This window comes from Aeromicrobium sp. PE09-221, from assembly GCF_002174305.1.
Classification (GTDB): Bacteria; Actinomycetota; Actinomycetes; order Propionibacteriales; family Nocardioidaceae; genus Aeromicrobium.
On record NZ_MIJB01000023.1, the window covers coordinates 56965 to 112389 of the forward strand.

At 68.1% G+C, this 55425-nt stretch carries 63 protein-coding genes and 1 other RNA gene (2 of these 64 cut by a window edge); 17 read left to right on the top strand and 47 right to left on the bottom strand.

What is annotated here, in order from left to right; translation table 11 throughout:
* From rph to BHE97_RS12090, 5 genes are all read right to left on the bottom strand, one after another.
* A protein-coding gene (gene rph / locus BHE97_RS12070; protein ID WP_087624291.1) for a ribonuclease PH crosses the window boundary here: on the bottom strand, positions 1 to 56 show its start. It extends 664 nt beyond the left edge of the window; 56 of the gene's 720 nt are visible here — the first part of the coding sequence; the start codon lies at positions 54 to 56; the stop codon falls past the left edge of the window.
* Positions 57 to 183: 127 nt separating this feature from the next.
* Positions 184 to 1011 (bottom strand): hypothetical protein, encoded by an 828-nt coding sequence (locus tag BHE97_RS12075; protein ID WP_087624292.1) that lies wholly within the window; start codon positions 1009 to 1011, stop codon positions 184 to 186.
* Positions 1012 to 1286: 275 nt separating this feature from the next.
* A complete protein-coding gene (locus BHE97_RS12080; RefSeq protein ID WP_087624293.1) occupies positions 1287 to 2291 on the bottom strand; it encodes an ABC transporter ATP-binding protein in 1005 nt (334 codons plus the stop codon).
* Between the two features lies 1 nt (position 2292).
* The gene (locus BHE97_RS12085) at positions 2293 to 3813 is read right to left on the bottom strand and encodes an iron ABC transporter permease (protein ID WP_140400132.1); all 1521 of its coding nucleotides are present in this window, start codon (positions 3811 to 3813) and stop codon (positions 2293 to 2295) included.
* Positions 3814 to 3818: 5 nt separating this feature from the next.
* Positions 3819 to 4874, bottom strand: a complete 1056-nt coding sequence (locus BHE97_RS12090) for an extracellular solute-binding protein (RefSeq protein ID WP_087624295.1) — start codon at positions 4872 to 4874, stop codon at positions 3819 to 3821.
* A gap of 88 nt (positions 4875 to 4962) precedes the next feature.
* On the opposite strand from BHE97_RS12090, the gene BHE97_RS12095 reads away from it, so the two are divergent.
* Together BHE97_RS12095 and BHE97_RS12100 are read left to right on the top strand one after the other, a co-directional pair.
* The gene (locus BHE97_RS12095; protein WP_087624296.1) at positions 4963 to 5613 is read left to right on the top strand and encodes a response regulator transcription factor; all 651 of its coding nucleotides are present in this window, start codon (positions 4963 to 4965) and stop codon (positions 5611 to 5613) included.
* The gene (locus tag BHE97_RS12100; RefSeq protein WP_087624297.1) at positions 5613 to 6872 is read left to right on the top strand and encodes an ATP-binding protein; all 1260 of its coding nucleotides are present in this window, start codon (positions 5613 to 5615) and stop codon (positions 6870 to 6872) included. Before BHE97_RS12095 ends, BHE97_RS12100 begins: the two co-directional genes overlap by 1 nt.
* Before the next feature lie 50 nt (positions 6873 to 6922).
* Here the strand turns inward: BHE97_RS12100 and BHE97_RS12105 are convergent, their stop codons facing one another.
* The 4 genes from BHE97_RS12105 to BHE97_RS12120 are packed head-to-tail and all read right to left on the bottom strand — an operon-like array spanning position 6923 to position 10128.
* Complete coding sequence (locus BHE97_RS12105; protein WP_087624298.1) at positions 6923 to 7489, bottom strand: hypothetical protein; 567 nt, start codon at positions 7487 to 7489, stop codon at positions 6923 to 6925.
* 21 nt (positions 7490 to 7510) lie between these two features.
* Entirely contained in the window at positions 7511 to 8287 is a 777-nt protein-coding gene (locus BHE97_RS12110) for an MBL fold metallo-hydrolase (RefSeq protein WP_087624299.1), read from the bottom strand.
* Positions 8284 to 9090, bottom strand: coding sequence for a glutamate racemase (gene murI, locus BHE97_RS12115; protein ID WP_087624300.1), 807 nt, complete (start codon positions 9088 to 9090; stop codon positions 8284 to 8286). The genes BHE97_RS12110 and murI overlap by 4 nt, the downstream gene beginning before the upstream one ends.
* Before the next feature lie 60 nt (positions 9091 to 9150).
* A complete protein-coding gene (locus BHE97_RS12120; protein WP_087624301.1) occupies positions 9151 to 10128 on the bottom strand; it encodes a ribose-phosphate pyrophosphokinase in 978 nt (325 codons plus the stop codon).
* Positions 10129 to 10201: 73 nt separating this feature from the next.
* Here BHE97_RS12120 and BHE97_RS12125 point away from each other — a divergent pair, with 73 nt between their 5' ends.
* On the top strand, positions 10202 to 10525 hold the full coding sequence (locus BHE97_RS12125; protein ID WP_087624358.1) for a TfoX/Sxy family protein: 324 nt from the start codon (positions 10202 to 10204) through the stop codon (positions 10523 to 10525).
* 48 nt (positions 10526 to 10573) lie between these two features.
* Here the strand turns inward: BHE97_RS12125 and BHE97_RS12130 are convergent, their stop codons facing one another.
* The 5 genes from BHE97_RS12130 to clpS form a co-directional block, all read right to left on the bottom strand.
* Complete coding sequence (locus BHE97_RS12130) at positions 10574 to 11524, bottom strand: cysteine synthase (RefSeq protein WP_087624302.1); 951 nt, start codon at positions 11522 to 11524, stop codon at positions 10574 to 10576.
* Between the two features lies 1 nt (position 11525).
* On the bottom strand, positions 11526 to 11804 hold the full coding sequence (locus BHE97_RS12135; RefSeq protein WP_087624303.1) for a MoaD family protein: 279 nt from the start codon (positions 11802 to 11804) through the stop codon (positions 11526 to 11528).
* A 30-nt stretch (positions 11805 to 11834) separates the two neighbouring features.
* On the bottom strand, positions 11835 to 12284 hold the full coding sequence (locus tag BHE97_RS12140) for a M67 family metallopeptidase (protein WP_087624304.1): 450 nt from the start codon (positions 12282 to 12284) through the stop codon (positions 11835 to 11837).
* A gap of 64 nt (positions 12285 to 12348) precedes the next feature.
* Positions 12349 to 12915: a DUF2017 domain-containing protein gene (locus tag BHE97_RS12145; RefSeq protein ID WP_087624305.1), complete on the bottom strand. Its 567-nt coding sequence runs from the start codon at positions 12913 to 12915 to the stop codon at positions 12349 to 12351.
* On the bottom strand, positions 12912 to 13223 hold the full coding sequence (clpS, locus tag BHE97_RS12150) for an ATP-dependent Clp protease adapter ClpS (RefSeq protein ID WP_140400134.1): 312 nt from the start codon (positions 13221 to 13223) through the stop codon (positions 12912 to 12914). Before clpS ends, BHE97_RS12145 begins: the two co-directional genes overlap by 4 nt.
* Positions 13224 to 13295: 72 nt before the next feature.
* Between clpS and BHE97_RS12155 the strand changes: the two genes are divergently transcribed.
* Genes BHE97_RS12155 through BHE97_RS12170 form a run of 4 tightly spaced genes read left to right on the top strand, consistent with a single transcriptional unit; the run spans position 13296 to position 16052 of the window.
* Positions 13296 to 14600: a nicotinate phosphoribosyltransferase gene (locus BHE97_RS12155; RefSeq protein ID WP_087624359.1), complete on the top strand. Its 1305-nt coding sequence runs from the start codon at positions 13296 to 13298 to the stop codon at positions 14598 to 14600.
* Between the two features lies 1 nt (position 14601).
* Entirely contained in the window at positions 14602 to 15162 is a 561-nt protein-coding gene (locus BHE97_RS12160) for an isochorismatase family protein (protein ID WP_087624306.1), read from the top strand.
* Positions 15159 to 15602: an AraC family transcriptional regulator gene (locus BHE97_RS12165; protein ID WP_236757670.1), complete on the top strand. Its 444-nt coding sequence runs from the start codon at positions 15159 to 15161 to the stop codon at positions 15600 to 15602. Before BHE97_RS12160 ends, BHE97_RS12165 begins: the two co-directional genes overlap by 4 nt.
* Positions 15603 to 15611: 9 nt before the next feature.
* Positions 15612 to 16052 (top strand): VOC family protein, encoded by a 441-nt coding sequence (locus BHE97_RS12170; RefSeq protein WP_087624307.1) that lies wholly within the window; start codon positions 15612 to 15614, stop codon positions 16050 to 16052.
* A 9-nt stretch (positions 16053 to 16061) separates the two neighbouring features.
* Here the strand turns inward: BHE97_RS12170 and BHE97_RS12175 are convergent, their stop codons facing one another.
* The 6 genes from BHE97_RS12175 to BHE97_RS12200 all read right to left on the bottom strand — a co-directional run bounded on the left by BHE97_RS12175 (position 16062) and on the right by BHE97_RS12200 (position 21696).
* Positions 16062 to 16499 carry a hypothetical protein gene (locus BHE97_RS12175; RefSeq protein ID WP_087624308.1) on the bottom strand — a complete coding sequence of 146 codons (438 nt, stop codon included), beginning with the start codon at positions 16497 to 16499 and terminating at the stop codon, positions 16062 to 16064.
* A gap of 128 nt (positions 16500 to 16627) precedes the next feature.
* On the bottom strand, positions 16628 to 17665 hold the full coding sequence (locus tag BHE97_RS12180) for an LLM class flavin-dependent oxidoreductase (protein WP_087624309.1): 1038 nt from the start codon (positions 17663 to 17665) through the stop codon (positions 16628 to 16630).
* Positions 17666 to 17834: 169 nt separating this feature from the next.
* Positions 17835 to 18797: an alpha/beta hydrolase gene (locus BHE97_RS12185; RefSeq protein WP_087624310.1), complete on the bottom strand. Its 963-nt coding sequence runs from the start codon at positions 18795 to 18797 to the stop codon at positions 17835 to 17837.
* Positions 18798 to 18959: 162 nt separating this feature from the next.
* Positions 18960 to 20660: a DEAD/DEAH box helicase gene (locus tag BHE97_RS12190; RefSeq protein ID WP_087624311.1), complete on the bottom strand. Its 1701-nt coding sequence runs from the start codon at positions 20658 to 20660 to the stop codon at positions 18960 to 18962.
* On the bottom strand, positions 20657 to 20926 hold the full coding sequence (locus BHE97_RS12195) for a DUF3039 domain-containing protein (RefSeq protein WP_087624312.1): 270 nt from the start codon (positions 20924 to 20926) through the stop codon (positions 20657 to 20659). The genes BHE97_RS12190 and BHE97_RS12195 overlap by 4 nt, the downstream gene beginning before the upstream one ends.
* A gap of 212 nt (positions 20927 to 21138) precedes the next feature.
* Positions 21139 to 21696: a YqgE/AlgH family protein gene (locus tag BHE97_RS12200; RefSeq protein WP_087624313.1), complete on the bottom strand. Its 558-nt coding sequence runs from the start codon at positions 21694 to 21696 to the stop codon at positions 21139 to 21141.
* Positions 21697 to 21799: 103 nt separating this feature from the next.
* Between BHE97_RS12200 and BHE97_RS12205 the strand changes: the two genes are divergently transcribed.
* Positions 21800 to 22549: a MerR family transcriptional regulator gene (locus tag BHE97_RS12205; protein WP_087624362.1), complete on the top strand. Its 750-nt coding sequence runs from the start codon at positions 21800 to 21802 to the stop codon at positions 22547 to 22549.
* A gap of 10 nt (positions 22550 to 22559) precedes the next feature.
* Here BHE97_RS12205 and BHE97_RS12210 read toward each other — a convergent pair whose 3' ends face one another.
* Entirely contained in the window at positions 22560 to 23543 is a 984-nt protein-coding gene (locus BHE97_RS12210) for a DUF3048 domain-containing protein (RefSeq protein WP_170931395.1), read from the bottom strand.
* Positions 23544 to 23633: 90 nt separating this feature from the next.
* Here BHE97_RS12210 and BHE97_RS12215 point away from each other — a divergent pair, with 90 nt between their 5' ends.
* Positions 23634 to 28184, top strand: a complete 4551-nt coding sequence (locus tag BHE97_RS12215) for an ATP-dependent helicase (protein WP_087624315.1) — start codon at positions 23634 to 23636, stop codon at positions 28182 to 28184.
* On the top strand, positions 28177 to 28962 hold the full coding sequence (locus BHE97_RS12220) for a DNA-formamidopyrimidine glycosylase family protein (RefSeq protein ID WP_087624316.1): 786 nt from the start codon (positions 28177 to 28179) through the stop codon (positions 28960 to 28962). Before BHE97_RS12215 ends, BHE97_RS12220 begins: the two co-directional genes overlap by 8 nt.
* A gap of 28 nt (positions 28963 to 28990) precedes the next feature.
* Here the strand turns inward: BHE97_RS12220 and BHE97_RS12225 are convergent, their stop codons facing one another.
* Positions 28991 to 30472: an NAD(P)/FAD-dependent oxidoreductase gene (locus BHE97_RS12225; protein WP_087624317.1), complete on the bottom strand. Its 1482-nt coding sequence runs from the start codon at positions 30470 to 30472 to the stop codon at positions 28991 to 28993.
* 135 nt (positions 30473 to 30607) lie between these two features.
* On the opposite strand from BHE97_RS12225, the gene BHE97_RS12230 reads away from it, so the two are divergent.
* Positions 30608 to 31225 (top strand): vitamin K epoxide reductase family protein, encoded by a 618-nt coding sequence (locus tag BHE97_RS12230; protein ID WP_087624318.1) that lies wholly within the window; start codon positions 30608 to 30610, stop codon positions 31223 to 31225.
* 60 nt (positions 31226 to 31285) lie between these two features.
* Positions 31286 to 32482: an alpha/beta hydrolase gene (locus tag BHE97_RS12235; RefSeq protein ID WP_087624319.1), complete on the top strand. Its 1197-nt coding sequence runs from the start codon at positions 31286 to 31288 to the stop codon at positions 32480 to 32482.
* A gap of 177 nt (positions 32483 to 32659) precedes the next feature.
* Here BHE97_RS12235 and BHE97_RS12240 read toward each other — a convergent pair whose 3' ends face one another.
* The 20 genes from BHE97_RS12240 to BHE97_RS12330 form a co-directional block, all read right to left on the bottom strand.
* A complete protein-coding gene (locus tag BHE97_RS12240; protein ID WP_201791428.1) occupies positions 32660 to 33052 on the bottom strand; it encodes a DUF5615 family PIN-like protein in 393 nt (130 codons plus the stop codon).
* A complete protein-coding gene (locus BHE97_RS12245; RefSeq protein WP_087624321.1) occupies positions 32994 to 33218 on the bottom strand; it encodes a DUF433 domain-containing protein in 225 nt (74 codons plus the stop codon). The genes BHE97_RS12240 and BHE97_RS12245 overlap by 59 nt, the downstream gene beginning before the upstream one ends.
* Positions 33219 to 33556: 338 nt before the next feature.
* Positions 33557 to 33929: a transfer-messenger RNA gene (gene ssrA, locus BHE97_RS12250) on the bottom strand.
* A 61-nt stretch (positions 33930 to 33990) separates the two neighbouring features.
* Positions 33991 to 35367, bottom strand: a complete 1377-nt coding sequence (locus tag BHE97_RS12255; protein ID WP_087624322.1) for an MFS transporter — start codon at positions 35365 to 35367, stop codon at positions 33991 to 33993.
* Positions 35364 to 36236, bottom strand: a complete 873-nt coding sequence (locus BHE97_RS12260; RefSeq protein ID WP_087624323.1) for an amidohydrolase family protein — start codon at positions 36234 to 36236, stop codon at positions 35364 to 35366. The genes BHE97_RS12255 and BHE97_RS12260 overlap by 4 nt, the downstream gene beginning before the upstream one ends.
* Positions 36236 to 36709: an SsrA-binding protein SmpB gene (gene smpB / locus BHE97_RS12265; protein ID WP_087624363.1), complete on the bottom strand. Its 474-nt coding sequence runs from the start codon at positions 36707 to 36709 to the stop codon at positions 36236 to 36238. Before smpB ends, BHE97_RS12260 begins: the two co-directional genes overlap by 1 nt.
* 130 nt (positions 36710 to 36839) lie before the next feature.
* Entirely contained in the window at positions 36840 to 38147 is a 1308-nt protein-coding gene (locus BHE97_RS12270; RefSeq protein ID WP_087624324.1) for a M23 family metallopeptidase, read from the bottom strand.
* Positions 38148 to 38281: 134 nt separating this feature from the next.
* Positions 38282 to 39196 (bottom strand): permease-like cell division protein FtsX, encoded by a 915-nt coding sequence (gene ftsX, locus BHE97_RS12275; protein WP_087624325.1) that lies wholly within the window; start codon positions 39194 to 39196, stop codon positions 38282 to 38284.
* 5 nt (positions 39197 to 39201) lie between these two features.
* Positions 39202 to 39891, bottom strand: a complete 690-nt coding sequence (gene ftsE, locus BHE97_RS12280; protein WP_087624326.1) for a cell division ATP-binding protein FtsE — start codon at positions 39889 to 39891, stop codon at positions 39202 to 39204.
* 300 nt (positions 39892 to 40191) lie between these two features.
* Positions 40192 to 40755, bottom strand: coding sequence for a protein-L-isoaspartate carboxylmethyltransferase (locus BHE97_RS12285; protein ID WP_087624327.1), 564 nt, complete (start codon positions 40753 to 40755; stop codon positions 40192 to 40194).
* A gap of 41 nt (positions 40756 to 40796) precedes the next feature.
* A complete protein-coding gene (gene prfB / locus BHE97_RS12290; protein ID WP_087624328.1) occupies positions 40797 to 41909 on the bottom strand; it encodes a peptide chain release factor 2 in 1113 nt (370 codons plus the stop codon).
* 55 nt (positions 41910 to 41964) lie between these two features.
* A complete protein-coding gene (locus BHE97_RS12295) occupies positions 41965 to 42372 on the bottom strand; it encodes a pilus assembly protein TadG-related protein (RefSeq protein WP_087624329.1) in 408 nt (135 codons plus the stop codon).
* Complete coding sequence (locus BHE97_RS12300) at positions 42369 to 42785, bottom strand: hypothetical protein (protein WP_087624330.1); 417 nt, start codon at positions 42783 to 42785, stop codon at positions 42369 to 42371. The genes BHE97_RS12295 and BHE97_RS12300 overlap by 4 nt, the downstream gene beginning before the upstream one ends.
* Positions 42782 to 43159 (bottom strand): TadE/TadG family type IV pilus assembly protein, encoded by a 378-nt coding sequence (locus tag BHE97_RS12305; protein ID WP_087624331.1) that lies wholly within the window; start codon positions 43157 to 43159, stop codon positions 42782 to 42784. The genes BHE97_RS12300 and BHE97_RS12305 overlap by 4 nt, the downstream gene beginning before the upstream one ends.
* Positions 43156 to 43320 carry a hypothetical protein gene (locus BHE97_RS20135; RefSeq protein WP_170931396.1) on the bottom strand — a complete coding sequence of 55 codons (165 nt, stop codon included), beginning with the start codon at positions 43318 to 43320 and terminating at the stop codon, positions 43156 to 43158. Before BHE97_RS20135 ends, BHE97_RS12305 begins: the two co-directional genes overlap by 4 nt.
* Before the next feature lie 20 nt (positions 43321 to 43340).
* Complete coding sequence (locus BHE97_RS12310) at positions 43341 to 44240, bottom strand: type II secretion system F family protein (RefSeq protein WP_236757671.1); 900 nt, start codon at positions 44238 to 44240, stop codon at positions 43341 to 43343.
* Complete coding sequence (locus tag BHE97_RS12315; protein WP_087624332.1) at positions 44237 to 45049, bottom strand: type II secretion system F family protein; 813 nt, start codon at positions 45047 to 45049, stop codon at positions 44237 to 44239. Before BHE97_RS12315 ends, BHE97_RS12310 begins: the two co-directional genes overlap by 4 nt.
* Positions 45037 to 46200, bottom strand: coding sequence for an ATPase, T2SS/T4P/T4SS family (locus tag BHE97_RS12320; protein ID WP_087624333.1), 1164 nt, complete (start codon positions 46198 to 46200; stop codon positions 45037 to 45039). Before BHE97_RS12320 ends, BHE97_RS12315 begins: the two co-directional genes overlap by 13 nt.
* 134 nt (positions 46201 to 46334) lie before the next feature.
* Positions 46335 to 47102, bottom strand: coding sequence for a sulfite exporter TauE/SafE family protein (locus BHE97_RS12325; protein WP_087624334.1), 768 nt, complete (start codon positions 47100 to 47102; stop codon positions 46335 to 46337).
* A gap of 98 nt (positions 47103 to 47200) precedes the next feature.
* Positions 47201 to 47818: a GntR family transcriptional regulator gene (locus tag BHE97_RS12330; protein WP_236757672.1), complete on the bottom strand. Its 618-nt coding sequence runs from the start codon at positions 47816 to 47818 to the stop codon at positions 47201 to 47203.
* A 128-nt stretch (positions 47819 to 47946) separates the two neighbouring features.
* Between BHE97_RS12330 and BHE97_RS12335 the strand changes: the two genes are divergently transcribed.
* From BHE97_RS12335 to BHE97_RS12345, 3 genes are all read left to right on the top strand, one after another.
* Positions 47947 to 49302 carry an SLC13 family permease gene (locus BHE97_RS12335; RefSeq protein WP_087624336.1) on the top strand — a complete coding sequence of 452 codons (1356 nt, stop codon included), beginning with the start codon at positions 47947 to 47949 and terminating at the stop codon, positions 49300 to 49302.
* 103 nt (positions 49303 to 49405) lie between these two features.
* Positions 49406 to 50185 (top strand): PspA/IM30 family protein, encoded by a 780-nt coding sequence (locus BHE97_RS12340; protein WP_087624337.1) that lies wholly within the window; start codon positions 49406 to 49408, stop codon positions 50183 to 50185.
* Positions 50182 to 50667, top strand: coding sequence for a DUF2505 domain-containing protein (locus BHE97_RS12345; protein WP_087624338.1), 486 nt, complete (start codon positions 50182 to 50184; stop codon positions 50665 to 50667). Before BHE97_RS12340 ends, BHE97_RS12345 begins: the two co-directional genes overlap by 4 nt.
* A 93-nt stretch (positions 50668 to 50760) precedes the next feature.
* Here the strand turns inward: BHE97_RS12345 and BHE97_RS12350 are convergent, their stop codons facing one another.
* Complete coding sequence (locus BHE97_RS12350; protein WP_087624339.1) at positions 50761 to 51711, bottom strand: thiamine-phosphate kinase; 951 nt, start codon at positions 51709 to 51711, stop codon at positions 50761 to 50763.
* Between the two features lie 83 nt (positions 51712 to 51794).
* Here BHE97_RS12350 and BHE97_RS12355 point away from each other — a divergent pair, with 83 nt between their 5' ends.
* Positions 51795 to 52031 carry an Lrp/AsnC ligand binding domain-containing protein gene (locus BHE97_RS12355; protein WP_087624340.1) on the top strand — a complete coding sequence of 79 codons (237 nt, stop codon included), beginning with the start codon at positions 51795 to 51797 and terminating at the stop codon, positions 52029 to 52031.
* A gap of 9 nt (positions 52032 to 52040) precedes the next feature.
* Here BHE97_RS12355 and BHE97_RS12360 read toward each other — a convergent pair whose 3' ends face one another.
* Positions 52041 to 53108 (bottom strand): D-alanine--D-alanine ligase family protein, encoded by a 1068-nt coding sequence (locus BHE97_RS12360; RefSeq protein ID WP_087624341.1) that lies wholly within the window; start codon positions 53106 to 53108, stop codon positions 52041 to 52043.
* 36 nt (positions 53109 to 53144) lie between these two features.
* On the opposite strand from BHE97_RS12360, the gene BHE97_RS12365 reads away from it, so the two are divergent.
* Positions 53145 to 54188 carry a PLP-dependent transferase gene (locus BHE97_RS12365; RefSeq protein ID WP_087624342.1) on the top strand — a complete coding sequence of 348 codons (1044 nt, stop codon included), beginning with the start codon at positions 53145 to 53147 and terminating at the stop codon, positions 54186 to 54188.
* 5 nt (positions 54189 to 54193) lie between these two features.
* Here the strand turns inward: BHE97_RS12365 and BHE97_RS20140 are convergent, their stop codons facing one another.
* The 3 genes in view from BHE97_RS20140 to BHE97_RS12375 are tightly spaced (each overlapping or abutting the next) and all read right to left on the bottom strand, a layout consistent with a single transcriptional unit that may run on beyond the window.
* Complete coding sequence (locus tag BHE97_RS20140; protein WP_170931397.1) at positions 54194 to 54358, bottom strand: hypothetical protein; 165 nt, start codon at positions 54356 to 54358, stop codon at positions 54194 to 54196.
* A complete protein-coding gene (locus BHE97_RS12370; protein WP_087624343.1) occupies positions 54355 to 55356 on the bottom strand; it encodes an NAD(P)H-dependent glycerol-3-phosphate dehydrogenase in 1002 nt (333 codons plus the stop codon). Before BHE97_RS12370 ends, BHE97_RS20140 begins: the two co-directional genes overlap by 4 nt.
* Positions 55356 to 55425, bottom strand: the 3' end of a protein-coding gene (locus tag BHE97_RS12375; protein WP_087624344.1) for a lysophospholipid acyltransferase family protein. It continues 668 nt past the right edge of the window; the window shows 70 of its 738 coding nt (coding positions 669-738); the start codon falls outside the window, past its right edge; its stop codon occupies positions 55356 to 55358. The genes BHE97_RS12370 and BHE97_RS12375 overlap by 1 nt, the downstream gene beginning before the upstream one ends.

Below are 55425 nucleotides of genomic sequence, written 5' to 3' on the forward strand. Positions count from 1 at the left end.
CGAGTGATCGTGATGGGGCGGAGCTGATCGGGGGTACGGCCGTCTTCACGCGTCATGTTCCGACCGTATCGGGTCGCTGCGACGATCCCGCGCGGCGGTGGCGGGGATCGACGAAGGCCCCGGACCGGGGTCCGGGGCCTTCGTGCGGAGTCCGTCAGATGACGGGTGTCAGAGAGCTAGTGCTCAGGCACCCGTGTCGACGCGCTCGGGCTTGCGGGGCTGCTCGGGCGCCGGGGCGGGCGTCTCGTCGTCGCCATCCTCGCCGCCTTCGTCGCTGCCCTCGACGACGGTGATGTAGTGCGAGACGGTGCCCTCCTCGCCGCTGGCCACGACACGGAACTGCTGGCCGACGGAGGCGCCGGTGATCGTCAGCACGCCCTCGCCGGCGCCGTTCTCGCCGAGCGTAGCCGAGAAGTCGCCGATCGACTCCTCCTCGCCCGTCTCGGCATTGAAGTACCGGATATCGCCGGTCACGGTCTCATTGGAGTTGAATCCCGCGAACTGCAGCGGCACACCCGCGGCCAGCTCGGCGACGGTCGCCTCGTCCGGGCCGGTGACGGACACACCATCGGTGATGGTCAGCTCGACGAAGGTCGACGCATACTGCGTCTCACCGTTCTCGTCCGTGTACTCGTAACCGGCGCTGGCGGTGTAGACCGGGTAACCGTTGGCATCGGGGGCGACGGGAGGCGTGTCCGCATCGGGCAGGACGGTGCCGGTGAAGGAACCATCCACCTGACGCTCCGCCTGAACGGGCTCGGCGACCAAGCCGCCGCCGTTCTCACCCATGGAGCCGACAGCCAGCTCCACGGCCTCCACACCCTCAGGGACCTCGGTGACGGTGAACTGGACGCCATCGCCCCAGCTGCCGGCCTTGAAGGTCGAGGTCGCGAGCTCGACGACCGGCTCGTCACCCAGCGCCGGAGCTGCGGTGGCCGGGGCCGCGACGAGGCCCAGGCCGAGCGTTGCCGCTCCGGCGAGAGCCACGGCGGTGCGTGTGATGATGCGCATGTGGTCCTTTCGTGCGACCACACGTCACCCGCGTGGCCGAGGGGGCAGAAGAACGAGCCCGGTCATCGAAGGCCGAAGCTCGCCTGCTTAGCCAAACACAAGAAAGGCCGAGCATGCACACCGGGTCCGCATCCTGGAACTCGTCTCCGGACCTCAGGCGGCACGCGTCGCCGAGCAGCAGGTCGACGCGCCGCTGGTGGCGCGCCTGTACTCCACGGGATGGTCGAGAAGGTCTCCGCGATACCGAGTGAGCCGGGCGCGTGGCCCTGAGTCTGTCAGCCCGGGAGCAACCAGCCTTCGCCGGTCACCGTCAGACCGATCGTGGCACCGGCGTCGACTGCGCGACGTGTGTGCACGACGACCTCGTCGGTCTCGCCGTGTAACACCGCCACGACCCGCGTATAGGCGCCACGGAATTCCGTGGAGACGACCTTCGCGGGCGCACCCTCGGCGGACACGTCGAGTTGTTCGGGACGCAGGAGCACCGCGCCACCTTCGCCCGCCACTGGGACACGCCCCAGCACCGTCGTGGCGAACCCCTCGGCCACCTCATGCGCCTCCACGACGACCGAGTCGCCCAGGAAGCGGGCGACACCCGCGTCAATCGGTCGACCATACACGCGCGACGGCGTGTCCTGTTGCACGACGCGGCCGGCCCGCATCACGGCCACGGTGTCACCCATTGCCAACGCCTCGGCCTGGTCGTGCGTGACCAGGATCGCCGTCGCCCCCTCGGCCCGCAGCAGGTCCTTGACCTCCGCCCTCAGCGCCTCGCGCAGATGCGCGTCGAGTGCCGAGAAGGGCTCATCGAGCAGGACGAACGATGGACGCGGGGCCAGCGCACGGGCCAGCGCGACCCGCTGCTGCTGACCGCCGGAGATCTGGTGCGGACGGCGCTTGGCCTCACCGCTCAGTCCCACCAGTTCCAGCATCTCGGCGATGCGAGTGCTGCGCTCCGGGCCGCGTCTGAGGCCGAAACCGATGTTGGCGCTCACGTCCAGATGGGGGAACAGCCCGCCTTCCTGTGGCACGACCGTGATCGACCGACGTTCCGGCGGCGTGTGCACTCGGCCATCGGCGATCACCCGGCCGTCGACCCGGATCTGTCCCGCGGTGATCCGATGATGTCCGGCCAGTGCCCGCAACAACGTCGTCTTGCCGCACCCGCTGGGGCCGAGGACCGCCGCGATGTGGCCCGGATCCACCGTGAAGTCGACGCCGTCGAGGACGCTCTCGCGTCCATAGCCGGCCGTGACCCCCGCAACCTCGAGCGTGCTCATGTCAGTCCTGCCTTCCACTGTGGCGCGACAACAGCAGGGCCGGAACCGCCGCCACGACCATCAGGGTCAGGGCGTAGGCGGAGGCCGCTCCGTAGTCCTGCACGTTCATCAGACCCCACAGTTTCGTCGCCAAGGTGTCGAAGTCCGCCGGCCGCAGGAACAGCGTGGCCGGCAGCTCTTTCATGATCGTCAGCGTCACCAGCAATGCCCCGGCTGCGATGCCCGGCGTAGCGATGCGGCCCGTCGTGCTCCACCAGGCGTGGATCGGCCCACGCCCCAAGGACCGGGCGGTGTCAGTCAGCGTCGGTGGCGCCTGCTCGATCGACGACCGCGCGGCGCCGATCGCCTTGGGCAGGAACATCACCCCATAGGCGAAGATCAGGATGTAGACGGTGTGATACAGGCTTGGGGCGACCCGCAGGGCGAAGAACACGAAGGCCAGGCCCACGACGACCCCCGGCAGCGCGTGTCCGGTGAATCCAGCCGCCTCGATGACGCTCACGACCCGACCTCGATGGCGAGCGGCCAGCGCCCCGATCGGCAGGCACACGAACAGGGCCACGACCGCACCGGCGGCGGCGACACCCAAGGTGGTGCCCGTCGTGGCGAGCCACTCGGACCAGACCAACGGATAGCGGCCGCCCGCGGTAAAGCCGGTCAGCATCGCGTACACCGGGACACCGAAGGCCACGACCGGCACCACCAGCAGACTCGCCATGGCCACGGGGGTGAACACGCCGGCGCGGATACGCGGCGGCGGCACCGGAGCCCCTGAACCCACGCGCCACCGCTCGCCACGGATGCGGACCAGACGCTCCAGCACCACCAGCATGACTGCGAGCGCCACCAGCACCAGCGCCAGGGCGAGGGCCGCGTCGATGCCGAAGAGCGTCCGGAAATTGTCGATGATCGCGTGGGTGAACACCGACAGGCGTAGCGCCGAGACCGCGCCGTACTCCGACAGGACATAGAGGGCCACCAGCAGTCCTCCCGCCGCCGCGGCGGGGGCGATCTGCGGGAGCATCGCCGTGCACCACGCCCGCGCCGGTCGCCGGCCGAGGGAACGGGCGGTCTCGACCACCGAGTGGTCGGCATTGCTGAAAGCGGCGAGCGTCGGAAGGGTCACCAACGGACAGGAAACCGCCGTCAGCACCAGCCAAGACCAGAAGAATCCCCGGATGCCTGGCACCATCGCCATCCATCCGAACGCGGCCACGTAGGACGGGATCGCCAGGGGCAGCGCGGCGAGCACGACGAAGAGCGGGCGAGCGGGGAGCTGGAGCCGGGCCAGCGCCCACGCGGTGGCCACGCCGATGACCATGCAGGAGATCGTCACCGAGCCCACCAGCGCGAGGCTGTTCGTGATCAGGTCGATCGTGCGTGGCCGCAGCACGATCGACCACAGCCGGTCAGTGTCGACCTGCCGAACGCGGACGAGCAGGAAGACCAGCGGTACGGTGGCGATAGCGGCTCCCGCTCCCGCTGCCAAAAGCAGCGGGAGCCGTGGGGATCGTGCGAGCACGGGAATTACAGCAGTCCCACTTCCTGGAGCAATGCCACCGTCGCCTCCAGGTCCGACAGGTCGTTGAGGTCGAACTTCGCGTTGGTATCGATGAAGTCGGTCAACGGCGGCAGACCCTCGGGCGTCGGCGCACCGGCGACGAGCGGGTACTCGAAGCTCGTCTCGGCGAACCATGCCTGCGACTCCTCGCTGAGCAGGAACTCGATGAACGTCAGCGCGGCGGGGTTGTCGCTCAGGGCAGCGACCCCCGTCACGTTGACCATCGAACCCAGGTCGCCGACCGCGGCGATCTTGTTACGTGTGGCCAGATCGTCCAGGCCGTTCTCGGTGCCCGCGGCCCGCTCGTACAGGTAGTAGTGGTTGACCAGACCGATCTCGACCGTACCGGCCTCGACCAGATCAAGGGTGCCACCGTTGTTGCTGGGACGCTCACCCTCGGGCAGGTTGTCGCGCACGGCCTCGAGCCAGACGCGCGTGGCATCCTCACCCTCGACCAGACGCATCGCGGTGACGAAGGCCTGGAAGGTCGCGTTGGTCGGGGGCAGGTCGAAGCGGCCGGCCCACTGCGGATCGGCGAACTCCGCGATCGTGTCGGGCACTTCGGCCTCGTCGATCAGCTCGCTGTTGTGGGCGAAGACCCGGATCCGCCCGGTCAGACCTACCCACGAGCCATCGTCGGAGGTGAATGCCGGGTCGATCTGGCTAGTGATGTTCTCCGGCAGGGTCTGGGTCACGCCCTCGTTGGCCAGCACGCCGAGGCTGCCGGCTTCCTGCGACCAGTAGATGTCGGGCTGGACATTGCCGACGGCGTTCTCCTCCAGGACCTTGGCGACACCGAAGTCGTCGCCGTAGTGGACCTCGACGTCGATCTCGGGGTGGGCCTCCTCGAAGCGATCGACGAGGTCCTCCACGAGTTCCTGGTCGCGGGCGCTGTAGATCACCAGCGATCCCGACTCGTCGGAAGAGTCGTCATCATCGGTGTTGCCGCAGGCACTCAAGCTGAGCGCCATCGCGGCCGCGACGGGCAGCGCGACGAGCGAGCGTCGGCGAAGTCCGAACATGTGGTTTCCCTTTCAGGGGAGAATCAGGGCAGATGCCTGATTGACGGTAAGGCTTACCTAAATGAAGTGCCATCCCTAAGATTGAGGAGTGTTCAACCGTCACGGCAGCGCATCGCCGGCCCAGGACACCGCTCCTCTGTCGGTGCTCGTCGTCGATGACCATCGCGTGTTCGCCGATCTCCTGGCCTATGCCCTCGGGCATTTCAGCGACATCGCCGAGGTGCGGATCGCCACGAGCGCCACGGACGCTCGCCTCGAACTGGCCGATCGACCGGTCGACGTCGCGGTGCTCGATGTCCGGTTGGGCGACGGCTCCGGGCTGGACCTGATTCCGGTGGCCATGTCCGCAGAAGCGCGCGCGGTGACCCTGACCGGATATCCTCGGCGCGCCGAATGCGACCGGGCGCTCGGTCTGGGCGCGTGCGCCTATCTGGCCAAGGACGCCTCGTTCACCACGTTGACGACCGCCGTCCTATCGGCCTCGAACCGGGCACCGATGGTGGTCGACACCTTCCCCGAGGACACCCTGGCCGGCGGCAACCTGACCCCGCGCGAACGCGACATCCTGTTGCACATCATCGACGGTCAGGACGCCACGACGATCGCCAACGAGCTGTCCTTATCGGTCCTCACGGTGCGCAGTCACATCAAGTCACTGCTGAGCAAGCTCGGCGTGCGGTCGCAACTGGAGGCCGTGGCCCTGGCCTCCCACTCGGGCATCAGCGCTCAGCTGAACTGATGCGGTCGAGCGCGCGAGCCCTCCGTCGCCACATCCTGGCCACGGTCGGCATCACCATCCTCGTGGTCGGGCTGGTGGCTGCTGCGGAGTTCCGCGTGACGCGTCAGGAATCCGACCGCCATGCGCACGTGACCGCGGAGCGGGTGGCCGACGTGGCCGACGTCCTGGCCGAGATCGACTTCGACGACCAGGCGGCCGCCTGGGAGGCCGCCCATGATGTGCTGACCCCCTTGGTGACGACGAAGGTCGTCGACCGGGTCAAGATCTGGCGGGTCGAGGGCGCCGACGTGCGCGTCGTGTACTCCGACGAGCCCCGCCTCATCGACACGGTACGCCCCTTCGATGCCGAGCTGGCCGAACGCCTCGACGCCGGCGAGGTCGTCGTCTATGCGGTGCCCGACGACCACGAGCACCGCTACGAGCAGGAGGGGCGAATGCGGGAGGCCTACATGGGCTTCAGCGATGCCTCCGGTACGCCCATGCGGATGGAGTTGTACGTCACGGCCGATCCGGGTGAATCCCTCATGCGTTCGCTGCGCGTGCATGTGCCGCTGCTGGCAGGCGGGCTCATCGTGCTCGGCGCGCTGCTGACGCCGCTCAGCGTCCGGGCCATGCGGCGGATCGACCGCCTCGCCAAGGAGCGCCAGGACGCCCTCGCCTACGGTCTGACCGCTTCGGAGGCGGTGCGCCACGATCTGGCCCACCGCTTGCACGACGGGGTCATCCAGGATCTGGCCGCGGTCCGGTTGACGCTCGGCTCGCTGGCCGAGCAGCACCCCAGGGCCGCCGACATGCTCCGTCGGCTCGCTGATCTCGTCGGTACCGACATCGACGACCTGCGTCGGCTCGCCCACGAGTCGGCTCCCCTGCCTGACACCTCGCTGGCCGAACACCTGGCGAGATTCGTCCGCCGCGAGGAGTCCGGCGTGGAGTTGAGCGTCGAGGAACCCGGTGACCTGCCGGCCACGGCGACCGCGACCCTGTTGTGGCGGGTTGCCGGCGAACTGGTGCTCAACGCCCTCAAACACGCCCGGCCCACGCGAATCGACGTGCGGCTGACCCGCGGCGACGAGGGCTTGATGCTGTCGGTCAGCGACGACGGAATCGGACTCACCGACGACGGCGGATCGGACGGGTTGGGCCTGCTGCTGGTCGACCATGCCGTGACCGTCGAAGGCGGCACGTTCACGATCAGGGGAACACCTGGGTCAGGCACTACCGCGACAGTGACACTCCCCTCCCCGCCAAGCGGTGAGTGAGGTCCCGTTTCCCATCCGTTCTCAGCAAGACATGGTTCGGGTCTCAGACGTCAGGCGGCTCGCGTCGCCACGATGATGTCGTTCTCGTGGTACTCCCCGGTGTCCGGGTCGAGGATGCAGGTGATCACGACCAGGCGCGCGGGATCGTGGGTCCAGATGTCCTGATCGGCGATCTCGGTCTTGGCGATCTCGAGCTTCTCCTCCACGACATACGGCTCGCCCCGGTAGGTAAGCTCGTCGCCCGCCTGGAGCGTACGGATCTGGTCGCCGGCGCATCCCTGGTCCTCGCATGCGTGCGCCAGGATGTAATCGGTTCCGCCGTCCTCGGGATAGCCGTTCTCCGGATCGACGACCTGCCAGAAGTTCTCTCCACCGTCCGGCGGGTTCCACACCTCGCTGTACGGCATCGTCATCGTGGTGTCGATGACGACATCGGCGGGAGGGGGCTCGGGCGACGGCGTCACGACAGCGGCCGAGGCGCGGGGTCGCTCCGGTTCGGCATCGGAGGAGTCGAAGACTCCCGCGAGGGCGGCGACGAGCACACTCGCGGCGAGGAGGGCCACGAGTGCGCCGGCGAACCAGAGCCAGCGACGACGCAGCGTCTCGGTGACGTTCATGTGTGGTGGGCCCCTCTGTGATCAGTTCGTGGCGGGCGAGAGATCGAAGACCTGGCCCGCGGTGACGAGTTCGTAGTCGCCGTCATAGGTCGTCAGCAGATCGCGCTCGACCTCGGCCCGGTCGGTCCAGGCCGGGATGTGGGTGACGAGCAGCCGGCGGACACCCGCCTCGGCGGCGATGCGGCCGGCTTCGGATCCCGTCAGGTGCAGGTCGGGCGGGTTGCTGGCCGAGTCGACGAAGGACGCCTCGCACAGGAACAGGTCGGCACCGGCGGCGAAGCCGGCGAGCTCGTCCATCGGGCCCGTGTCCCCGGTGTAGACGATCGCGTGCCCTTCGTGTTCGAGACGGACCGCGTAGGCCGCGACGGGATGAGTCGTCAGCATGGCGCGCAGTGTGAAGGGGCCGACTGTGGTCTCGAGTCCGTCGGTCAGATCGCGGAACTCGAAGGGAAGGGTCATGCCATTCGGGTTGGTCGTGCCGTACGCATCCGACAGGTGCCAGTCACTCCCCGCGGGGGCGTAGACCGGCAACCGCGGCAGCAACCCGGTCGGATGGTACTTGCGGACGACGTAGAGCCCGCTCATGTCGAAGCAGTGGTCAGGATGCAGGTGCGACAGGCTGATGGCGTCGATGTCGCGGAGATCGATATAGGTCTGCAAGGGACCGAGCGCCCCGCTGCCGAGATCGAGCAGCATCCGGAAGGTGCGTCCCTCGTGCGGGGCCTCGACGAGATAGCAGCTCGCTGCCGAGTCGGGGCCTGGGAAAGAGCCCGAACAGCCGATGATCGTCAACTTCACACTGTCACCCACGCAAACTGGTCGACGGAATCGATCTCTGGACCGAGGAACCGGCGGCCGAGCCGCGCGAACTCCTCCGGCTGTCCGGTAGTGAGGAAGCGGTGTTGCGGCGCCGCGAGCGAGCGATCCCGTTCGAGGCCTTCGCGCACAAGCAGGCGGAAGACGTCTTTGGCCGTCTCCTCGGCCGAGGACACCAGGGTCACGCCGTCTCCCATGACGTAGGACAGTACCCCGGTCAACAGCGGATAGTGCGTGCACCCGAGCACAAGCGTGTCGACACCCGTCTCCTTGACGGGCCGCAGGTAGCTCTCCGCGACGGACATGAGCTCGGGCCCGCTGGTGACGCCGGCCTCGACGAAGTCCACGAAACGCGGGCACGGCTGGGTGATCACCTCGATCGCCGGATTCGCGGCGAAGGCATCGTCGTAGGCCCGCGAGGTAGCGGTCGCCTCGGTGCAGACCACCCCGATCCGCCCGTTGCGGGTGGCGTTGACGGCCCGCCGGGTGGCCGGCACGATGACCTCGACGACAGGAACGTCGTAGCGTTCACGGGCATCATGCAGCACCGCTGCACTCGCTGAGTTGCAGGCGATGACGAGTGCCTTCACCCCTTCGCGCACCAGATGGTCCAGGCAGTCGAGGGCGTACTCGCGCACCTCGGCGATGGGCTTGGGGCCATAGGGCTGTCGGGCGGTGTCCCCGAGGTAGACGATCGGCTCATGGGGCAGCTGATCGAGCACGGCTCGGGCGACGGTCAGTCCGCCGAAGCCGGAGTCGAAGATGCCGATGGGTGCGTCCGCCACAACATCTGAGAGTACGACCCCGTGCACGCGATACGAAAATCGAGGCCGGTCGTGTGCCGGTCAGAGCGGGAGCTTGGGCTGCGGCGGGGCGTGCGTGGGGTCCACGCCGTCGAAGAGGCTTGAGACCGATTCACCGGCGTGGACCCTGGCGATCGCCTCGGCGAAGAGCGGCGCCACCGAGCGGACCTGGAGCTCGGGCCAGTCGTCGGGGCGGGGCACCGTGTCGGTGGCGACCACCTCGCGGATGAGCGGATGATCGCGCAATCGCTCGACCGCCGAGCCGGTGAACAGACCGTGCGTGCACGCGACGCTGACATCGCTCACCTGCTGTTGTTCGAGCATCGCGACGAGCTCGATGATCGAGCCTCCGGTCGCGATCTCGTCGTCCAGCACGATCGCCCGCTTGCCGGCGACATCGCCGACGATGGCATCGATGACGACCCGGTCGTCGGCCTTGCGCTGCTTGCTTCCGGCCGCGACCGGGATGCCCAGCAGACGGGCGAGCTGAGACGCGGTCTTGGCGTTGCCGAAGTCCGGCGAGACGATCACGGCATTGGACAGGTCGGTGCCGCGGTAGTAGTCGGCGATCTCGCCGAGCGCGGTCAGGTGATCGAGGGGAACGCCGAAGAACCCGTGCACCTGCGGCGCGTGCAGGGTCATCGTCATCACCCGGCTCACACCGGCGGTCATCAGCAGGTCCGCGACGAGCTTGCCGCCGATCGAGATGCGCGAGGCATCCTTCTTGTCCGATCGGGCATAGGCGTAGTGCGGGATCACCGCGGTCACCGACGCCGCCGAGGCGCCGCGGGCGGCATCGACCATGAGCAGCAGCTCCATCAGATGATCCTGCGTGGGCGGGACGAGCGGCTGCACGATGTAGACATCGCGCTGACGGCAGTTGTCGAGCAGCTGCGCTTGGAGGCAGTCGTTGCTGAACCGTTGCGTGTCGGCGGGCGATCGCGTGATCCCGAGGTTGTCGCAGATCGCGTCGGCGAACTGGGGATGAGCGCTACCGGAGAACACGGCGATCTGGTTCACGCTCCGAAGGCTAACGGAGCCGCCTGAGCACGGGAAGCGGGTGGACTGGGTCATCGCACGGCATCCTGTGACCATGGCCTACGATCTCGAACTCGCCGATCGACTCCGCGACCTGCTGATCGCGGAGCCGGATCTCACCGAGAAGCGCATGTTCGGCGGTCTGGCCTTCCTCATCGGGGGTGCCATGGCGGTCGCGGCGACCGACGACGGCCTGCTGCTGCGCGTGGACCCCGAGGAGCGCGACGAGCTCATGGGCGACCCCCTCGCCGGCCCGTGGATCATGCGCGGCAAGGAGCTGCGGGGATGGGTACGACTCGGAGTCGACGCGACGACACCCTCGCGGACCCTCGAGCCCTGGCTCGAACGTGCGATCTGTGCCGCGCGCGCCTCGCGGTAGCCATCGAGAACTGCGACATGCCGTACCCGCGTCGACGGGCGGATGATGTCAGGCCCAGAGCTGACCGTCGAGACGATCCTCGGCTTCGTCGAGAGTGCCCTCGTAGGCACCGGTCGACAGGTACTTCCAGCCGCCGTCGCACACGATGAAGCAGATATCGGCCCGCTCGCCCGACTTGGTGCTCTTGGCCGCCTGAGCGAGCGCCGCGTGCAGGATCGCGCCGGTGGAGATCCCGGCGAAGATGCCCTCGCTCTCCACGAGCTCGCGGACCCGGCGCACGGCATCGCGCGGTCCGACGCTGAAGCGCGAGTCGATGAGCGACTCGTCGTAGAGCTCGGGCACGAAGCCCTCGGCGAGATTGCGCAGCCCGTAGACCAGCTCGCCATAGCGCGGCTCGGCGGCGACGATCCGGACCTCGGGCTGATGCTCCCGGAAGTAGCGCCCCACGCCCATGAGTGTCCCGGTGGTGCCGAGGCCTCCGACGAAGTGCGTGATCTCCGGCAGGTCGGCGTGGATCTCCGGGGCGGTGCCCCGGTAGTGCGCCTCGGCATTGGCCGGATTGCCGTACTGGTAGAGCATGACCCAGTCCGGATTATCGGCCGCCAGTCCCTTCGCCACGCGCACGGCCTCGTTCGAGCCGCCCGCCGCCGGCGAGGAGATGATCTCGGCTCCCCACATCCGCAGGAGCACGCGTCGTTCTTCGGACGTGTTCTCCGGCATGACGCAGATCAGCCGGTAACCACGCTGGGAGGCGACCATCGCCAGTGAGATGCCGGTATTGCCGCTCGTCGGTTCCAGGATGGTCGCCCCGGGCGTCAAACGGCCCTCTGCCTCGGCGGCCTCGATCATCGCGAGGGCCGCCCGGTCCTTGATCGAACCGGTGGGATTGCGATCCTCGAGCTTGGCCCACAACCGCACCTCGGAGGAGGGCGACAAGCGGGGAAGTCCGACGAGCGGTGTACCGCCGACGGAGTCGACCAGCGAGTCGTATCGCGTCACGTCAGCGCGCGCCGCCGGCGACGGCCGGCAGGATGACGACGGTGTCGCCGTCGGAGAGCTCGGTCGACAGACCACCGGTGAAGCGGATGTCCTCGTCGTTGACGTAGATGTTGACGAAGCGGCGCACCTCGCCGTCCTCCAGCAGACGCTCGCCGATGCCCGCGTGGCGCGACTCGAGATCCTCGATCAACGCCTGGATCGAATCGCCCGACGCGTCGACGGCACGCTCGCCGTCGGTGTAGGTGCGCAGGATCGTGGGTATACGGACCTCGATGGCCATCAGACTTCTGCCTTCTCTGTGAGTGCTGGACTACTCGGGGATGCTGCTGTCGGTGTAACGCTCGACGACCCGGACTTCTTCCTCGGTGACCTCCCCGTCGACGATCCGGTAGCTCCGGAAGTCGATCGGCGTACCGTCGGCATCGGCACCGTCTCGGGTCGAGACGAGGACATAGTGCGCGCCCGGCTCGCCGGCGAGGTTGATGTCGGTGCGCGAGGGGTAGGCCTCGGTGGCCGTGTGCGAGTGGTAGATGATCACCGGCTCCTCGTCGTTGTCGTCCATCTCGCGGTAGAGCCTCAACAGGTCGCCGGAGTCGAACTCGTAGAACGTGGGCGACATCGCGGCGTTCAGCATCGGGATGAACCGCGTGGGACGGTCGGACCCGGCAGGACCGGCGATGACGCCGCAGGCTTCGTCCGGGTGGTCGCGGCGCGCGTGCGCGATGATCGCATCGTAGGTGGCGCGGTCGATGGTCAACACATCGCCCAGCCTATCGGCGCCGAAACGGGCTCCGGCATCGTGTCCGCTTGACGGACGGCACCGATCAGTCAGCGGCCTGGACCAAGGTCTCCTGGACGAATCCCAACCAGTCGTAGACATCGGCCATCGCCGCCGTGGCCGGGTCATCGTCCTCGGCCAGACGTTCGGCGTCCTCATCGCTCTCGATGCCCAAGCGCACCGCGAGGGCGATCCGCACATCGGTGAAGGCCCGCAGCCAAGCGAGCGTCTGGCCTTCGTCGAGCTCCACCTCGACGTCGACATCCTCGCCGGCTCCCATGCCACCCTCAGCGAGGCCCCCGATGAGCGACTCGGCATTGGCAACCTTGGACGAGGTGAGCGTCTGCTCGGTGTAACGCCGGAACTCCGCGGCATCCTCGGGGTCGTCGGTGTACGCATCGGGCAACAGGCGGGCGAGCACCGGATCCTCCGGCGGCAGCACCGGCCCGTTCATGCCGACCATCGCGGCGAGCGGGTCCGCGGAGGACTCGGACTCGCCGTTGCGGTCACGCAGCAGCTCGACCACCTGAGCGGCCAGGTTCGCCAGCAGCTGGGCCTCGCTCTGTTCGAAGCTCCCGACGACGCTGCCCCGCCGCCTGACGAACGGAGTCACAACTCTGCCCTCTCCAAGGTGGACCACAACCCGTACTCGTGCATCGCCTGGACGTGACGCTCCTGCTCCTCACGACGGCCGCTCGAGACGATCGCCTTGCCCTCGTGGTGGACCGCGAGCATCAGCTCGGTCGCCTTCTCCTCGGTGTAGCCGAAATAGGTGCGGAACACGAAGGCGACGTAGGACATCAGGTTGACCGGATCGTTCCACACGATCGTGACCCACGGATCCTCCAACTCGACACCGAACTCGAGGTCGGTGTCGGGAGCGATCTCCGCGGGCGCGGGGCCGGTGGCTGAGACGGTCACCACCCCATTGTGGCGGACGCGCGGTGACCACGGCGCGTCCACCACGCAGTCCACCGATCTATGCTCGTGCGCATGGGTACGCACCCGGACCGTTCGACGGCCTTGCTCACCGATCACTATGAGCTGACGATGCTGCAAGCCGCACTCTCCGATGGCCGCGCTTCCCGGCGCAGCGTCTTCGAGGTGTTCACGCGCCGCCTGAGCGGAGGCCGGCGGTACGGCGTCGTGGCCGGTACCGGGAGGATTCTCGAGGCGATCGCGGACTTCCGCTTCGCTGAGGACGAGGTGCGCTTCCTGCGGGACAACGGCGTCGTCGACAAGGCCACCGCCGCGTGGCTGGCCGATTTCCGCTTCGTCGGCGACATCTGGGGTTACGCGGAAGGAGAGCTCTACTTCCCGGGCTCCCCCGTCCTCGTCGTCGAGGGCACCTTCGCCGAGTGCGTGGTGCTGGAGACCTTGGTGCTGTCGGTCCTCAACCACGATTCGGCGATCGCGACGGCCGGGGCGCGGATGATCGCGAGCGCCGCGGACCGTCCCTGCATCGAGATGGGCTCGCGGCGCACACATGAACAGTCCGCCGTCGCGGCGGCGCGCGCGGCGTATATCGCCGGCTTCGCGGCGACCTCCAATCTTGAGGCCGGCCGTACCTATGGGATCCCCACCGCGGGCACCGCGGCCCACGCCTTCACCCTCGTGCACGACACCGAGCGGGAGGCCTTCGAGGCCCAGGTCGCCGCTCTGGGCCGTGACACGACCCTGCTGGTGGACACGTACGACATCGCCCAGGGTGTCCGCAATGCGGTCGCCGCCGGCGGGACCGAGCTGGGGGCGGTGCGACTCGATTCGGGAGATCTCGCGCTGGTGGCCACCGAGGTGCGAGCGCAGCTCGACGAGCTGGGCGCCACTTCGACCCGCATCACCGTCACGAGCGACCTCGACGAGCACGCCATCGCGGCCCTCGCCGTCGCGCCCATCGACGGTTACGGGGTCGGCACCTCCCTCGTCACCGGATCCGGGGTGCCGACCAGCGGCTTCGTCTACAAGATCGTCGCCCGTGAGGACGACACCGGCACCATGGTCCCCGTGGCCAAGAAGAGCAAGGACAAGGTCTCGATCGGCGGACGCAAGTACCCGGTCCGTCGACGCGAGAACGACGTGGCCACGGCCGAGGTCATCGGGATCGGCGAGCCGCCCGCCACCGATCGCGACGACCGCGAGCTGCTCGTCCCCCTTGCGCTCGGCGGGACGCCGCAGAACATCGGCACGCTCGACGATGCGCGTGCACGTCGCCACGCCTCCCTGCGCGAGCTGCCCGTCACCGGCCTGCGTCTGAGCAAGGGCGACCCCGCCATCCCCACCCATTACGAGGAGCGCTGACATGACCTCCAAGGCACTCATCGTCGTCGATGTCCAGAACGACTTCTGCGAGGGCGGCTCGCTCGCCGTGACCGGTGGAGCCCGGGTCGCGCAGGATGTCGCCGGACTGATCGACGCGTCCCGCACGGAATACGCGGTGGTCGTCGCGACCCGCGACCACCACATCGACCCCGGAACCCACTTCTCCGACCATCCCGACTTCGTCGACTCGTGGCCGCCGCACTGCGTGGCCGGCACCCCCGGCGCCGACCTGCACGCACCACTCACCTCACGGAGCTTCGACGCGGTCTTCGACAAGGGTGAGTACTCCGCGGGATACTCCGGATTCGAAGGCGTCACGGCCACCGGCACCGAGCTGCCCACCTATCTGCGGGCGCACGGCATCGACACCGTCGACATCGCCGGGATCGCCACCGACTACTGCGTGCGGGCGACGGCGCTGGATGCCGCGAAGGCCGGTCTCACCGTCACGGTGTTGCGCGATTACACTGCGGCCGTCCATCCCGACCGGCTCGACCGGGTCGAGACCGAGTGGGCCGAGGCAGGCATCGGCTTCGCGTGAGCGACGCGCCGACCAACCGGCGGATGCTCGCCATCCGGGACCGCATCGATGCCGGCTACGCCGCGCCGCTCGACCTGGATTCTCTGGCCACCGCGGCGCACCTCTCCCCGGACCACCTGATCCGGACTTTCGCGCGCGTCTTCGGTGAGACCCCACATCGCTATCTGCAGCGCCGCCGCGTCGAGCGGGCGATGTTCCTGCTGCGCACCACCGACACGCCCGTCACGGAGATCTGCGTGCAGGTCGGGTTCACCAGTCTCGGCAGCTTCACCCGCACCTTCCGCGCCATCGTGGGCGAGTCTCCGACGGCACATCGTCGCCGTGGCCCGCTGCCCCGGTCCCTCGGGTGCTTCGCCATGAGCTGGATGCGTCCGTCCACCGCCACCCACCCGGCCAACTCGTCGATTTCGGAGAAGCGGGACGGCGCACCCAACGCCTAGGTTGTCGTCATGACCATCACACGCACCAGACTCTCCTCCATCTTCGTGGCTGACCAGGACGAGGCACTCGACTTCTATGTCGGAGTCCTCGGTCTCGAGGTCGCCGTCGACACCGATCTCGGCTTCATGCGCTGGCTCACGGTCGTCGCCCCCGGCGACGACCGTGAGATCCTGCTCGAACGCCCCGGTCCGCCGGCCCATGACCCGGCGACCGCCGAGGAGATCACCGCTCTGGTGGCCAAGGGCGCCGGAGGCGGCTGGATCGGCTTCTCCACCGACGATGTCGACGCCCTGCACGAGCGCCTGACCGCCGCGGGCGTGACCATCACCCAGCCGCCGACCGATATGGGCTATGGCCGCGACATGGGCATCCGGGATCCGTTCGGCAATGCCCTGCGCATCGGGCAGATCCGCCCGCTGGAGGAGATGACCGACTGGGACGGGAGCTGAGACCTGCCCTCACCGAACGGCGATGGTGACCGCGTCGCTCCACGCCGCGCGGACAGCGGCGCCGTGGTCGATGTGCCGAGCTCGCACCTCGATGGTGCCGGGTTCGTCGATCCGCACGCTGGCGCTCGCGGTGCCGACGGTGAGATCACGGGTCAGCACCCGATCCCCGATCTTCACCTGGACGCGGCCCTCAGGCCGCACACCCTCGTTCACCACGCCGATGACGATCCGTGCCGTGCCGCCCGCGTCGATCCGCGGGGTCAGCACCTGGACGCTCGCCGTGGACGGCGCGGCGCCGTCGGCGGCCTGATCACCCGGTCCGGCCTGGGCGGCGGACGGGCCGATGGTCAGGACCGTGGCGGCGACCAGCGCGCTCGCCCCCGAGGCCGCGAGGATGATGCCCAGGCGGGAACGCCGGGCGATGTGGCGATGACGTGTCACGCTCATGCGATCAGGCTCATCGCCTCAGACGAACCCCCGGCGACAGTGCGATGAACGCGGCAGGAAAGCTTGTCGTCGTTCTCGAGCGCCCGGCTGACCGCGCACTAAGACGCCGGGTCGTCAGCCGGCCGGAGTCAGCCGAGAGCCTCGGCGAGCAGCCGCAGGGTCTCGATCCGCGCCGGCGAGGTTCGCGGGTCAGTGCCCTCATGGGCGGAGGCGACCGGGTGGATCATCACCTCGTCGACCTCGAAGCGCTCGGCCAGCTCACGGGTCTGTGCCGCGGCTTGCTCCGGCGTGCCCAGAACCGCCCGCGCGAGTCCCGCGTCCACGACGGACTGCTCGACCTCCGACAGCTCCATCGCTCGCGCCTCCTCGACCAGCTGTAGCGGGATCAGCGGCTTACCGGTCCGCAGACGCGCCATCGTGATGAGATTCGGGAGCATGAGCGCTGCCGCTTCCTCCTGCGTCTGCGCCACCACCGCATTGACGGTCAGGAAGGTGCGGGGCTCGCTCGCGTAGTCACTCGGCCGGAACTCGCTGCGATAGGTCGCCAGCGCCTCCGCCGTGCCCTGCCCGGAGAAGTGATGCGCGAAGACATACGGCAGTCCCTTGGCGGCCGCCAGGTGCGCTGAGTACATCGACGATCCGAGCAGCCACATGATCGGCCGGCTGGCGGCGGCCGGGGTGGCCTTCAGGATGTACTCCTGGCGCGGGACCGGCACGCGGACGCCTTCGGTGCCCATCAACGCCATCACGTCATCAAGGTACTGCGGGAACTTCTCGATATCGGTGTCGTCACGACCCGCGGCACCCCGCAGTGCCCATGAGGTCACCGGATCAGACCCGGGCGCACGCCCGATGCCGAGATCGATCCGTCCCGGGTGCGCGGCCTCCAGCAGCGCGAACTGCTCGGCGACCGCGAGCGGGGCGTGGTTGGGGAGCATCACACCGCCCGATCCGAGCCGGATGCGCTCGGTCTGCGCCGCGAGATGCGCGATGAGGACCGGCGGCGAGGTCGCCGCGACAGCCGGCATGTTGTGGTGCTCGGCGACCCAGTAGCGCTCAAATCCGGCGGCATCGGCAGCTTGGGCTAGCTCGACCGTCGCGGCGAGCGCGTCACCGGAGGTCTGATCGCTGCGGACAGGGACGAGATCCAGGACCGAGAGCTTCACCCCTCCATCGTGTCACCGCGCGCCAACGTCCTCGCCTCACGCCCGAGCGGTGACCTACGCACGTCTCCTCCACGTGAGCGGTGACCTACGCACGTCTCCTGACGGTCGAGAGGTGCGCCACCCACCGCCGTCCGTGGAGAACCGGGGTGAGGGGTGCGCAGGTCACCGCTCACGGGAGGATGAGGCGCTCCGTGAGGAACCCGGTGACATCGTCGAGGGCCGCGTGCGCCGGACCGCGCATGAGCCCGGGCAGGCTGATGAAGCCGTGGATCGCCCCGTCGTACTCGCGGTACCGGACCTGCACTCCGGCTCGTCGTAGAGCCTCGCGGTAGTGGGCGCCGTTGTCCAGCAGCGGATCGGCGGATGCGGTGAGGATGAACGCGGGTGCCAGTCCCTCGTGGGAGACCGCGCGCAGGGGCGAGGCCTGCTGGTCCTCCGTGCCGTAGGCGTCTTGCAGGTACAGCCGCACGAAGGCGCGCATATTGGCCGAGGTGAGCACCGGGGCATCGGGCATCGCGATCTCCGAGGCGTACTTCTCGTACATCTCGACCGCCGGATAGATCAGCACCTGTGCCCGGACGGCCGGACCGCCCTTGTCGCGCGCGGTCATCGCGGTGACGGCGGCGAGATTGCCACCCGCGCTGTCACCCATGACCGCGATCCGCGACGGATCGAGGCCGAATCGTCCGCCATGCTCGGCGATCCAACACAACGCATCCCAGGCATCGTCCGCAGCAGCGGGATAGGGGTGCTCCGGCGCGAGTCGGTAGGACGGTGACACGACCACAGCACCCGTCCGGGCCGCCACGCGGCTGGCGAACCACTCCGACTGCTCCGGCTCTCCTTGGACCCACCCACCGCCGTGATAGTCGACCACCACGGGGCGGGGCCGCGTGCCGACACCGCTCGGCCGGTAGACACGTGCTCGCAGTGTGCGGCCGGGCACGGAGATGTCGAGATCCTCCACCGTGACGCGGCTGTCCGCGCGGCCGAAGATCACGGCACCCACGGGCGAAGCCCAGAGCTTGTGACGACGCGCCCGGACGGCAGCGTGATCCGTCACCTCCTCCACCGGCTCGGCGGCCCGATTGAGGACCGCTCCGAGGACGCGCAGACGCCAGGGCATGTTCATGGCGCGAGCCTAGTCGCTCACATCCGCCGCCTGGCGGACTGATGACGATGCATTCTGGTCGCTATGAGGACCTCAACGCATCATCATCGGTGTCACGCGGGGACGAATGGTGATGCGTCGTGGTCGTCCTGGCAACCAGAATGCATCGAGATCGGTTCCGCGTCAGCCGGAGGCGCGCAGAGCCCAGTCCCGGAGACGATCGATACGGTGCTGCAACTGCTCGATGGTGGCAGCCGCGGCAGGTGGCCCGCCACACTCGGAGCGGAGCTTGTTGTGCACGACCCCGTGCGGCGTGCCCGTGCGATGATGCCAGGCACCGACGAGAGCGTTCAGCTCGCGACGGAGCTCCGAACGCCGTTCGAAGGCGACGTCCTCGTCGGCCGGGCTCGACGCCGAGGCTCGCTGGGCGATGTCCTCGCGCGCCTTCTTGGAGCGCGCCGATCGCAGTAGTTCGGCCACCTGATCGGGCTCGAGGAGACCGGGAATGCCGAGGAAGTCGAGCTCCTCGGGGTCTTCGGCGATCGCGTCATAGCCGAACTCGCCCCCGTCGTAGACCACACGGTCGAAGGAGGCGTCGCTCCCCAGCGCCCGGTAGGTGCCGAGCTCCTCGGGCATGGCCGGCTCCTCGCGATTGGCCCGTGCCAACAGCTCCGCCTCGGCAGCGAAGAGATCTGCCTCGTCCTTGACCGGGCGCCCGATCACATGGTCGCGCTCGGCCTCCAGATCAGCGGCCAGACCGAGCAGGGCTGGGACACTCGGCACGAAGATCGACGCCGTCTCGCCCCTACGGCGCGCCCGCACGAAACGGCCCACCGCCTGCGCGAAGAACAACGGCGTGGCCGTGGTCGTCGCATAGACGCCCACCGCCAGCCGGGGCACGTCCACGCCCTCGCTGACCATGCGCACCGCGACCATCCACGGGTCCGAACCTGCCGAGAAGTCCTGGATGCGCTGGCTCGACCCGGCCTCGTCCGACAGGACGACGGTCGGATCGCTGCCGGTGAGGTCACGCAGGATCGCGGCATAGGCACGGGCGGTCGTCTGATCGGTGGCGATGACGAGACCACCGGCGTCGGGGATGTCACGGCGCACTTCCTGCAGGCGACGGTGGGCGGCCTGGAGCACCGCCGGAATCCACGACCCCTGCGGGTCGAGGGCCGTTCGGAGGGCGTGCGCCATCTGGTCCCGGGTGAGCGGCTCGCCGAGGCGGGCGCTGACCTCGTCGCCGGCGCTCGTACGCCACTGCATCTGGCCGGAATAGGCCATGAACAGCACCGGGCGCACGACGGAATCGCGCAGGGCCGCACCGTAGCCGTAGGAGTAGTCGGCCACGCTCGCCATCGAGCCGTCGCCCTGGGGGGCATAGGTGACGAACGGGATCGGATTGTCATCGGAGCGGAACGGGGTGCCGGTCAGGGCGAGCCGTCGTTCGGCGGGCTCGCAGGCCTCGTGCACAGCGTCACCCCAGCTCAGCGCGTCGCCGGCGTGGTGGATCTCGTCGATGATGACGAGGGTGCGCTGACGTTCGATACGCACGCGATGGGCGATGGGATTGGTCGCCAATCCGGCATAGGTCACGGCATAGCCCTGGAACTGCGGGGCCAGAGCGCCACTCAGGTCCGGATCGAGCGAGATGCCCATCGCAGCCGCCGAGAGCGCCCACTGGGTCTTGAGATGCTCGGTCGGCGCGACGACCACGATGCGCTCGACGACACGGCGGTGCAGGAGATCGGCGGCGATGGTCAGCGCGAAGGTCGTCTTACCGGCACCGGGCGTGGCGACCGTGAGGAAGTCTCGCGGCTGCGTGCGCTGGTACTGCTCGAAGGCCTCACGCTGCCAGGTGCGCAGCGGGCGCGTGCTCACTCGTCGGAGGAGTCGTCGTCGTTGTTCTTGTCACCGAAGGACTCCCAGATGTCCTTGCACTCCGGACAGACGGGGTACCGCTGCGGATCACGACTGGGCACCCACACCTTGCCGCACAGAGCGACGACCGGGGTCCCCATGACCATCGCCTCGGTCAACTTGTCCTTGGGGACGTAGTGACTGAAGCGCTCATGATCGCCGTTGTCCGTGCGCTGCTCAGTGCGCTCGTCGTGAACGGTCTGCGTTCCGCGTCCGAAGAATCCCACGAACCCATCCTAAGGGGTTGACCCGACACCGGTCTCGCTCGTTCATGTCCTCCGCGACCGCGAAGCGACACGCCAGGGGTCGACGCCATCGGCGGGTCGACGTGGGCGGCGAGCCATCACGCGCCAGATCGTCGTCGGTGCGTGACAGCTCACCCCTCCACGGACTTCGGGCCCTGGACACGGGATAACTCACCGCCCAGCGGAAGGGGCGTTCAGTTCAGCGTGGGGTCGTCGGGGAAGGTCGCCCAGAGGCGCAGCTCATCGCGCTGGCGACGCAGGACCTGTGCCCACAGCAGGTCAGGGCACGGCGAGACGACATCGTGGTCGCGCGCCTCGACGACGAGCCACGCGCCCTCGTCGATCTCCTCCTCGAGCTGCCCGGCCGACCATCCGGCATAGCCGGCGAAGACGCGGAGGCCGCGCAGTACGCCGTGCGCGGGCACGGGACCGTCCAAATCGATCAGACCGATGTGCCCGGACATGTGGCGCCACCCCTGCGGCGGGACCTCGAACCCGTCGACGACACCGACGGCGAGCGCGGAGTCCATCGCGACCGGGCCTCCGTCGAACAGGCAACCGGGCGCGTCGACCGCTCGGCCCCATTCGGGCAAGACCTCCTCGACACCGGAGTCCAACGGCCGGTTGACGATGACGCCGAGCGCGCCCTCCTCATCGTGGTCGAGCAAGAACACGACGCTACGACGAAACGGCCCGTCATCGATCGCGGGCGTGGCGACGAGGAGCGACCCTCGCATGCTCACCGGTTCCATGAACCTATGATGCCTCGTTCGATCATCCCCGCTCGCCGATCAGCACATGCGATGGCAGGTCGTGACGTGGGAGAGGGCGGAGCCGTCCCCTATGATCGCGAACATGAGTGAACCCACGCTCCGCGCCGAGGAGTTCACCGTCGATGAGCTCGCGCAGCGCGCCAACATGACGGTGCGCAATGTACGCGCCTATGCCAGCCGTGGCCTGATCGATCCCCCGCGACTGGAAGGCCGCACCGGCTACTACACGCTGGCGCACCTCCAGCGACTCCAGTTGATCCGGCAGCTCCTGGAACGCGGATTCACCCTCGCGGCCGTCGAGGACGCGATCCTGCGCTCGCCGACCACTGCTCCCGGCCATGCGCTCGAGCTCATGACGCTGCTCGAGACCGGCGACGATGCCGATGATCCCAGTGTGCTCATGCCGCGCGCGGATCTCGCCGCGCTGGCGGGGGTTCCACAGGACGACGCGCTCATCGACGCCCTCGTCGACCTCGAGCTCATCGAGAAGGTCGACGATACGATGCTGCGGATCCTCGACCCGGCGATCGTGCGCCCCGGTGCCGCTGCCGTGGCACTCGGGCTGTCGCCGGAGACCGTCATCGGCGCGGTGCCGCTGCTGCGCGAGCACCTCGGCGAGATTGCCCGCTACCTGGTGCACCGCACCTCCGAGGAGATCGTCCAGCCCTTCCTGGACGAAGGCCTGCCCGAGCAGGACTGGCCGCGGGTCTTCGGCGCCGTCGAGGAGTTGCTGCCGATCGCGAGCCAGGTGATGCTCGCGATCTTCCGCGCCGAACTGCGAGCCTCGATCGAGACCGAGATCGGCGACAAACTGCAGCAGATGGGCGACTGACCGCCCTAGCCTAGCCCCAGGTGACGTCGGCAGTGCTGTTGTTGACCAGCTCGATCCACACCTTGCCGGGCGCGAGCTGGACCTCTGTGCCCTCCGCGTCGGCGAGCTTGATCTGCGAGCCGTGGTCCTCCTTGGACCACGTTCCCTCGATCACCGAGCCGCCGGCGAACACCACGGCTCGTCCCTCACCGACGAAGTCGGTCTCGGGCACCGGGTTGCCCGCCGGATCGGTGTAGCCGGCATCCCGCTCATCGGCGAACAGCACGATCAGATTGCGCGCGGCGAACTCCGGATCGGCGATGCCATTGGACCTCGTCCAGCCGCCGTCTCCGTGCACCCACTCGGTGGTGTGGAAGGGGGCGAAACGCACCGTAGCGGTCGTCGCGGGAGTCTCCGAGGAGGTCACGTCGCCCTCATTCTCCGCCCACGGAAGATAGGGGACCGTCGGAGCGATCGGACCGATGTCGCCGCTGATCTGCGCGAGATTCGCCAGCACGTTGTACGGCGCAGCCTTCCCGGGCTGACGGCTGAAACCGCCGTTGCCGCCGTCCTCACTGATCACCGGCACCTCGGCCTGACGCATCCGGTCCATCGTCTGACCGGCGCCACCGGACGCGACCACATGCGCATTGGCGGGCTTGGCGATGCCGATATCGGTGGCACGCAGCGAGCGCACGTGACCCACTTCCTCGGGCATGTCCGAGTAGAAGATCGCGGCGAGCCGGGTGGCACCGCCCTCGACCGTCTCCTCCACCACGAGGTCGGCGCGATCGAGACCGACCTGAGGAGCTCCGGCCGAGGTGTTGTCGATCTTGACCGCCAAGGGGGCGTTCTGGGGCAGCCCGTCCTCGAGACGCTCGCCGGTCAGCGGCGAGGACTGCACGAGTTCGGATCCTTCCTTCTGGTCCGGGTCGGGCTCGGAATCGTCGCCGGACGAGCAGGCCGCCAGCAGGAGGGCAGCGGTCGACGCGACGAGTACAGCACGCAACTTCATAAGCGCCAGAATGCCGCACCGCTGGTGACGGCCGCGGCAGCCGGTCGGCTTCGGCGGCGAGTGTCGGCCGCTCCTGCCACGATAGATGCCATGACCGAGGCCGGGCTGCAACATCTGGGGTTCATGCCCGCCACCCAGGAATGGTTCGCCGACTCCTTCGTCGCACCCACCCCGGCACAGCGCGGCGCGTGGGAGGCGATCGGGGCCGGTCAGCACACCCTCGTCGTCGCACCCACCGGTTCCGGCAAGACCCTCGCGGCCTTCCTGTCAGCCATCGACCGGTTGCTCCGGCCACGTCCCGATGATGCGCCCGCCGGTGTCCGCGTGTTGTACATCTCTCCGTTGAAGGCGCTCGCGGTCGATGTCGAGCGCAACCTGCGATCTCCGCTCGTGGGCATCTCCAATACCGCGGTTCGGCACGGCGAGCCGTTCCGCGAGGTGACGGTGGGGCTCCGCTCGGGTGACACGCCTCCCGCGGAGCGCCGCCGCTTGCAGTCGCATCCACCCGATGTCCTCATCACCACGCCGGAATCGCTGTTCCTGATGCTGACCTCGTCGGTACGTGAGACTCTACGCACGGTCGAGGTCGTCATCGTCGACGAGATCCACGCCGTCGCCGGTTCCAAGCGCGGTGCGCATCTCGCGCTCTCCCTCGAACGGCTCGACACACTGCTCGATCGTCCGGCCCAGCGCATCGGCCTGAGCGCCACCGTACGCCCGCACGATGAGGTCGCCCGGTTCCTCGGCGGGCAGTCCCCCGTCCGCATCGTGGCACCGGAGTCGCCCTCGCGTCTCGAGCTCGACATCGTGGTACCGGTCGAGGACATGACCGAGATCGCGCCGCGCCACGAGAGTGGGCCGCCCGAGGGATCCGCCGCCCAGTCGCTCCTCGATCCCGAGGTCGATCGACAGGCCGGCAACACCATCTGGCCGCATGTCGAGGAGGCGGTGGTCGACCATGTGCTCAAGGCCCGCTCGACGATCGTCTTCGCCAACTCGCGTGGCGTCGCCGAGCGACTCACGGCCCGGCTCAACGAGGTCTACGCCGAGCGGGTCGAGGGTGAGCGGATCGAGCCGGAGACCCGCAGTCCCGCGCGGATGGGCGGCCTGTCCGGTCAGTCGGACGGCGCACCCCCGGCATTCGCCCGCGCCCACCACGGCTCGGTCAGCAAGGAGCAGCGCGCACTCATCGAGGACGACCTCAAGTCCGGTCGCCTGCGCTGCGTGGTCGCCACATCGAGTCTGGAGCTGGGCATCGACATGGGGGCGGTCGATCTCGTCATCCAAGTCTCCTCTCCCCCGTCCGTGGCCGCTGGCCTGCAGCGCGTGGGCCGCGCCGGCCACCAGGTCGGAGAGGTGTCGCGCGGTCTGGTCTTCCCCACCAATCGGCACGATCTCCTCGTCGGCGCCGTCACCGCCGAGCGCATGCGCGAGGGAGCGATCGAACGGCTACGCGTACTGGCCAATCCGCTCGATCTTCTCGCACAGCAGACGATCGCCGCGGCAGCCCTCGAACCCCTCGATGTCGAGGAATGGTTCGATGCCGTGCGGCGCAGCGCTCCCTTCGCCGCACTGCCCAGGTCCGCCTTCGATGCCACCTTGGATCTCATCAGCGGTCGGTATCCCTCCGACGAGTTCGGCGAGCTACGCCCGCGAGTGGTCTGGGATCGCGATGCGGGCACGCTCACCGGGAGGCCGGGGGCGCAGCGGTTGGCCGTGACCAGCGGCGGCACGATCCCCGATCGCGGCATGTTCAGCGTCGTCCTCGCGGGCGAGGACGACCGCGGTGGCCGCAAGGTCGGCGAGCTCGATGAGGAGATGGTGTACGAGTCGCGCGTCAACGACGTGGTCGCGCTGGGCGCCACGAGCTGGCGCATCCAGGAGATCACGCACGATCGCGTCATCGTGACCCCGGCTTTCGGGCTTCCTGCCCGGCTCCCGTTCTGGCGCGGTGACGCGGTCGGGAGGCCGTACGAGCTGGGAGCGGCGATCGGCGCCTTCCTGCGGGGCCTCGAGTCCGGCGCGGATGTCATCGGCGCCGACCTGGGTCTCGATGCCAATGCCCGCTCCAATCTCAGCGAGCTGGTGGCAGCTCAGCGCGAAGCGACCGGCCGCGTGCCCACGGACACGACGTTGGTCGTCGAACGTTTCCGCGATGAGCTCGGCGACTGGAGAGTCGTCCTGCTGTCGCCCTATGGCCGGTCGGTCCACGCTCCGTGGGCATTGGCGGTCGGTGCGCGGATCCAGGAGCGCTACGGGGTCGACGGATCGGTCGTCGCCGGCGACGACGGCATCGTGGCTCGAGTGCCGGATACCGATGCCGAACCTCCCGGGGCGGAGCTCTTCGTCTTCGAACCCGATGAGCTCGAGCGCATCGTCACCGACGAGGTCGGCGGGTCCGCACTGTTCGCCGCGCGCTTCCGCGAGTGCGCCGCCCGCGCGCTGCTACTCCCCCGGCGCAATCCCGGTGCTCGTGCGCCCCTGTGGCAGCAACGTCAGCGGTCCGCGCAGCTGCTCGACGTCGCTCGCAGGCATCCCACCTTCCCGATCCTGCTGGAGACCGCTCGCGAGGTATTGCAGGATGTCTACGATCTGCCGTCTCTGACCGCCTTGGCGCGTGCCGTCAACAGCCGGGAGGTGGCGGTCGTGGAGGTCATCACCGAGCGTGCCTCCCCCTTCGCCCAGACGCAGCTCTTCGGCTATGTGGGCGCCTTCCTGTACGACGGCGACCTACCACTCGCCGAGCGGCGCGCGGCGGCGCTCTCATTGGACCCCGATCTCCTCGCGGAGCTGCTGGGCCGCACCGACCTGCGCGAGCTGCTCGATCCGGAGGTCGTGGCCGCCACCGAACGCGAGTTGCAGCGGCTCGTACCCGAACGTGCCGCGCGGTCGCTCGAGCATGTCGCAGACCTGGTCCGCACCATCGGCCCCCTCAGCGCCGAGGAGATCGCCGCGCGCACCGATACCGAGCACCGTGGCGAGGTTCCCGGCTGGCTCGGCTCTCTGCGCGACCAGCGGCGGCTCATCGAAGTGCCGATCGCCGGCAGTCCACGCTGGGCAGCCGTCGAGGACGCCGCTCGCTTGCGCGACGCGCTCGGCACAGCACTGCCGATGGGCATAGCCGCCGCCCACCTGGAGAGTCCCGACGATCCGCTCGGCGATCTCGTCGCCCGCTACGCGCGCACCCACGGTCCCTTCACCGCCGAGGACATCGCCGTGCGGTACGGTCTGGGGCGCGCTGTCGCCGAGACGGCACTCACCCGTCTGGCCGAACATCGCAGGGTGGTGGCCGGCGAGTTCGATCCCGCGGCCTCAGGACGTGAGGAATGGGTCGACGCGGAGATCCTGCGACGCTTGCGCGCACGATCCCTCGCCGCGGCGAGACACCAGGTCGAACCGGTCGACCGGCAGACCTTCGCCCGGTTCCTGCCGGCCTGGCAGCAGATCGGCTCCCGCCACCGGGGCCCCGATGCACTACTGGCCGCGATCGACCAGCTCGCCGGTGTACCCATCCCCGCGTCGGCGTGGGAGACCCTCGTCCTGCCTCAGCGGGTGGCCGACTATCAACCGCCGATGCTCGACGAGCTCCTCGCCTCCGGGGAGATCTGGTGGTCCGGTGCCGGGACCCTCGCCGGCAATGACGGGTGGATCCGGATCTTCCCCGCCGATGTCGACCCCGTCACCGACCCCTCGGCCGAGGCCCCCCTGGCGGATTCGGCGGCGGACCGATTGCTCCGCGCGATGCGCGGATCCGGGGCCTTCCTGTTCGGACAGTTGCACGGACTCGTCGAGACGAGCGAGGAGCAATCCCTGGTCGATGTCCTCTGGCAGCTGACCTGGTCGGGCACGGTCTCCAATGACACCTTCGCCCCGATCCGTGCCCTGTTGCGCGGAGGCGGCGCCCATCGTGGGCAGCGCCAGCCGCCGCGGGCACGGCTTCACCGCGGGCGTCGTGCTCGTCCCACACGCCCCGTGCTGCCTCCCGCCGCGGCGGGCCGCTGGTTCGCCCTCGATCCCGCCCCAGAGAGCACCCAGGGGGCTCTGCTGCGCACCGAGCTCGCACTCGGCCGCCACGGCATTATCACCAAGGGAGCGGTCGGCACCGAGCAACAGCCAGGCGGGTTCGCGGCGATGTACCGGGTGCTACGCGAGCTCGAACAGTCGGGCGGGGCCCTGCGTGGGTACTTCGTCGACGGCCTCGGGGGTGCTCAGTTCGCCGCGAACGGGGCCATCGACCGGCTTCGCGCGCTCCAGCGCGATGACGACCGGCCCAGCGACGACGACGCAGTCGTCCTCGCCGCTACCGACCCGGCCAATCCCTACGGTGCCGCCCTTCCCTGGCCGGAGCGCGAGCTCGGCCATCGTCCGGGACGCAAGGCGGGGTCGATCGTCGTGCTCCACGACGGCCTGCTCGTGCTCTTCCTCGAACGAGGAGGCAAGACCCTGCTGACCTTCACCGATGATCCCGTACGTCTCGCACGCGCGGCCGAGTCCTTCGTCGCCACCGCGCGACGGTTGCGTCTCGGACGGTTCACGGTGCAGACGGCCGATGGCGAGCCCGTAGCGTCGACGGCGGCGGGTGAAGCGCTGGCAGCCGCAGGCTTCGAGGCCCATCTGAAGGGGCTGCGGTTCGATGCCTGAGGGCGACACCGTCTGGCGCACGGCCCACCACCTCCACGCCGCCTTCACCGGTACCGAGCTGACTCTGACGGACTTCCGCGTCCCGGGCTATGCGACCGTCGACCTACGGGGGCAGCAGGTGGAGGATGTGGTCAGCCGCGGCAAGCACCTGCTGCTGCGGACCCCCGAGTACGTGGTGCACTCACATCTCAAGATGGAGGGGGCGTGGCATCTCTACCGGCTGCCCCGGCCGCGGTGGCGCCGTCCGGGCCACTCGGCACGCGTCGTCCTGGAGAACTCCAGATGGCAGGCGGTCGGGTTCTCGCTGGGACTGCTGGAGGTGCTGCCGCGCGAGCGGGAAGTGGACGCGGTCGGTCATCTCGGACCCGATCTGCTCGATGAGGAGTTCGCTGCCACGGAAGCGGTCGAGCGCCTGGAGAGCGATCCGACACGCCCCGTCTTCCTCGCGTTGCTCGACCAGCGCAATCTCGCCGGTTTGGGCAATGAGTACGTCAACGAGCTGCTGTTCATGCGGCGGATCGCGCCCGCACGTCCCATCGGCGAGGTCAGCGACCTGTCAGGCCTCGTCGCCCTGGCCCGTCGGGTTCTCGGCGCGAATGCCCGACGCGTCGAGCGGTCCTTCACCGGCAGCACCCGGGGCGGCGAGGAACGCTGGGTCTACCGCCGCGCGGGCCTGCCCTGCCGCCGGTGCGGCACATCGATCGCCGAGGGCGAGTACGGGGACGACCCCACCCGCGAGCGCGTTTGCTTCTGGTGCCCGAGCTGCCAGGCCGAGTGACCCCCGTCAGGGAGCAGTTACCGCCGATTCAGCCGACGGCGACCTTGTCCCGGACCGGGAGCTCGCTCTTACGCACCCAGACCATCTCCTCGTCCAGGTCGGTGGTCCGCGCGTCCCAGGCGTCCAGGAACCAGTTCTGCCGGATCTTCCACGGCTTGCGCGAACCGGCCTGCGGGAGCTTGTCGGCGACACGCTGGATATAGCCGGAGTCGAGATCGAGGATCGGCGCCGAGGGCCCGCTCTCGCCCTCGGGATTGGGCATGCCGTAGGCGTAGCCGTTCTCGTCGAGATGGTTGAGGAAGCGTGCGACGTACTTCCACGTCAGGTCAGCACGCAGCGTCCAGGAAGCGTTGGTGTAGCCGACACACCAGGCCATATTCGGCAGACCGCTGAACATCAGCCCCTTGTAGGTGTAGACCTCGTGCGGATCGATGGCACGGCCGTCGACCGAGATGTCGATCGAGCCCATCGCCACCAGCTGGAGTCCGGTCGCGGTGACCACGACATCGGCGTCGAGGTGCTCTCCGGAGGCGAGGGCGATGCCCTTGGGGGTGAACTCCTCGATGTGGTCGGTGACGATCTCGCCCTTGCCCTGGCGCACGACCCGCCAGAGGTCTCCGCCGGGAACGACACAGAGCCGCTGATCCCAGGGCTTGTAGCGCGGGGTGAGGCTGGCCGGGTCGACGCTGGGCGCCTGACGCTGTGCGAGGCCGAGCAGGATCTTGCGGGCCAACGATGGGAAGGTCCGGCAGAAGACGTAGAAGCCCACGGTCATCACGGCGTACCGCAGTCGGGTGGCCTGGTGCACGATGCTCTTGGGGAGCACGCGGCGGGCGACATTCGCGATCGGATCCTTGCCCGGCTGGGAGAGGATGTAGGTGGGTGAGCGCTGCAGCATCGTCACCTTGGCGGCATCGCGCGCCATCGACGGAAGCAGCGTGATCGCTGTGGCGCCCGAGCCGATGATGACGACATTCTTGTTCGTGTAGTCGAGGTCCTCCGGCCAGAACTGCGGATGGACGACATCACCCTCATAGTTCTCGATACCGGGGAAGTCCGGCGTGTACCCCTCGTCGTAACTGTAATACCCACTGCAGAGGTACAGGAACGAGGCGACGGTGGTCTCCGTGGTGCCATCGGACAGGCGCGAGGTGACCGTCCAGGTGGCGTCGTCGCTGGACCAGTCCGCGGTCAGCACCCGCCGCCCGAAGCGAATGTGCCGGTCGATGCCGTTCTCGCGCGCGGTGTCCGCGATGTACTGACGGATGTCGCCACCGTCGGCGATCGCCTTCTCATTGGTCCAGGGGCGGAACGGGTAGCTGAGCGTGTACATGTCGGAGTCCGACCGGACGCCTGGATAGCGGAAGAGATCCCAGGTGCCGCCCGTGCGCTCGCGCTGTTCGACGATGGCGTAGGTCTTGTTCGGGCTCATCAGCTCGAGGCGGTAGGCGGCACCGATCCCCGAGAGCCCGGCGCCGACGATCAGGACATCCACGCGGTCTGTGCTCATGTGCCTCGTTCTCCCTCCACGGGGTCCGACCATCGGACTATATGACATCGCCAATGTCACGTTAACAGATACCGAGAGTATCGGGAAGTCCCTCGATCTCGACCGTGATGACCCCCGAGTGCCTAGGATGTGCACATGACGACGGCTACGGAACCCACCAGGCCGGAAGGCACCGCCCCGGTGGAGAACCCCTCACGTCTCGGCGAGCACCGTGTCCTCGGGGCCTTCCTGGCGCTCGCGGGTGCGATCGGCGTTCTGGCGTCGTCGGTTCTCACGATCGACAAGATCACCTTGCTGCAATCCCAGGTCGATGGCGAGGACCTCAGCCTGGGGTGCGACCTGAGCGCCTTCGTCGAGTGCAGTGGTGTCATCGCCTCCGATCAGGCCTCGGCCTTCGGCTTCCCCAACCCGCTCATCGGGATCGCCGGTTTCGCCGTCGTCACGACCTTGGGCGTGCTGCTCGCCGCGGGCATGCGACTGCCCGGCTGGGTGTGGGGCGGTCTGCAGGCCGGCGTGGTCTTCGGTATCGGTTTCGTGAGTTGGTTGCAGTACCAGAGCATCTTCAATATCGGCAAGCTCTGCCCGTGGTGCATGGTGGTCTGGACGGTCATGATCCCGGTCTTCGTGCTGGTCACAGCACGGAATGTCCCCGGTCGCCTCCTGCGCAACTGGTCGGGGTTGATCATCGCGCTCTGGTACATCGCCGTGGCCGCGACGATCTTCTTCGTCTTCGGCGACACGCTCTGGGCCTGATCGTCCGGTCCGGGAGCGGTCGAGACGCGCGCTCCTCGATCGCCGGGTAGCGTCGAGTCGGTGACCGCCGCACCCCGTCGTGTTCCCTCGCTCATCGCCGCCACGGCGCTCGCGATCGTCATCGCGCTAAGTCAGCTGCTGGCGGTCCTCCCGCCCTCGTGGCTGCAGCCCCTGCTCGCCTCATCGTGGACCCAGCACGGGATCGTCTCGCTCTCCGTGGCCCGTGACGAGATCGGTGGCTGGGTCGTGGTGCTGGCGGTCGTCGCGGCACTCCTGGCCTGGCGATCGCTCGGCACGCGACGGTCCCTGCCCCGCAAGGCGGTGGGGGCGGTGGCGGGATTCGGGCTTGCGGCCTCGCTCGTGACCTCGGGGCTGCTCGTCTACACATCGATCGACCAGGGCGCGGGGGTCCGGCCCTTCGCTCCGCTCCTGCCTGCCATGGCCAGTCATGGGGGACCTGATGAGACGCTCGCCGTCGGAAGCGCGGACGGTGAGCCTCTGCGGGCGGATCTGTATCGCGCCGATTCAGACGGACCCGCTCCGGTGGTGCTTTATGTCCATGGTGGCGGTTTCGACGGCGGCGCCCGCAGCCCCAATGCGCTCAACCGTTACCTGGCCGACCGTGGCTACGCGGTCCTCGATGTCGACTATCGGCTCGCACGACCGGATCGGCCGACCTGGGATCTCGCCACGGCCGATATCGGATGCACGCTCTCGTGGCTGGGGCGCGAGGGAGCGGCTTTCGGACTCGACGTCGAGAGGATCGCCATCCTCGGCGAGTCTGCGGGTGGGAACCTCGCCCTCAACGCCGCCTATCGCAGCCAGTCCGGCAATCTCGAGCCCTCATGCGGCTCTGCCGACGACATTCCGAACGTGAGCGCGGTGATCGGCGGCTATCCCGTCGTGGACCTCGCCGGGGAGGAAGCACGGACCGGTCTCGGCCGGTTGATGGGCGAGGTCTACATCGGCGGAAGCCCCGAGGAATTCCCCGAGCGCTATGCGGCGATCGCACCGGCCACGCATGTCACGGCGGACTCACCACCGACCCTCGTCTACCACGGCACCCGCGATCATCTCGTCCTCCCCGGACCGGTCGAGGAGTTCGTGGCTACGGTGCGCCGTGAGGGCGTGACGACCCGCTACACCTCGATCCCCGCCACCGATCATGGCGGCGGCAGCCTGTTCGGCACGTCGACCTGGGGCACGGGCATCATCCAAGCGGCCATCGTGCAGTGGCTCGACGCCCACATCGCCTGAGACTCGTCGGTCAGCCGAAACCGTCGGATCCGAAGAGTGCCACGCAGCACCACTCTCCTGTCTTCGAGTCCGGCTGGCACGTACTCGGAATGCTAAAGCGACCGTCGCGGTCTCCCAGCCTGACTCGGATTGCACCTTGAACTTGGAGTCGCCAACATGCCAGACCTTCACCAACAATCACCGAAGTTCGATCAACCTCTGTCCGCTCCCGACCAACTCAACGATCCGGGCGATCAACGGTTCGAACCATATGAGCAACGCTGCCCTGCGAGTGTTTCCGATTCTGACCCACACCACGGCAGGCGTTTCGCCGCGCATGGCGAACATGAGGGAGAAGTCTTCGTCCTTGGTGATGATGACCGCCTCATGGTCCAGCGCGTACCGCCACAGGTCCCGATCCGGCGCGTCACCTGGACCGATGTCGGTCACATGCTCGGCTACGTGGCCGTGCTCGCGGAGCAATCGAGCCAACGCCGGCGGCAACTGGGCGTCAACCAGAAACCGCATGGTTTCAGGAAGCGATGACGATTGCGTGGTCGGCTTGAGCTGCGGCGTACTCCAGACAGGCACGGATGTCCTCTGTCGTCAGATACGGGTAGTCCTCTAAGATCTCGGTCTCGTCAGCCCCTGCCGCCAACAGCGCGAGAACGTCGCCGACCCGCATCCGGGTACCTCTAATCGCCGGACGGCCGTGTACGACATCTGGGGCAATCGAGATACGATCCATCAAGGACATGTGCTCATACTACCGCCCGGCACCGATCCGTTCACCAGCCTCAGCGTAGGTAGCAAGACGGACACAGCCGAGTTCAACTAAGGACACTTACCGCCCCCAACGAGACAGGTGCGGCACATCGTCGTTGTGGAGCATCACCCGATAGCCCGGACACAGCACAACGCCCCACCTCGCGAGAAGGCGGGGCGTTGTGACCCATCGTGGAGTTGCCGGGATCCCCGGCTCGCAGAACTCGCCGTGGGCCCACTCGATTCACTCTGCCTGATTCACGGCATCACCCGACGCCCCAGACACAGCGCGGCACCCCACCTCACAAGGAGGTGGGGTGCCGAGTGATGCCGTGGAGCTGCCGGGAATCGAACCCGGGTCCTCTGGCGCTGAGCTAGGTCTTCTCCGGGTGCAGTTTGTCGGGAGTCGTTTTCTCAGCCCCGGCGCTCGGACAAACACGTCGCCGACGGGCTCAGCCGTACTTGAGTCCCGATCACCGCCTACGGCGGGCAGTGATCAGCAAGTCCCCTTGATGAGACAGACGATCCGGAACGGGGACGCTCCCGGGTCTGCCCTTCACCAATCGCTGTCAGGCAGCGAGGGCGAAGTCAGTGCGCTTGGAATCGGCACTTATTGGTTTGCAACGAACGTTTAAGAGATGACGTTGCCTTCTCTACCCGCTTCTCCTAGGTCGAACGACCACAGTCGAAACCGATCAGCCCCTCTTGAGTTATCAACACCGGCGAACCGGCTCTCATAGTCTACAACTCCACGACCACACCGCCTATTCCTCACCGGGCTGCGGTCGGTCCGATCGTCCCGGCCCCCGTATGAGGACGGCTGAGACGATCGCACCGGCGACGAGCAACCCCCCGCAGAGGACGATCCCCGCCCGGAATCCCGGACCGAAGACCTCCGGGCGAGCGAAGTCCGGGCCGGAGATCCCCACCAGCGGGGGGATCGCGGCCACGGCGAGCAGGCCCGCGGTACGCGAGACGGCGTTGTTGATACCGGACGCGATGCCTGTCTGATCGGGCGGTGCCGAGGAGAGAACCGCGGTCGTCAACGGAGCGACGAGGATCGTCAGACCTATGCCGAACACGACGGCTCCCGGGAGCACGTCCGTCAGCAGATCAGCGTCGCGGCCGATCCGGAGATAGAGCAACAGACCGCCGGCCGCGACCAGGGGGCCGACGGTCATCGGCAGCCGCGGACCGATCCGCGAGGCGATCTCACCGGCGGTGGCTGAGAACAGCAGCATGAGGATCGTCGCCGGGAGGGTCGCCAAGCCTGCCTGCAGCGGTGTGTAGCCGGCGACGTACTGCAGGTGCAGTACCAACAGGAACATCGAGCCGGTCAAGGCCGCGTAGATCGCGAAGGTCGAGAGATTGGCCGCCGCGAAGACACGATCAGCGAACAGCGCCATCGGCACGAGGGGTGCCGGAGCGCGCAGCTGGTGCCAGACGAAGAGCCCGAGGACGATCACACCGGTGCCGACAAGCCACCAGTTCTGATCGACGAGCCCGAAGGTCAGGGCCGAGAGGCTCGAGATCGTCAACCCAGCGCCAATCAAATCCAGCCGCGAGACGCCGCCGCGTGACTCCGGGACATGGCGCAGAGCGATCGCGACGACCGCGACCGCCAGCGGTATGTTGACCCAGAAGACCGAGCGCCAGCCCACGGTGTCCACGAGCCATCCTCCGAGCAAGGGTCCGATCGCGGTGGTCACGCCCGACAACCCGGACCACACTCCGATCGCCCTCCCCCTGTCGTCGGGGTGGATCGATGCGGTGATGATCGCGAGGCTTCCTGGGGTCAGCAGCGCACCGCCGATGCCCTGCAGCGCTCGCGCGAGCACGAGGACTTCGGCCGACCAAGCCGAGGCACAGAGCACTGACGCCGTCGCGAACAGCACGGTGCCGGCGATGAACACCCGGCGTCTGCCCCAGCTGTCGCCCAGCGACCCTCCGACCAGGATGAGTCCGGCGAGCATCAGCGTGTAACCGTTGACCACCCATTGGAGCCCCGCGACCCCTGCGTGCAGGTCGCGATCGATCGCCGGCAGCGCCAGCGAGACGATCGAGTCGTCGAGGAAGACGATGCCCGAACCGAGGACCATCGCGGCGACGAGCCACCGACCCTGGGCCGAGGCGAGTCTCATGGGTCGATCGCGAAGAGATCGGCGCCGTTCTCCCAGAGCACGGAGCGCATCCAGGCGTCACCGAGGCCGAGCCGTTCGAGGACCTCGATCTGATGCGCGTAGACATAGGGGATATTGGGGAAGTCGGTGCCGAAGAGGATCCGGTCGCGGAGGCGGTCGAGCCGGGGGACCACCCCGTCGGGGATCTGCCGATCGGTGAAGAAGTCGACGAAGGCCATAGTGGTGTCGAGACGAACCTCGTCGTACCGCTCCGCGAGGTCCAGGAACTCGTGCACCTCGGGCATGCCGAGATGCGCGATGATCAGTCTCAATCCCGGATGGCGCTCGAGGACGGCGCCCACTCCCCCCGGCCCCGTGTGGGGACCCGGTGCCGGACCCGAACCGGCGTGCAGCACCAACGGTGTGCCGGCATCGTCCAGCGCCGCCCACACTGGCTCGAGCAGCGGATCGTCGGCGGCGAACTCGCCGACCTGCAGGTGAGCCTTGAAGACGCGGACACCCGCCTCGATCAGCTCGGGCACATAGTCGGCCGCCTCCGGCTCGGGGTAGAAGGTGCCGGACCACAGGCTGTCGGGAACGCGACGCGCGAAGTCGCGGTTCCAACCGTTCATGAACTGCGCGACACCCGGCCTGTGGGCGTAGGACAGAGCACCGAAGGCCCTGACCCGCATCGCACGCAGGTGCTCCACCCGCTCCTCATCGCTCCACCGATAGGTGATCGGCCAGGGGCGGCCGAGCAGCGGACCGGCGGCATCGAAGTAGGCCCACACCTTCCTCAGCACCTGAGGCGCCATGAAGTGCACATGCACATCGACGATGCCCGGCAATCCCAGAGCATCGAGATACGCCGGGATGTCCTCGTCGCGCATCACATGCCCTTGAACTTGCGACCGAACTCACGCTCCACATCGCGCTTCGCCTGGCGCTCCGCGATCGCCTGACGCTTGTCGTACTCCTTCTTGCCGCGAGCCAGCGCGATCTCGACCTTCGCGCGGCCGTCCTTGAAGTACAGCGAGAGCGGCACGAGGGTCAGGCCCTTGGCCTGTGTGCGCTGCTCGATCTTGTCGATCTCAGATCGGTGCAGCAGCATCTTGCGCCGCCGCCGCGTCTCGTGGTTGGTCCAGGTGCCGTTGTCGTACTGCGGGATGTGCACCTGCAGCAGCCAGGCCTCGCCGTTCTCGATATCGCCGAAGCCGTCGACCAGCGAGGCGCGTCCGGCCCGCAGCGACTTGACCTCGGTTCCGGTCAGCACCAAGCCCGCTTCGAAGGTGTCCTCGATGTGGTAGTCGTGACGTGCCTTCTTGTTCTGCGCGATCAGCTTGCGACCGGTCTCCTTGGCCATACCCACCATTCTCTCAGAACGACCCAGGACGCCCGTCGGCTCCTCGCGGGGAGGCCGAGACGCACGGACACGATCATGTGCGGGCTCGCCGACCTGCTCCGGTCCGAGGGCGGTGAGGGAGCCGCGAGAGTCAGAGCCAGCCCATCGGGTTCACGGTCTGGCCGTTCTGCAGCACCATGAAGTGCAGGTGGCAACCGGTCGAGTAGCCGGTCGTGCCCACGTAGCCGATGACCTGGCCACGCTGTACCTGAGCACCCTGACCCACCGCGTATCGCGAGAGGTGGTTGTACGTCGTGATGACGCTGACTCCACGCATGACGCCGTGGTTGATGATGACGCGGTTGCCGTAAGCCCCGTTGAAATACTGTTGGATCACGGTGCCCGACGCGGCTGCGCGGATCGGCGTACCGCAACCCGCGCCGAAGTCGGTGCCGTCGTGAAGCTTGTACACACCTGTGATCGGATGGCGGCGCATGCCATAGGGCGAGGTGATCGGCGCATTGATCGGGGCGCTCAGGGAGTTTCCTCCGCCGCCGCCACCGCTGCCGCCACCACCGCCGCCACCACCGCCCTGGTTCTGGGCAGCCTCGCGCTCACGCTGCTTGCGCAGCTCCTCAGCCACGACGGCCTGCATCTGACGTTCCAGCGACGCGCGCTCAGCCTCGAGCGATGCCGCGAGCTGCTCGTCCTCGGCCTTCGCCGATGCGGCCTCGCGTTCGGCCGAACGACGTGTATCGACCAGCTCGGAGACCTCCGCCGCCTGCGCCTCGGCAGCAGCCGTCAGCTCCTGCATCCGCACGACATTGGCCTCGGCTTCCTTCTTCTGGGCAGCCACCTGGTCGCGCAGCTCCTCGACGCGCTGCCGCTCGAGCTCGAGCATCACCCGTGAGGCGTCCAGCTCCTGCATCTTGCCGATCTGAGCATCACCGACAGAATCATTGGCTTGCACACGATCGGAGAAGGTGTTCGGGTCCTCACCCTGCAGCAGTTCGCTGAAGGCACGCAAGCCCCGGTCGCCTTCCATCACGCTGTCGACGGCGAACTGCTCGACCTCGGACTCCGATGCGGCGAGATCCTTCTCGGCCTTGTCGACCCGCTCCTCGGCGGCCTCGAGGTCGGCCTCGGCCTTGGCGAGCTCCTCACGCAGCTCGGCATCGCGCGCCTGGGCGACGGCGAGCTCGCCTCGGGTGGCGCTCAGCACCCCCTCGGCCTCAGCCAGGCGAGCACTCGCCGCGTTCAACGCGGCGCTGGCGTCCTGGTAACGCTTGGTGGAGTGCTCAAGGGCGGCCTGCGCCTGCTGGCGCTTCTGGTCGTTCTGACCCTGTTGACGACGAATATCGTCCTTGGAGTCGGCAAAGGCCGACGGCGCGGCGAACCCGACCAAGAGGCCGAGCACCAGCACCGCCGCGAGCAACGGTTTGCGAGCAGTCGCAAGCATCGTCTGAACATCCTCGATCCGGGGAAGGTCCCTGTTGGGACGGAATCGAACTCGTGTGACGGATGTGACTCTACGTCATCACCACCCCCTGACGTCCAGGGGCGCGCGGAAAGTCTCAGATCGAAACCCGGTGTTCAGACGTTCAGGTACTTGCGCGTCATCACCAGCGTAGGAATCAGGGCCAGCAGGATCGACAGGGCCGTGGTCCAGCCCATGACGACGAAGGCGTCCTGCCAGCGGACCCAGGTCGTGATCGTGCCCAGCGTGTCGCGCAGATATCCATAGACGACGAAGTACATGAAGGCCGCCATCCCGCTGGCCGCCAAAGCCGCCGAGACGAGCGCCGCCACCAGCGACTCCAGGACGAACGGCAGCTGGATGTGCCAGCTGGAGGCACCCACCAGACGCATGATGCCGATCTCGCGACGACGCGCGAAGGCGGTCATGCGGATCGTATTGGAGACCTGCAGGATCGCCGCGATGATGAGCAGCAGGGCCGTGCCGAGCGAGGCCCACTGCAGCTTGTCGAGCATCTCGAACAGCGGACCGAGCAGCTCACGCAGCGAGTTGACATTGCCGACGCCGTCCATGCCGGACACCTGGCTGACGACACCGTCGAAGTCCTGTGGGTCGGTCAGTGTCACATAGTAGGACTCCGGGAAGGAGTCGGGGCCGAGGGTCTCCAGTTGGCGCTGGCCGGTCTCGGTCTGGCCGAGCAGCTCGCGGGCCTGCTCGTAGTTCTGCTCGGGGCTGCGCACCTCGAAGCTACGTACCTCGGGGTTGGAGTCGAGCGCCTCCTGGACGGCCTGCTGCTGCTCCTCCGTCGCGACGCCGTTGACGCAGGTCGCGGCGGGAGAGTTCTGGGTGCACAGGTTCACCTGCAGCTGCAGGCGATCGCCGAAGTACTGCTCCGTGCGGTCCGCCTGTGCCTGGATGAGCAGACCCAGCGAAGCCAGGAGGAGGGAGACGGACATCGTGACGATCAGCGAGATCGTCATGGACGTGTTGCGGGACAGGCTCGCGCGCAGTTCGGAAAGGATCGCTCGCATGATTCTCAGTTCTGGTAGCCGTAGATGCCGCGCGCCTCGTCGCGGACGAGGCGACCCTCGTCGAGCTCGATGACGCGCTTGCGCATCTGGTCGACGATCGAGGAGTCGTGCGTGGCCATGATGACGGTGGTGTCGGTGCGGTTGATGCGGTCCAACAGCTTCATGATGCCAACGCTCGTGGTCGGGTCGAGGTTGCCGGTGGGCTCATCGGCGATGAGGATCTTCGGCCGGTTGACGAAGGCGCGCGCGATCGCGACGCGCTGCTGCTCACCGCCGGAGAGCTCCTCGGGCATGCGATGTCCCTTGCCCTCCAGACCCACCATCTCGAGGGTCTCGGGGACGAGCTGGTCGATCTCCGCGCGCGGCTTGCCGATGACCTGCAACGCGAAGGCGACATTCTCGGTCACGGACTTGTTCGGCAACAGCCGGAAGTCCTGGAATACCGTGCCCACCTCACGGCGCAGCTTCGGCACCTTCCACGACGAGAGCTTGTCGATCTCCTTGCCTGCGACGTAGACGTGTCCGGTGGTGGGACGTGTCTCGCGCAGGATGAGCCGCAAGAAGGTGGACTTGCCCGATCCGGAGGCGCCGACGAGGAAGACGAACTCGCCCTTGCTGACCTCGAGGTCGATGCCGTCGAGGGCCGCGCGCTTCTGCCCGGGATAGGTCTTGCTGACCTTGTCGAAGCGAATCACCCGACCGAGTGTAGGTGGAGGACCTGAGAAAACGACGCAGGCACCGGTCGCTCGGGGCGTCTCACCGGGAGGCCGAGCGGAGAGACGGGTGCCGGGCCAGCTATCCCAACGGCCATCAGAGCCACCCCGACGACCGTCACCAGCGCGGCCCAGCCGACCTGGACCACTCGCCCAGCGGTCCGAGGGGACCTGCTGTCGGCGGTGGACAGGATCAGCACCAGCTGCAGTCCGACAACGGGTACCGGCACCGGGCGATGGGCGACGCGGACGCGGCCCTGACCTAGGACGGGCTCTGATCGCTCAACGCAGGGGCACGAAGCTGAACGTGCCGTGACGGGTGATGTCGATGTCCTCTCCGCCGCGCTGCACACGGAGCATGTCGGCGCCCACGGGCACGACCATCACGCCGCCCTCGGCCAGCTGGCCTACGAGAGCGGAGGGCAGCTCTCGCGCGGCGGCGGAGACGAGGATGCGGTCGTAGGGGGCTTGGTCGGGAGCGCCGAGCACCCCCTCCTCGGCAGGGCTGATACTCGTCCAGTCCATGCCGTACCGGGCGAGGTTCCCAGCACCGAAGCGCACCAGTTCAGGTTCGAGTTCCACGCCGATAACGAGACCATCAGGGCCGACGAGATGGCCGAGCAGAGCGGTGGTCCATCCCGAGCCGCTGCCGACATCCAGCACCCGGTGACCGGGACGGACATCGAGGAGTTCCAGCATGACCCGGACCGTGTAGGGCTGAGAGTTGGTCTGTCCGTGACCGATCGCCACCGGCTCGTCGACGCCCGCGTCAGCGCGTCGATCCGGCGGCAGGAAGTCCGCCCGATCGACCTCGGCGAACGCTCTGGCGAGGTCCGACTCGTCCATACCGCGAGCCTACGTCCGCCCCGCGCCCCCGCGCCAGATGGTCAGGCCTTGACCTGCTGGCCGCGACGCCAACGGATGCCGGACTCGATGAAGTCGTCGATCTCGCCATCGAGGACGGCCTGGGTATTGCCGGTCTCATGCTCGGTACGCAGATCCTTGACCATCTGGTACGGGTTGAGCACGTAATTGCGCATCTGGTCGCCCCATGAGGCCGCGACATCGCCGCGCAACTCATCGAGTTGCGCCCGCTCCTCGGCCTTCTTCAGCGCGAGCAGCTTGGCCTTCAAGATGACCATCGCGCTGGCCTTGTTCTGCAGCTGCGACTTCTCGTTCTGACAGCTCACCACGACTCCGGTGGGGATATGGGTGAGCCGGACCGCGGAGTCGGTCGTGTTGACGCTCTGCCCGCCGGGACCGCTGGAGCGGTAAACGTCGACGCGGATCTCTTCGTCGGGGATGTCGATGTCATCGGTGGCCTCCAGCACCGGCACGACCTCGACCGCGGCGAATGAGGTCTGCCGACGGCCCTGGTTGTCGAACGGAGAGATGCGCACGAGGCGGTGTGTGCCGGCCTCGACCGACAGCGTGCCGTAGGCATAGGGAGCCTTGACGGCGAAGGTGGTGGACTTGAGCCCCGCCTCTTCGGCGTAGGAGGTGTCGTAGACCTCGACCGGGTAGTCATGACGCTCAGCCCATCGCACGTACATCCGTTGCAGCATCTCCGCGAAATCAGCCGCATCGACGCCGCCCGCACCGGATCGGATCGTCACGAGTGCCTCGCGCTCGTCGAACTCACCGGAGAGAAGCGTGCGCACCTCGAGGCTCTCGATAGCGCTGGCGAGCCGGTTGATCTCCGCCTCGGCCTCGGCGCGCGAGTCCGCATCGCCCTCCTCAGCCGCGAGCTCGAGGAGAACCCCCACGTCCTCGAGGCGCTGGCGCAGAGAGGTGGCGCGCTCGAGCTCGGCTTGGAGGACGGACAGCCGACCGGTAACCCGTTGCGCATTGGCCTGGTCGTCCCACAGGTCTGGAGCGCCGACCTGCTCCTGCAGCTCGGCGATCTCGGCGCGGATCGCGTCGAGATCGAGCACCTTCTCGATCGACGCCATGGTCGCGTCGAGGTGCTTCAGACGTTCGGACAGATCAGGAAGAGCCACCCTGGCAGGTTATCGCCTGGCACGAACCGGCAGCCACTCACGTGTCCCACGGCGGTCACTGACCGGCGAAGCGCAACTGCGCGGTCGATTCGGCGGCGATACCCACGTCCCCGCTCCATCCGGGCGGGCGGAGTGGAAGCGTGTAGCGACGATCGAGGCGAACGGTCACCATGTCACCCTGCACCACCACGTCCACCCCGGTGTCGGAGGGGACCACCGACCGTGTCAACGCCGTGGCCTCACGCAGATCGAGGACGATCGCGGAGCCGGGATCCCCGCCGAGATACAGCTGGTCTCGGGCCAGGCCGTCGGCCGCGGTGAGTGCCGCCCTGTCCGCGAGGTTCATCAGGTCGCGTCGCTCGAGGAAAGCGGCCGAGGCGTTGACCACCACGACGGTCAGCAGCCCGAGCACCACCAGCAGGCCGATGGCCAGGATCGTGGTGTTACCGGCATCACGCCTCATGGCGCACCGCGATAGGCGCCGAATGGCTCGGCATGCGTCGAGCTGATGTCGATCCCGGCCAACGAGCTTCCCCAGGCGTCCGGCACCCAGGGGAGCGACTGCCGTGTCGTCACGACGACCTCGACGCGACCACCGGGCTCGAAACAGGCCGGGATGCAGAGCAGTTCGACCTGCGGCCGCTCGCCGGCGTGGAAATCACGCCAGGTCACCTCGACCGCCCGCTGGGCCAGGCGGTGTGCGGTGGGTTCGTCGGAGGCCTGGACAAAGGCTCGCGTGGCAGCGGCACTCGCGGTGGTCGCGGCATAGGCCGTGCGCTGTGTGTCGAAGACGGCCACGACGGCGTAGACGAAGGGCACCAGCAACAGCACGACGAGCCACGTCAGCTCGATCGTGGCGCTCCCCCGTTCCCTCACGGCTGCTCCTGGACGACGGCATGGCCCGACATGGTGAGCGGGATGCCCGGACCGGCCACGCCGAGCGGCGGGACCTCCGCATGCATCGTCACCTGGACGACGGGGAGCCCATCGAGGGTCGTGCGGGTCGCGGTGATGTCGTCGGCGAAGCGCGCCGCCAGCGTCGTGTCGGCGAGGCGACGCGCGCTCCGCTCGGCATCGGCGACACTGGCTCCGAGCGGTGCACCGGCTCGGGCTCCCTCCGCGGCCGCCGCCGTCAGGGTCGAGCGCACATGCGCGAGCAGGGCGAGCTGGACGATGCCGATCACGATCGGCAGGACCACCACGAGCGCCAGGACGAACTCCGGCACGGCGGCACCGCGCTCACGGCTCACCCTCCGACGGCGCTCAACGCGCTGTCGAGCATCGCGCTGAGCCGGGGCCCCGCGATCGCCGTCAGTGCCGCCACCAGTCCCGCCGTCATGATCGTCACCATGACCCAGCCGGGCACGTCCCCTTGTTCGTCTCGGGGACGGTCGATCCATCGTCGCAGCATCGTTCTTCCTCTCGGTGTTGTCAGAGACCGGATGTGAGGGTGAGGCTGACCCACCCGGGATAGAAGGCAAAGATCACGGTGACCGGGAGAACGAGGAAGACGACGGGGATCATCATTGTGATCTCCCGGCGGCCCGCGGACTCCACGAGTGCGCGACGCCCGGCATCCCGGACATCGGCGGACTGGGCGTGCAGGACATCCACGAGAGGCGTGCCACGTTCGACCGCGACGGCCATCGCCTCGGCGAAACGCGCGATGCTCGGCACGCCCGTCCGGCGGCCGAGCGCGGCGAAGGCGTCCGGTACCGGCGTGCCCGAACGGATGTCGGCGAGGAGCCGCACGAACTCATCGCCCAGCGGACCACGCAGTCGCGCGGCGACCCGCTCGACCGCGGCCCGTGGACTCTCCCCCGCCGCGACAGCCAGGGCGAGCAGATCAGCAGCAACGGGGAACTCCCTCACCAGGCGCTGCTCTCGATCGCGGACCCGGGCCGTGAGCCGTCGATCGCAGACGAAGACGCCGAACAGTCCACCGGCGAGGCAGAGGACGAGCATCGGCACGAGGGACGCGCCGCGGGCCGATGCCGCCAGCGCGATGGCGAAGGCTCCTCCGAAGCCGGCTAGACCCCACTGAGCCTGCTGCATGCGGAACTCCTCGAGCTCACCCGGATCCCCAGCACGTACGAGCCTCCGGGAGACACTCGGACCGCTACCGACGAGCTCGCCCACCCTGGTGGTGGTAGCCCGCCAGATCGCCACCAGCCGGGGACCGAAGGTCTCCATCGCGGGATCGTGCACCCGCAGATCACGTACATAGGGCCCCACACGGACCATCAGCGCCGGACGACGACTCTCGCGCCAGGCCACCACCACCAGCACGAGTCCGGTACTGAAGAGGAGGCCGATGAGCGCGCCGATCACGCCAACACCCGGTCCTCGAGGGGCAGTCTGCCCGCACGCAGCATCAACCGATACGCCACCAGGCAGCTCACGGCACCGCCGACGAGCACGACGACGCCCGTCGGCTCACCGAACCTTCCGATCACCTCACGCTGGCCGCTCATGAACACGAGGACCAGCCACGGCGCGGCGACGGCCAACCGCGCCCCGGAGACGGTCCACGACTGGCGTGCCTCCAGTTCGCCTCGGGTGCGCTGGTCGTCACGGATATATCCCGCCAAGGAGCGAAGCATGCGACCGAGATCGCCTCCACCGACCTCGCGGGCGAGCCGGAGCGCTTCGACCACCCGGTCACCCGTCGGGTCCGCCAGGCGTTCCTTGAGCAGTTCGAGGCTTTCCACGAAACGGCCGGAGGACTGATAGTCGCGGGCGAACGCCGCGAAGGGTTCGCGTAAGGGTTCGGGACCGTGCTCGGCCAGGCTGATGACCGACTCGGGGAGCGACATGCCGGCGCGCACCGCCGAGGCCAACTGGTCGACCGCGTCCGGCCACGCCTGAGCCTGCTCGCGACGCCGGCGCCTCTCCACGCTCTGGGTGATCGTCATCGGCGCCACCGCGCCGGCGAGGCCGGCTATCGCGCCGATCGCCGGGACACCGGTCACGGCAGTGACCACCAGCGCGCCGATGAGCCCGATCAGTGCGCCCACGCCGATCCAGGCCCAAGGCACGTTCCGCGAGCGGGTCCGACGCCGGGCAGGCGCCTGGGAGCTGTCGGCGGTGAGGATGAGCAGGAGCCCGACCCCGGCGGTGAAGCCGATCAGTGCGCCCACGTCGGCTCCTCCCGGACCCGGCAGTCCGCCAGCGCGTCGTACACCGTCTCGGTCTCGATTACATCGCCCTCGATACGGCCGGTGACGCGGATGACCTCGCGTACCGCGCGCCGACCATCCGCGCCGATGGCGGTATGGACCACGAGGTCCACACACGAGGCGACCGTCGGTACGACGAACCGCGCGGAGATGTTCTCCCCGGCGAGCAGCGGCAGCGTGCACAGCTTGGTCAGCGCCTGCAGCGCGGAGCTCGCGTGCACCGTGGCCATGCCCGGAAGGCCGGCATTGAGGGCCAACAGCAGGTCAAGGGCCTCTGCTGCGCGCACCTCGCCGACGATGATCCGGCTCGGTCGCATCCGCAGAGCCTCCTTGACCAAGGTGCGCAGCGTGATCTCACCGGTGCCCTCGAGGCCGGCCTGCCGCGTCTGCAGGGCCACCCAGTCAGGATGAGCACAGCGCAGCTCGAAGACCTCCTCGACCGAGATCAGCCGCTGGCTTCCCGGGATCGTGCCGGCCAGACAGTTCACCAGCGTGGTCTTGCCCGCCTGGGTGCCTCCCGAGACGATGATGTTGTCGCCGTCCACGACCGCTGCGCGCAGCAGCCCGGCGAGCTCGGTGTCGATCGTGCCGAGCGAGATGAGGTCCTCGAGCGAGGATGCCTTGGTCACGAACTTGCGGATGTTGACCGCGGTGAAGTCGCGCGCGATGCCGCTCAATGCGACGTGGAGACGGTGCCCCCCAGGCAGCATCGCGTCGACGAAGGGCTGGCTGAGATCGAGCCGACGCCCGGTGCTGGAGAGCATCCGCTCGACCAGCTCCCGCACACGCTCAGCGGTGAGCCGGACGGAGGTCAGCTCGTGTCGGCCGTCGCGGGCGATGAAGACCCGGTCCGGCTCGTTGATCCAGATCTCCTCGACCTCATCGTCCTCGAAGAATCGCTGCAACGGGCCGAAGCCGGCCGCATCGGCCACCAGCTGGCCGACCACCATGTCAGGATCATCGAGGGAACGAACGGCGCCGGTGAGGCTGCGCGCCTCGTGCTCGGTCACCACATCGACCGCCGCCGCACGCACGGCCTCGACATCGTCGGCCGGATCGATACGCCGCTCGCGCACGAGCCGACGCACCTGTTGCGCCAATGCCTGGTCCACGGTCCTTCACCCCCCGATGAGAAAACGGACCCTTGTAGCTGATCTTGCACGAGAAGGTCCGTTTCTGGAAGGCTCCGTCGTCAGAATGTGGACAACACCGACCTGTATCAGGTCGAGGGCCGACAGAGACGGGATCAGGTCCAGAGCGTGATCGCAGCGACGATGCCCGCAGCCACAACACCCGCCCGCAGCGGCGACGCCGGCATCCGCCGGGCGATCCGTGCACCGACATATCCACCGAAGATGGAGCTGACGGCGAGCAGGGCCACCACCGTCCAGTCGATATCGGCCACCACCACGAAGACCGCGCCGGCCACGACATTGGACGCCATGACCGATGTCGTCCGCAATGCCCCGATGATCCGCAGGTCGATATCCAGCCCGAGAGCGAGGACCGCGATCATCATGACCCCGGCCCCCGCACCGAAGTAGCCTCCATAGACACCCGTCAGCACCACGAACGCGGTGGTCAGCGGCGAGAGCCGAACCCGCGCGGATCGATCCTCCCCCTCGGGATGGCGCGCCGCGAGCCAACGGGAGATCCGCGGCTGCACTCCCACCAATAGGCAGGTGCCCAGGATCAGCCACGGCGCCACCCATTCGAAGACGCTGGACGGCAGGCCGAGCAATAGCGCGGCGCCGATACTCCCGGCCAACCCGGTCAGGACGACCACCCGCACCGCCAGACCGCGCACCTGGCGCAACTCCTGGCGATATCCGAGCACCCCGCCCGCCCCCGCAGGGATCAGACCGATCGTGTTGGTCGTGTTCGCGACCACGGGCGGGAGTCCCACCGCGAGCAGGATCGGGAAGCTCAGCAGCGACGCGACGCCGACCGACGAGCTGAGGATGCCCGCACCGAAGCCGGCCGCGAGGACGAGCACGATCTCGGCGACATCCATCGGGCCCTCCTCGGACGACTATTGGCTAGGCCACTGAACCGCCGGGAAGACCCCGCGCGGACGACCCGCGGTCAGCACGAGCCCGACCGACGATGGACTCAGTCGAGCATGCCCTGGCACGCGACCGCAGCGGCCGTCGGGTCACCCGCAATGATCGCTTCGGCGACCGCGTCGAGAGTCCGCAACAGCTCCGGCGACATCGGCGGAGCAGGGGCCTGTTCGCTCATCATGTCATCTAACTCCGCCAGCAAAGGGGCATCGGCGAGCTTGCGGATGCTCCGCATCGTGTGCTCGAAGGAACGCGGCCGACCGTCGTCAGCCAACATCGCCAACCGCAGTGAGGACTGCGGATTGACCGCCGCAGCTCTTGCCATTCCGGCAAGAATCGCCTCCCGTGCGACCACCACTTCGCGCACCGGCCGCCCCTCCAGCCGCACCCCGCCCCCTGCGTCGGAGCTGGAGGGCGCAGGATCGCGCACCATCGCCCCCACCCCGTGACGGACCTCGACGCGGCCCCGGGTCTCCAACGCCGCAAGCGCCTGCGAGACCGTCGCGCGGCTGACTCCGAGCTCCTGCGCGAGCTGACGCTCCGGCGGAAGCCGGTCGCCACCGACCAGGCCTTGGGCCTCGATGAAGTCGGAGATATGGGCCGCCAGGCTCTCGTACAGGCGCTCACGGCGTACCGGCGAGAGGCGGTTGACGGGGTTCTTTGCCACGGTCTCATCATAGATACCTCGGTGGCCGAGTTGCCAAGTGGCCTAGCCACTTGCCATAGTAGACGCCGTTCGTCATATGACCTCGGTCACACGAACCCATCCGACCCCGACCCTCTGAGAGAAATTCCATGTCTCACGCACTCATTGCGTTGACGGTTCTCGCCATCGTCTTCCTGGTCGCGACGATCCGCGGCGTCAATATGGGCGCCTTGGCGCTCGTGGCCTCTTTCGTCGTCGGCCTCAGCGTCTACGGCTCCACGACGGACGATGTGCTGGCCGGCTTCCCCGCCGACCTCTTCGTCATCCTCGTCGGCGTCACCTATCTCTTCGCCCTGGCCAAGAACAACGGCACCGTCGACTGGCTGGTGCACGGCGCCGTCCGCGCGGTCGGCGGGCGGGTCGCCCTCGTCCCCTGGGCCATGTTCGCCGTCTGCGCACTCGTCACCGCGATCGGCGCCGTCAGTCCGGCCGCGGTCGCCATCGTGGCTCCCGTGGCGATGGGCTTCGCGCTCCGCTACGAGATCCATCCGGTCATGATGGGCATGATGGTCGTGCAGGGCGCGACGGCCGGCAGCTTCTCCCCCATCGGCATCTTCGGCTCCATCACCAATGGCGTGGTCGACTCCAACGGACTGCCCGGCAGCCCTGCCTTCCTGTTCGTCGTGACCTTCCTCGCCGCGACACTGATCGCCGTGATCACCTACCTGGCCTTCGGCGGGCGCGAACTCGTCGCCCGGGGCCGTGAGCAGGCCACGGTGAACGCGATGGGCGCCGAGGCGGAGGCCGCCAGCCACGAGGCGACCCGTCCCGGTCCGTCCGGAACACCGCATTCGGCGGTCGAGGCGGGTCGCAGCGTCGCCTCCGACGAACCGGCCGAGGTCGACTACCGACTCAACCCGCAGCGGATCGTCACCCTCCTCGGCCTCGTCGCGCTCATGGTGGGCGCCCTCGGCTTCGACCTCGATGTCGGCTTCACAGCGCTGACCATCGCGGTCGTCCTGACCCTCGTCTACCCGAAGTCGGCCAAGGGCGCGGTCGAGAAGATCAGCTGGGGCACCGTGCTGCTGATCGGCGGCATCGTCACCTACGTGACGCTACTGCAGAACCAGGGCGTCGTGGACTGGCTCGGCGACCGCGTCGCCGATGTCGGCAGTCCCCTGGTCGCCGCGTTGCTCATCTGCCTGATCGGCGCCGTGGTCTCGGCCTTCGCCTCGACCACCGGCATCATCGGCGCGCTCATCCCCCTGGCCGTGCCCTTCCTCCTCACCGACCAGGTCAATGCGATCGCCTTGATCGCCGCCCTGGGCATCGCCAGCTCGGTCGTGGACTGCAGTCCGTTCTCCACCAATGGCGCACTCGTGGTGGCCAATGCCGAGCCACGCGATCGCGACATGGTGTTCAAACGCTTGATGCAATGGGGCATGTCTATCGTCGTCGTCGCTCCGGTGGTCGCCTGGGCGGTGCTGGTCCTGCCCACCGCCTAGCGCGGCCCAGACCGGGTGGTCGTCGCCCACTGCCACCGATGCCCTGACGTGAGTCGTCGCCACCCGGTAGGTTCGGACCATCGTCCAGATGAAGGAGTGACCGATGGCTCAGAAGCAGTCCATCCTCGGCCGGGTCGCCCAATTGACCCGCGCCAACATCAACGCGCTGATCGACCGGGCCGAGGACCCCGAGAAGATGCTGGATCAGATGATCCGCGATTACACGAACTCGATCGCGGAGGCCGAGAAGGCCGTCGCGGAGACCATCGGCAACCTGCGTCTCGCCGAGGCCGATCATGCTGAGGACGTCCGGGATGCCAAGGACTGGGGCGCCAAGGCTCTCGCCGCATCGCAGAAGGCCGACGCGCTGCGCTCCAACGGCCAGGACGGCGAGGCCGCCCGCTTCGACAATCTCGCCAAGGTCGCGCTCGGCAAGCAGATCCAGCACGAGAACGAGGCCAAGCAGGCGGCTCCGATGATCGAGTCGCAGAACGAGGTCGTCGAGAAGCTCAAGACCGGACTCGTGCAGATGCGCGGCAAGCTGGGCGAGCTGCAGGTCAAGCGCGACGAACTGGTCGCCCGCCAGAAGACGGCCCAGGCGCAGGCACGCGTGCAGTCCGCGGTCCAATCGATCGACATCCTCGATCCCACCAGCGAGCTGTCGCGATTCGAGGACAAGGTACGCCGGGTCGAGGCCCAGGTGGCGGGACAGGCCGAGCTCGCGGCCTCGAGCATCGATGCCCAGTTCGAGGAGCTCGAGCTGGACAGCACACAGCTCGAGGTCGAGGCACGCCTGGCCGAGCTCAAGCAGCTCGGCACCGGGTCCAGCGCACCGCAGGGATCCCTCACCGGCCAGCCGGACGAGACGGAGAACCCCGCATGAAGCTGACCGAGAGCTACACCTATCCCGCTGCCACCGAAGACGTCTACGCGCTGATCACCGACGCCTCGTTCCGCGAATCCGGTTGCGAGGCCCAAGGCTCCACCGACTACGACGTGAACGTCGTCGCCGACGGCGGCGGCCACACCGTCACGATCAAGCGCACCATGCCGGCCGATGACATGCCAGAGTTCGTCAAGAAGCTGACCGGCAACTCGGTCAAGGTAGTACAGACCGAGAAGTGGAGCCCAGCGGACTCAGCCGGCGGGCGTACCGCCGATGTGAAGGTCGAGATCCTCGGTCAGCCCGCCCAGATGAAGGGCACCGCGAGCCTCAACGGCAGCGGGGACGCCACCGAGTTCGTGGTCGACGGCGATGTGAAGGTCTCCATCCCGCTCGTCGGCAAGAAGATCGAGCCCGTCGTGGCTAAGGCGATCGTCAAGGCCTTGGAGACCGACGTGGAGCTCGGCACCGCTCGGCTCTGACGGGGTCCTTCCGGTCGGCCGCCGGATGACCTCCATGGCGTGTCACGCGACCCCCTCCGCGTGGCACGCCACCCTCATGTCCGGCACCTGGATTCAGGCGAAGTGGCGATGCCCCGTCGAGCCGGCGTAGGTCTCGCCGTTGACGGTCACGCCCTCACCTTCGAAGGCAGCGCCGATGACGGTCCAACCGTCGGGGACCTCGGCATCGCCGGGGAAGGTGGCGACCAGTGCGAAGTCCTCACCTCCGCCCAGGACGAAACCGAGCGGATCGAGACCGCCCAGGGCGCTCGCCAACGTCGCCACGGCCTCGGGGATGTCGAGACATTCGGCCTGGATGTCGATCGCCACACCGCTGGAACGCGAGATGTGATCGAGATCGGCCAGAAGGCCGTCACTCACATCGATCATCGCCGTTGCTCCGGCCGCAGATGCCGCGGGACCAGCGGCGTACGGCGGGGCAGGACGCCGATGCCCGTCGACGGCCACCTTGGGCGAACGGAAACCGCGGCTGAGCGCGGCATAGCCTGCAGCCGACAGCCCGAGAGTGCCTGCACACGCCACCACGTCACCGGCACGTGCGCCGCCTCGAGTGACCGGGCACTCGGCGTCGCCGAAGGCAGTGACCGAGATGACCACCTGATCGGCGGCCGAGACATCTCCGCCCACCAAGTGAGCACCCACTGTGGCGCACTCGGTCTCGAAACCCAGCACCATGTCATCGGCCCATTGCGCCGGGAGATCCGCCGGAGCCGCGAAGGCCATCGTCAGGGCCGTGGCGACGCCGCCCATGGCGTTGATGTCCGACAGGTTCGCTGCCGCCGCCTTATGCCCGATGTCCAGGGCGGACGACCAGTCGCGACGGAAATGGCGGCCCTCGACGAGGATGTCGGTGCTCACCACGAAGGTCCCGTCCGCAGTCGCGACGTGTGCGGCATCGTCGCCGGGGCCCAGCAGGACGTACTCGCTCGACCCGATCGACCTCGTCACTCGGTCGATGAGTCCGAACTCCCCGATGGCGGCGATGGTCTGATCGTCGTTGCTCACAACTCGATTGTCCCAGCCGAGAGGGGCATGACTGAGCCGTTTGCGATAGCGTGTCGTGGCGGTCTCACAGGAGGGAATACCCGATGGCTGTCCAGGCGTACATCCTCGTTCAGACGGAGGTCGGCAGGGCGGCGGAGGTCGCCCGCGCGATCGCCGATGTCGACGGTGTCGTCGTCGCCGACGACGTCACCGGTCCCTATGATGTGATCGCACGGATCGAAGGGCCCAGCGTCGACGAGCTCGGCGCGCTGGTGGTCTCCCACATCCAGAAGGTCCCCGGCATCACCCGGACGCTCACGTGCCCGGTGGTGCGGATCTAGGAGCCGACCTCAGCGCAGGCCGGTGCTCCGGCCCAGCGCGAGCGCGAGCAGTCGCTCCACCAGTTCCGGGTACGCGATCCCGCTGGCCTCCCAGGCCTTCGGGAACATCGAATAGGGCGTGAAACCGGGCATCGTGTTGATCTCATTGATGACCAGGCCTCCGTCCACGGAGTCGGTCAAGAAGAAGTCCACCCGCGCCAGTCCTTCTCCACCGATCGCATCGAAGGCCTGCAACGCGTACGCCCGGATCCGGTCGCGTTGTGTAGCACCGATATCCGCGGGGATGACGTTCTGGCTGGTGCCGTCGAGGTACTTGGCCTCGAAGTCGTAGTAAGTGTGGCCGATGCTGTCGTCGACGACGATCTCGCCGACCTCGCTCGCGATCGGCATGCCGTCGCTGTCCTGGATGACCGCACACTCCACCTCGCGCTTGCCGTGAGCGGCCGTCTCCACGATCACCTTCGGATCGAGCTTGCGGGCCCCCTCGACGGCATCGTCCAGGTGTCCCCAGTCACTCACCATCGTGACACCCGAGCTCGATCCCGCGCGCGCCGGCTTCACGAAGACCGGCAGGCCGAGGGCATGCACACGGGCGACGGTGCGCTCTCGCTTGGCATCCCACTCCCAGGGCAGGATGGTGACATAGGGCAGCTGCGGTAGCCCGGCCGCGGAGAACACGGTCTTGGTGAAGGGCTTGTCCATCGCCACGGCACTCGCGAGGACACCGGCACCGACATAAGGCACGCCCGCCATCTCCAGCATGCCCTGGATGGTGCCGTCCTCGCCCCAGGGTCCATGCAACAGCGGGAAGACGACGTCCACCTCGTGCTGCAGTCGGTCCCAGGAGAAATCGGGCCGGTCATCACGGACATACGGCAGAGTGCCGGAGGGGAGGTCATCCCACACACCGGTTTCCTCGACCCAGTGCCCGCTCTGGGTGATCCCTACTGGGAGCACCTCGTAGCGGGAGGAGTCGATCACCGCCATCACCTCACGGGCGGTCGAGCACGACACACCGTGCTCACTGGAACGCCCACCGAACACCACTGCCACGCGCACACGCTCTGTACCGGTCATCGAACAGCACACTACCCGTGTGAGGAGAATGGACCCATGACGCCACGCGACCTCTCGCCCGCCTCCATCGCCGTGTCCGCAGGGCGACCCCACGCTCCAGGGGATCCGCTCAGTGCTCCCATCACTCTCGCGAGCGCGCTCGTACCGGGCGGCGACGCGGAGTACGCGCGGGCCGGCAACCCGGTATGGGCGCCGCTGGAGACCATCGTCGGTGAGCTCGAAGGCGGGGATGCGCTGGCCTTCTCCTCCGGTATCGCCGCCTCGGCGGCGGTCTTCTCCCTCGTTCCCTCCGGCGGCGTGGTCGTCGCCCCGGCGCATGGTTACTACGGGACGACCCACCAACTGCGCCAGCGCGGTGACGTGGAGCTGCGGCTCGTCGACGTGTCGGACACATCTGCCACCGTCGACGCGATGCGTGGTGCCACGCACGTGTGGCTGGAGTCGCCGACCAATCCGGCGATGGAGATCGCCGATCTGCCGACCTTGATCGCGGCCGCTCATGACGCCGGAGCCCTCGTCGCAGTCGACAACACCTTCCGGACGCCCCTGCGCGAACGTCCCTTGGAGCTCGGCGCCGATATCGTGACCCACTCGGCCTCGAAACTGCTCGCCGGACACAGCGACGTGATCCTGGGTCTCGCCATCTGCCGCGACCCGGAACTGTATGCCGCGCTGCGGTCCCATCGTCACGATCACGGGGCCATCCCCGGGGCCCTCGAGGCCTGGTTGACGACCCGAGGGCTGCGCACGCTGGCGGTACGCCTCGACCGGGCGGAGAGCAATGCGCGCGACCTGGCCGGGCGCCTGGAGTCCAGTCCGCTCGTCGATGAGGTGCGCTATCCCGGATTCGGCACGATCGTCGGTCTGGTGCTCGATGATGATCGGCGCGCCCAACGTGCGACGGAGTCGAGCCGTCTGGTGCGCTATGCGACGAGCCTCGGCGGCGTCGAGTCCACCTGGGAGCGTCGCCGACGCCACGTGAACGAGGCACCCACGATTCCCGCTGGTCTCATCCGTCTCTCGGTCGGCATCGAGGATGTCGAGGACCTCTGGGCCGATATCGAGACAGCCCTCACCTGAAGGCGTCAGGAACGTCGCGACAGGACCGACGCGGCGAGAACGAGCAGCAGGCCCGTGATTCCCAGCGGCACCGCGAGCAGAGGATCGACGGAGTCGGTGACGAGTAGCAGGCCGCCGATCACCATGACGGCGAGGCCCAGCGCCACGCGGCCGAGCCCCAGCGGCGTCATCGGATCTCGGGCTTGGCCTCGCGGCTGATGAGCGCGGCGACGAGCTCGTCGGGGGTCATCTCGTCGTTGACCAACGTCCGCACGTGCTCGACGATCGGCATGTCGACACCATGCAGGCTCGCCAGCTCAGCGATCGACGTGCACGATTTGGCCCCCTCCGCCACCTGGCGGGTCTGTTCGGCGACCTGCGCGGCGCTCATCCCTTCACCGAGCTTCTGCCCGAAGGTGCGGTTACGCGACAACGGCGACGAACAGGTCGCGACGAGGTCGCCGAGGCCCGCCAGCCCTGCGAAGGTCATCGGGTCGGCACCCATCCGCACACCGAGTCGGGTGGTCTCGGCGAGACCGCGGGTGATGACCGAAGCCTTGGAGTTGTCTCCATAGCCGAGGCCATCGCAGACACCGACGGCGAGAGCGATGACGTTCTTAGTCGCACCGGAGAGTTCGGAGCCGATCACGTCGGTATTGGTGTACGGACGGAAGGACTCGGTATGGCACCACCTCTGCAGGAACTCGGCCACACCAGGGTCCTCACACGCGACGACGCTGGCCGCCGGCTCGCGGCGGGCTATCTCCTTGGCGAGGTTCGGTCCGGTGACGACCGCGATGCGCTCCGGACCGGCTCCGGTGATCTCGGCGATCACCTCGGTCATGCGTTTGTGCGTGCCGAGCTCGACGCCCTTCATGAGGCTGACGAGCACGGCATCATCGCGCAACATTGGCGTCCAACGAGTCAGGTTCTCGCGAAGTTGCTGTGAGGGCACCGCAAGGACCACGACCTGCGCGTCACGCAGGATCTCGGCTTCGTCGTGCGAGGCGATGACGGTCTCCGGCAACCGGATGCCCGGGAGATAGTCGGGGTTCTCATGTGTGCGGTTGATCGCCTCGCAGAGCTCCTCACGACGTCCCCAGAGACGCACCTCGTTCCCAGCGTCGGCGACGACGATCGAGAACGCGGTGCCCCACGAGCCGGCACCCATCACAGCGGTCGTCACCATCAACGCTCCTCCTCGGGGCGGTAGCCGGTGCGCGGCGCACCGAGTGTGTGGATGTCGATGCGCGGGCCG

Coding starts and splice junctions, on each gene's coding strand:
- BHE97_RS12075 (WP_087624292.1), bottom strand. CDS start 1,011: ATGCGCATCATCACACGCACCGCCGTGGCTCTCGCCGGAGCGGCAACG.
- BHE97_RS12080 (WP_087624293.1), bottom strand. CDS start 2,291: ATGAGCACGCTCGAGGTTGCGGGGGTCACGGCCGGCTATGGACGCGAG.
- BHE97_RS12090 (WP_087624295.1), bottom strand. CDS start 4,874: ATGTTCGGACTTCGCCGACGCTCGCTCGTCGCGCTGCCCGTCGCGGCC.
- BHE97_RS12100 (WP_087624297.1), top strand. CDS start 5,613: ATGCGGTCGAGCGCGCGAGCCCTCCGTCGCCACATCCTGGCCACGGTC.
- BHE97_RS12105 (WP_087624298.1), bottom strand. CDS start 7,489: ATGAACGTCACCGAGACGCTGCGTCGTCGCTGGCTCTGGTTCGCCGGC.
- BHE97_RS12125 (WP_087624358.1), top strand. CDS start 10,202: ATGGCCTACGATCTCGAACTCGCCGATCGACTCCGCGACCTGCTGATC.
- BHE97_RS12135 (WP_087624303.1), bottom strand. CDS start 11,804: ATGGCCATCGAGGTCCGTATACCCACGATCCTGCGCACCTACACCGAC.
- BHE97_RS12155 (WP_087624359.1), top strand. CDS start 13,296: ATGGGTACGCACCCGGACCGTTCGACGGCCTTGCTCACCGATCACTAT.
- BHE97_RS12160 (WP_087624306.1), top strand. CDS start 14,602: ATGACCTCCAAGGCACTCATCGTCGTCGATGTCCAGAACGACTTCTGC.
- BHE97_RS12170 (WP_087624307.1), top strand. CDS start 15,612: ATGACCATCACACGCACCAGACTCTCCTCCATCTTCGTGGCTGACCAG.
- BHE97_RS12175 (WP_087624308.1), bottom strand. CDS start 16,499: ATGAGCGTGACACGTCATCGCCACATCGCCCGGCGTTCCCGCCTGGGC.
- BHE97_RS12185 (WP_087624310.1), bottom strand. CDS start 18,797: ATGAACATGCCCTGGCGTCTGCGCGTCCTCGGAGCGGTCCTCAATCGG.
- BHE97_RS12200 (WP_087624313.1), bottom strand. CDS start 21,696: ATGGAACCGGTGAGCATGCGAGGGTCGCTCCTCGTCGCCACGCCCGCG.
- BHE97_RS12205 (WP_087624362.1), top strand. CDS start 21,800: ATGAGTGAACCCACGCTCCGCGCCGAGGAGTTCACCGTCGATGAGCTC.
- BHE97_RS12210 (WP_170931395.1), bottom strand. CDS start 23,543: ATGAAGTTGCGTGCTGTACTCGTCGCGTCGACCGCTGCCCTCCTGCTG.
- BHE97_RS12215 (WP_087624315.1), top strand. CDS start 23,634: ATGACCGAGGCCGGGCTGCAACATCTGGGGTTCATGCCCGCCACCCAG.
- BHE97_RS12220 (WP_087624316.1), top strand. CDS start 28,177: ATGCCTGAGGGCGACACCGTCTGGCGCACGGCCCACCACCTCCACGCC.
- BHE97_RS12225 (WP_087624317.1), bottom strand. CDS start 30,472: ATGAGCACAGACCGCGTGGATGTCCTGATCGTCGGCGCCGGGCTCTCG.
- BHE97_RS12230 (WP_087624318.1), top strand. CDS start 30,608: ATGACGACGGCTACGGAACCCACCAGGCCGGAAGGCACCGCCCCGGTG.
- BHE97_RS12245 (WP_087624321.1), bottom strand. CDS start 33,218: ATGTCCTTGATGGATCGTATCTCGATTGCCCCAGATGTCGTACACGGC.
- BHE97_RS12255 (WP_087624322.1), bottom strand. CDS start 35,367: ATGAGACTCGCCTCGGCCCAGGGTCGGTGGCTCGTCGCCGCGATGGTC.
- BHE97_RS12260 (WP_087624323.1), bottom strand. CDS start 36,236: ATGCGCGACGAGGACATCCCGGCGTATCTCGATGCTCTGGGATTGCCG.
- smpB (WP_087624363.1), bottom strand. CDS start 36,709: ATGGCCAAGGAGACCGGTCGCAAGCTGATCGCGCAGAACAAGAAGGCA.
- BHE97_RS12270 (WP_087624324.1), bottom strand. CDS start 38,147: ATGCTTGCGACTGCTCGCAAACCGTTGCTCGCGGCGGTGCTGGTGCTC.
- ftsX (WP_087624325.1), bottom strand. CDS start 39,196: ATGCGAGCGATCCTTTCCGAACTGCGCGCGAGCCTGTCCCGCAACACG.
- BHE97_RS12285 (WP_087624327.1), bottom strand. CDS start 40,755: ATGGACGAGTCGGACCTCGCCAGAGCGTTCGCCGAGGTCGATCGGGCG.
- BHE97_RS12295 (WP_087624329.1), bottom strand. CDS start 42,372: ATGAGGCGTGATGCCGGTAACACCACGATCCTGGCCATCGGCCTGCTG.
- BHE97_RS20135 (WP_170931396.1), bottom strand. CDS start 43,320: ATGCTGCGACGATGGATCGACCGTCCCCGAGACGAACAAGGGGACGTG.
- BHE97_RS12325 (WP_087624334.1), bottom strand. CDS start 47,102: ATGGATGTCGCCGAGATCGTGCTCGTCCTCGCGGCCGGCTTCGGTGCG.
- BHE97_RS12335 (WP_087624336.1), top strand. CDS start 47,947: ATGTCTCACGCACTCATTGCGTTGACGGTTCTCGCCATCGTCTTCCTG.
- BHE97_RS12340 (WP_087624337.1), top strand. CDS start 49,406: ATGGCTCAGAAGCAGTCCATCCTCGGCCGGGTCGCCCAATTGACCCGC.
- BHE97_RS12345 (WP_087624338.1), top strand. CDS start 50,182: ATGAAGCTGACCGAGAGCTACACCTATCCCGCTGCCACCGAAGACGTC.
- BHE97_RS12355 (WP_087624340.1), top strand. CDS start 51,795: ATGGCTGTCCAGGCGTACATCCTCGTTCAGACGGAGGTCGGCAGGGCG.
- BHE97_RS12360 (WP_087624341.1), bottom strand. CDS start 53,108: ATGACCGGTACAGAGCGTGTGCGCGTGGCAGTGGTGTTCGGTGGGCGT.
- BHE97_RS12365 (WP_087624342.1), top strand. CDS start 53,145: ATGACGCCACGCGACCTCTCGCCCGCCTCCATCGCCGTGTCCGCAGGG.
- BHE97_RS20140 (WP_170931397.1), bottom strand. CDS start 54,358: ATGACGCCGCTGGGGCTCGGCCGCGTGGCGCTGGGCCTCGCCGTCATG.
- BHE97_RS12370 (WP_087624343.1), bottom strand. CDS start 55,356: ATGGTGACGACCGCTGTGATGGGTGCCGGCTCGTGGGGCACCGCGTTC.